62 protein-coding genes and 2 pseudogenes (2 of these 64 running past the window's edge) are annotated in these 57,671 nt (G+C 35.2%); 48 read left to right on the forward strand and 16 right to left on the reverse strand.

Going from position 1 to position 57,671, the window contains the following annotated elements; all coding sequences use genetic code 11:
- Positions 1-986, forward strand: the 3' portion of a protein-coding gene (locus MKY94_RS09495; RefSeq protein WP_342578565.1) for an NADP-dependent oxidoreductase. Its footprint begins 16 nt before the window's first position; 986 of the gene's 1,002 nt are visible here — the last part of the coding sequence; the start codon falls outside the window, past its left edge; its stop codon occupies positions 984-986.
- Positions 987-1,000: 14 nt separating this feature from the next.
- Positions 1,001-1,855, forward strand: a complete 855-nt coding sequence (locus MKY94_RS09500; protein ID WP_342578566.1) for an alpha/beta hydrolase — start codon at positions 1,001-1,003, stop codon at positions 1,853-1,855.
- Between the two features lie 258 nt (positions 1,856-2,113).
- On the opposite strand, the gene MKY94_RS09505 is transcribed toward MKY94_RS09500, so the two are convergent.
- Positions 2,114-3,352 carry an IS110 family transposase gene (locus tag MKY94_RS09505; protein WP_342578001.1) on the reverse strand — a complete coding sequence of 413 codons (1,239 nt, stop codon included), beginning with the start codon at positions 3,350-3,352 and terminating at the stop codon, positions 2,114-2,116.
- A gap of 301 nt (positions 3,353-3,653) precedes the next feature.
- Positions 3,654-4,492 (reverse strand): annotated as a pseudogene (gene xerA / locus MKY94_RS09510) (site-specific tyrosine recombinase/integron integrase).
- Positions 4,493-4,652: 160 nt separating this feature from the next.
- On the opposite strand from xerA, the gene MKY94_RS09515 reads away from it, so the two are divergent.
- From MKY94_RS09515 to MKY94_RS09530, 4 genes are all read left to right on the forward strand, one after another.
- Positions 4,653-5,117: a VanZ family protein gene (locus MKY94_RS09515; protein ID WP_342578567.1), complete on the forward strand. Its 465-nt coding sequence runs from the start codon at positions 4,653-4,655 to the stop codon at positions 5,115-5,117.
- A gap of 473 nt (positions 5,118-5,590) precedes the next feature.
- Positions 5,591-6,121, forward strand: a complete 531-nt coding sequence (locus MKY94_RS09520) for a hypothetical protein (protein ID WP_342578568.1) — start codon at positions 5,591-5,593, stop codon at positions 6,119-6,121.
- Positions 6,122-6,231: 110 nt separating this feature from the next.
- Positions 6,232-7,110 carry a toll/interleukin-1 receptor domain-containing protein gene (locus MKY94_RS09525; RefSeq protein ID WP_342578569.1) on the forward strand — a complete coding sequence of 293 codons (879 nt, stop codon included), beginning with the start codon at positions 6,232-6,234 and terminating at the stop codon, positions 7,108-7,110.
- A gap of 80 nt (positions 7,111-7,190) precedes the next feature.
- Positions 7,191-7,394, forward strand: coding sequence for a hypothetical protein (locus MKY94_RS09530; protein ID WP_342578570.1), 204 nt, complete (start codon positions 7,191-7,193; stop codon positions 7,392-7,394).
- Between the two features lie 279 nt (positions 7,395-7,673).
- On the opposite strand, the gene MKY94_RS09535 is transcribed toward MKY94_RS09530, so the two are convergent.
- Entirely contained in the window at positions 7,674-8,357 is a 684-nt protein-coding gene (locus MKY94_RS09535) for a hypothetical protein (RefSeq protein WP_342578571.1), read from the reverse strand.
- Positions 8,358-8,743: 386 nt separating this feature from the next.
- On the opposite strand from MKY94_RS09535, the gene MKY94_RS09540 reads away from it, so the two are divergent.
- A complete protein-coding gene (locus MKY94_RS09540; protein ID WP_342578572.1) occupies positions 8,744-10,279 on the forward strand; it encodes a sensor domain-containing diguanylate cyclase in 1,536 nt (511 codons plus the stop codon).
- A gap of 249 nt (positions 10,280-10,528) precedes the next feature.
- On the opposite strand, the gene MKY94_RS09545 is transcribed toward MKY94_RS09540, so the two are convergent.
- The gene (locus MKY94_RS09545) at positions 10,529-10,903 is read right to left on the reverse strand and encodes a hypothetical protein (RefSeq protein WP_144536716.1); all 375 of its coding nucleotides are present in this window, start codon (positions 10,901-10,903) and stop codon (positions 10,529-10,531) included.
- Between the two features lie 82 nt (positions 10,904-10,985).
- On the opposite strand from MKY94_RS09545, the gene MKY94_RS09550 reads away from it, so the two are divergent.
- From MKY94_RS09550 to aac(6'), 3 genes are all read left to right on the forward strand, one after another.
- Positions 10,986-11,426 carry an OsmC family protein gene (locus tag MKY94_RS09550; RefSeq protein ID WP_151110052.1) on the forward strand — a complete coding sequence of 147 codons (441 nt, stop codon included), beginning with the start codon at positions 10,986-10,988 and terminating at the stop codon, positions 11,424-11,426.
- A 65-nt stretch (positions 11,427-11,491) separates the two neighbouring features.
- A complete protein-coding gene (locus MKY94_RS09555) occupies positions 11,492-11,734 on the forward strand; it encodes a hypothetical protein (RefSeq protein ID WP_154310896.1) in 243 nt (80 codons plus the stop codon).
- 23 nt (positions 11,735-11,757) lie between these two features.
- The gene (gene aac(6'), locus MKY94_RS09560) at positions 11,758-12,198 is read left to right on the forward strand and encodes an aminoglycoside 6'-N-acetyltransferase (protein ID WP_151110048.1); all 441 of its coding nucleotides are present in this window, start codon (positions 11,758-11,760) and stop codon (positions 12,196-12,198) included.
- A 92-nt stretch (positions 12,199-12,290) separates the two neighbouring features.
- Here aac(6') and MKY94_RS09565 read toward each other — a convergent pair whose 3' ends face one another.
- The gene (locus tag MKY94_RS09565) at positions 12,291-12,941 is read right to left on the reverse strand and encodes a hemolysin III family protein (RefSeq protein WP_342578573.1); all 651 of its coding nucleotides are present in this window, start codon (positions 12,939-12,941) and stop codon (positions 12,291-12,293) included.
- Between the two features lie 137 nt (positions 12,942-13,078).
- Here MKY94_RS09565 and MKY94_RS09570 point away from each other — a divergent pair, with 137 nt between their 5' ends.
- From MKY94_RS09570 to MKY94_RS09595, 6 genes are all read left to right on the forward strand, one after another.
- A complete protein-coding gene (locus tag MKY94_RS09570; protein WP_342578574.1) occupies positions 13,079-13,645 on the forward strand; it encodes a DUF1836 domain-containing protein in 567 nt (188 codons plus the stop codon).
- Positions 13,645-15,162, forward strand: a complete 1,518-nt coding sequence (locus tag MKY94_RS09575; RefSeq protein ID WP_342578575.1) for an amidohydrolase — start codon at positions 13,645-13,647, stop codon at positions 15,160-15,162. The genes MKY94_RS09570 and MKY94_RS09575 overlap by 1 nt, the downstream gene beginning before the upstream one ends.
- 53 nt (positions 15,163-15,215) lie before the next feature.
- Positions 15,216-15,524 carry a DUF4870 domain-containing protein gene (locus MKY94_RS09580; protein ID WP_144536704.1) on the forward strand — a complete coding sequence of 103 codons (309 nt, stop codon included), beginning with the start codon at positions 15,216-15,218 and terminating at the stop codon, positions 15,522-15,524.
- Between the two features lie 27 nt (positions 15,525-15,551).
- Positions 15,552-16,373 carry a type II pantothenate kinase gene (gene coaW / locus MKY94_RS09585; protein ID WP_144536702.1) on the forward strand — a complete coding sequence of 274 codons (822 nt, stop codon included), beginning with the start codon at positions 15,552-15,554 and terminating at the stop codon, positions 16,371-16,373.
- Between the two features lie 165 nt (positions 16,374-16,538).
- Positions 16,539-16,739, forward strand: a complete 201-nt coding sequence (locus MKY94_RS09590) for a cold-shock protein (RefSeq protein WP_053589685.1) — start codon at positions 16,539-16,541, stop codon at positions 16,737-16,739.
- Between the two features lie 102 nt (positions 16,740-16,841).
- Positions 16,842-17,357, forward strand: a complete 516-nt coding sequence (locus MKY94_RS09595) for an SRPBCC family protein (protein WP_342578576.1) — start codon at positions 16,842-16,844, stop codon at positions 17,355-17,357.
- A 66-nt stretch (positions 17,358-17,423) separates the two neighbouring features.
- Here the strand turns inward: MKY94_RS09595 and MKY94_RS09600 are convergent, their stop codons facing one another.
- Positions 17,424-17,816, reverse strand: a complete 393-nt coding sequence (locus MKY94_RS09600) for a reverse transcriptase-like protein (protein ID WP_144536698.1) — start codon at positions 17,814-17,816, stop codon at positions 17,424-17,426.
- Between the two features lie 249 nt (positions 17,817-18,065).
- Here MKY94_RS09600 and MKY94_RS09605 point away from each other — a divergent pair, with 249 nt between their 5' ends.
- Positions 18,066-18,248, forward strand: a complete 183-nt coding sequence (locus MKY94_RS09605; protein WP_144536696.1) for a zinc-finger domain-containing protein — start codon at positions 18,066-18,068, stop codon at positions 18,246-18,248.
- A 38-nt stretch (positions 18,249-18,286) separates the two neighbouring features.
- On the opposite strand, the gene MKY94_RS09610 is transcribed toward MKY94_RS09605, so the two are convergent.
- A complete protein-coding gene (locus MKY94_RS09610; protein ID WP_144536694.1) occupies positions 18,287-18,490 on the reverse strand; it encodes a cold shock domain-containing protein in 204 nt (67 codons plus the stop codon).
- Between the two features lie 152 nt (positions 18,491-18,642).
- Between MKY94_RS09610 and MKY94_RS09615 the strand changes: the two genes are divergently transcribed.
- From MKY94_RS09615 to MKY94_RS09640, 6 genes are all read left to right on the forward strand, one after another.
- Positions 18,643-20,322, forward strand: coding sequence for a formate--tetrahydrofolate ligase (locus MKY94_RS09615; protein ID WP_340844409.1), 1,680 nt, complete (start codon positions 18,643-18,645; stop codon positions 20,320-20,322).
- Positions 20,323-20,423: 101 nt separating this feature from the next.
- The gene (locus tag MKY94_RS09620) at positions 20,424-21,059 is read left to right on the forward strand and encodes an HD domain-containing protein (RefSeq protein WP_191697046.1); all 636 of its coding nucleotides are present in this window, start codon (positions 20,424-20,426) and stop codon (positions 21,057-21,059) included.
- Positions 21,056-22,936 (forward strand): ABC-F family ATP-binding cassette domain-containing protein, encoded by a 1,881-nt coding sequence (locus tag MKY94_RS09625; RefSeq protein ID WP_340844410.1) that lies wholly within the window; start codon positions 21,056-21,058, stop codon positions 22,934-22,936. The genes MKY94_RS09620 and MKY94_RS09625 overlap by 4 nt, the downstream gene beginning before the upstream one ends.
- A 24-nt stretch (positions 22,937-22,960) precedes the next feature.
- On the forward strand, positions 22,961-24,073 hold the full coding sequence (locus MKY94_RS09630; RefSeq protein WP_154310893.1) for a conserved virulence factor C family protein: 1,113 nt from the start codon (positions 22,961-22,963) through the stop codon (positions 24,071-24,073).
- A 241-nt stretch (positions 24,074-24,314) separates the two neighbouring features.
- Positions 24,315-24,596, forward strand: a complete 282-nt coding sequence (locus MKY94_RS09635; RefSeq protein ID WP_144536686.1) for a hypothetical protein — start codon at positions 24,315-24,317, stop codon at positions 24,594-24,596.
- 212 nt (positions 24,597-24,808) lie between these two features.
- Positions 24,809-25,315, forward strand: coding sequence for a lipoprotein (locus tag MKY94_RS09640; RefSeq protein WP_154310892.1), 507 nt, complete (start codon positions 24,809-24,811; stop codon positions 25,313-25,315).
- 85 nt (positions 25,316-25,400) lie between these two features.
- Here MKY94_RS09640 and MKY94_RS09645 read toward each other — a convergent pair whose 3' ends face one another.
- The 4 genes from MKY94_RS09645 to MKY94_RS09660 all read right to left on the reverse strand — a co-directional run bounded on the left by MKY94_RS09645 (position 25,401) and on the right by MKY94_RS09660 (position 29,074).
- On the reverse strand, positions 25,401-26,240 hold the full coding sequence (locus tag MKY94_RS09645; RefSeq protein WP_342578577.1) for a manganese catalase family protein: 840 nt from the start codon (positions 26,238-26,240) through the stop codon (positions 25,401-25,403).
- A 133-nt stretch (positions 26,241-26,373) separates the two neighbouring features.
- Complete coding sequence (locus tag MKY94_RS09650; protein ID WP_342578578.1) at positions 26,374-27,831, reverse strand: UDP-N-acetylmuramoyl-L-alanyl-D-glutamate--2,6-diaminopimelate ligase; 1,458 nt, start codon at positions 27,829-27,831, stop codon at positions 26,374-26,376.
- Positions 27,832-28,274: 443 nt separating this feature from the next.
- Complete coding sequence (locus tag MKY94_RS09655) at positions 28,275-28,679, reverse strand: VOC family protein (protein WP_342578579.1); 405 nt, start codon at positions 28,677-28,679, stop codon at positions 28,275-28,277.
- 47 nt (positions 28,680-28,726) lie between these two features.
- On the reverse strand, positions 28,727-29,074 hold the full coding sequence (locus MKY94_RS09660; RefSeq protein WP_191963859.1) for a n-acetylglutamate synthase: 348 nt from the start codon (positions 29,072-29,074) through the stop codon (positions 28,727-28,729).
- A 211-nt stretch (positions 29,075-29,285) separates the two neighbouring features.
- On the opposite strand from MKY94_RS09660, the gene MKY94_RS09665 reads away from it, so the two are divergent.
- From MKY94_RS09665 to msrB, 11 genes are all read left to right on the forward strand, one after another.
- On the forward strand, positions 29,286-29,714 hold the full coding sequence (locus tag MKY94_RS09665; protein ID WP_144536676.1) for a BrxA/BrxB family bacilliredoxin: 429 nt from the start codon (positions 29,286-29,288) through the stop codon (positions 29,712-29,714).
- A complete protein-coding gene (locus MKY94_RS09670; protein WP_342578580.1) occupies positions 29,714-30,493 on the forward strand; it encodes a class I SAM-dependent methyltransferase in 780 nt (259 codons plus the stop codon). Before MKY94_RS09665 ends, MKY94_RS09670 begins: the two co-directional genes overlap by 1 nt.
- 278 nt (positions 30,494-30,771) lie before the next feature.
- A complete protein-coding gene (locus MKY94_RS09675; RefSeq protein ID WP_151110026.1) occupies positions 30,772-31,347 on the forward strand; it encodes a YpjP family protein in 576 nt (191 codons plus the stop codon).
- A gap of 37 nt (positions 31,348-31,384) precedes the next feature.
- Entirely contained in the window at positions 31,385-32,329 is a 945-nt protein-coding gene (locus tag MKY94_RS09680) for a thymidylate synthase (RefSeq protein WP_342578581.1), read from the forward strand.
- Positions 32,330-32,343: 14 nt separating this feature from the next.
- Positions 32,344-32,835 carry a dihydrofolate reductase gene (locus MKY94_RS09685; protein ID WP_340863094.1) on the forward strand — a complete coding sequence of 164 codons (492 nt, stop codon included), beginning with the start codon at positions 32,344-32,346 and terminating at the stop codon, positions 32,833-32,835.
- Positions 32,813-33,571, forward strand: a complete 759-nt coding sequence (locus tag MKY94_RS09690; protein ID WP_151113680.1) for a lysophospholipid acyltransferase family protein — start codon at positions 32,813-32,815, stop codon at positions 33,569-33,571. The genes MKY94_RS09685 and MKY94_RS09690 overlap by 23 nt, the downstream gene beginning before the upstream one ends.
- Positions 33,572-33,630: 59 nt before the next feature.
- Positions 33,631-34,470 carry a DegV family protein gene (locus MKY94_RS09695; protein WP_151110020.1) on the forward strand — a complete coding sequence of 280 codons (840 nt, stop codon included), beginning with the start codon at positions 33,631-33,633 and terminating at the stop codon, positions 34,468-34,470.
- A 168-nt stretch (positions 34,471-34,638) separates the two neighbouring features.
- Positions 34,639-35,451 carry a GDSL-type esterase/lipase family protein gene (locus MKY94_RS09700; protein WP_151110018.1) on the forward strand — a complete coding sequence of 271 codons (813 nt, stop codon included), beginning with the start codon at positions 34,639-34,641 and terminating at the stop codon, positions 35,449-35,451.
- 12 nt (positions 35,452-35,463) lie between these two features.
- A complete protein-coding gene (locus tag MKY94_RS09705) occupies positions 35,464-36,039 on the forward strand; it encodes a YpmS family protein (protein WP_151110016.1) in 576 nt (191 codons plus the stop codon).
- A 10-nt stretch (positions 36,040-36,049) separates the two neighbouring features.
- On the forward strand, positions 36,050-36,580 hold the full coding sequence (msrA, locus tag MKY94_RS09710; RefSeq protein ID WP_342578582.1) for a peptide-methionine (S)-S-oxide reductase MsrA: 531 nt from the start codon (positions 36,050-36,052) through the stop codon (positions 36,578-36,580).
- Complete coding sequence (gene msrB / locus MKY94_RS09715; protein WP_144536655.1) at positions 36,570-36,980, forward strand: peptide-methionine (R)-S-oxide reductase MsrB; 411 nt, start codon at positions 36,570-36,572, stop codon at positions 36,978-36,980. The genes msrA and msrB overlap by 11 nt, the downstream gene beginning before the upstream one ends.
- A 478-nt stretch (positions 36,981-37,458) precedes the next feature.
- Here msrB and MKY94_RS09720 read toward each other — a convergent pair whose 3' ends face one another.
- The gene (locus MKY94_RS09720; RefSeq protein ID WP_342578583.1) at positions 37,459-39,015 is read right to left on the reverse strand and encodes an FAD-dependent monooxygenase; all 1,557 of its coding nucleotides are present in this window, start codon (positions 39,013-39,015) and stop codon (positions 37,459-37,461) included.
- A 296-nt stretch (positions 39,016-39,311) separates the two neighbouring features.
- Here MKY94_RS09720 and MKY94_RS09725 point away from each other — a divergent pair, with 296 nt between their 5' ends.
- The 4 genes and pseudogenes from MKY94_RS09725 (at position 39,312) to MKY94_RS09740 (ending at position 41,514) form a co-directional block, all read left to right on the forward strand.
- Complete coding sequence (locus tag MKY94_RS09725; RefSeq protein WP_342578584.1) at positions 39,312-40,031, forward strand: MarR family transcriptional regulator; 720 nt, start codon at positions 39,312-39,314, stop codon at positions 40,029-40,031.
- A gap of 149 nt (positions 40,032-40,180) precedes the next feature.
- Complete coding sequence (locus MKY94_RS09730) at positions 40,181-40,354, forward strand: hypothetical protein (protein WP_342578713.1); 174 nt, start codon at positions 40,181-40,183, stop codon at positions 40,352-40,354.
- A pseudogene (locus MKY94_RS09735) lies at positions 40,341-40,730 on the forward strand (Type 1 glutamine amidotransferase-like domain-containing protein); the annotation flags it as partial. The gene MKY94_RS09730 and the pseudogene MKY94_RS09735, both read left to right, overlap by 14 nt.
- A 355-nt stretch (positions 40,731-41,085) precedes the next feature.
- Positions 41,086-41,514, forward strand: coding sequence for a hypothetical protein (locus MKY94_RS09740; RefSeq protein ID WP_154310886.1), 429 nt, complete (start codon positions 41,086-41,088; stop codon positions 41,512-41,514).
- Between the two features lie 242 nt (positions 41,515-41,756).
- Here MKY94_RS09740 and MKY94_RS09745 read toward each other — a convergent pair whose 3' ends face one another.
- A complete protein-coding gene (locus MKY94_RS09745) occupies positions 41,757-42,023 on the reverse strand; it encodes a hypothetical protein (RefSeq protein WP_342578585.1) in 267 nt (88 codons plus the stop codon).
- 73 nt (positions 42,024-42,096) lie between these two features.
- Positions 42,097-43,938, reverse strand: a complete 1,842-nt coding sequence (locus MKY94_RS09750) for a methyl-accepting chemotaxis protein (RefSeq protein ID WP_225321675.1) — start codon at positions 43,936-43,938, stop codon at positions 42,097-42,099.
- A 120-nt stretch (positions 43,939-44,058) separates the two neighbouring features.
- Between MKY94_RS09750 and MKY94_RS09755 the strand changes: the two genes are divergently transcribed.
- The 6 genes from MKY94_RS09755 (at position 44,059) to MKY94_RS09780 (ending at position 49,005) form a co-directional block, all read left to right on the forward strand.
- A complete protein-coding gene (locus MKY94_RS09755; protein ID WP_144536646.1) occupies positions 44,059-44,280 on the forward strand; it encodes a YozE family protein in 222 nt (73 codons plus the stop codon).
- A 71-nt stretch (positions 44,281-44,351) separates the two neighbouring features.
- Positions 44,352-45,053: a purine-nucleoside phosphorylase gene (gene deoD / locus MKY94_RS09760; RefSeq protein WP_144536644.1), complete on the forward strand. Its 702-nt coding sequence runs from the start codon at positions 44,352-44,354 to the stop codon at positions 45,051-45,053.
- 64 nt (positions 45,054-45,117) lie between these two features.
- On the forward strand, positions 45,118-46,641 hold the full coding sequence (locus tag MKY94_RS09765; RefSeq protein ID WP_342578675.1) for a S41 family peptidase: 1,524 nt from the start codon (positions 45,118-45,120) through the stop codon (positions 46,639-46,641).
- Positions 46,642-46,744: 103 nt separating this feature from the next.
- Positions 46,745-47,650, forward strand: a complete 906-nt coding sequence (locus tag MKY94_RS09770) for a GTP-binding protein (protein ID WP_154310884.1) — start codon at positions 46,745-46,747, stop codon at positions 47,648-47,650.
- A complete protein-coding gene (locus MKY94_RS09775) occupies positions 47,643-47,903 on the forward strand; it encodes a hypothetical protein (RefSeq protein WP_144536638.1) in 261 nt (86 codons plus the stop codon). Before MKY94_RS09770 ends, MKY94_RS09775 begins: the two co-directional genes overlap by 8 nt.
- Before the next feature lie 160 nt (positions 47,904-48,063).
- Positions 48,064-49,005, forward strand: coding sequence for a CAP domain-containing protein (locus tag MKY94_RS09780; RefSeq protein ID WP_342578586.1), 942 nt, complete (start codon positions 48,064-48,066; stop codon positions 49,003-49,005).
- Positions 49,006-49,071: 66 nt separating this feature from the next.
- Here MKY94_RS09780 and MKY94_RS09785 read toward each other — a convergent pair whose 3' ends face one another.
- On the reverse strand, positions 49,072-50,424 hold the full coding sequence (locus MKY94_RS09785) for an MATE family efflux transporter (RefSeq protein WP_342578587.1): 1,353 nt from the start codon (positions 50,422-50,424) through the stop codon (positions 49,072-49,074).
- Between the two features lie 40 nt (positions 50,425-50,464).
- Here MKY94_RS09785 and MKY94_RS09790 point away from each other — a divergent pair, with 40 nt between their 5' ends.
- On the forward strand, positions 50,465-51,541 hold the full coding sequence (locus tag MKY94_RS09790) for an undecaprenyldiphospho-muramoylpentapeptide beta-N-acetylglucosaminyltransferase (RefSeq protein WP_151110001.1): 1,077 nt from the start codon (positions 50,465-50,467) through the stop codon (positions 51,539-51,541).
- A gap of 38 nt (positions 51,542-51,579) precedes the next feature.
- On the opposite strand, the gene MKY94_RS09795 is transcribed toward MKY94_RS09790, so the two are convergent.
- On the reverse strand, positions 51,580-52,125 hold the full coding sequence (locus tag MKY94_RS09795) for a GNAT family N-acetyltransferase (RefSeq protein ID WP_342578588.1): 546 nt from the start codon (positions 52,123-52,125) through the stop codon (positions 51,580-51,582).
- A gap of 610 nt (positions 52,126-52,735) precedes the next feature.
- Between MKY94_RS09795 and MKY94_RS09800 the strand changes: the two genes are divergently transcribed.
- The 3 genes from MKY94_RS09800 to MKY94_RS09810 form a co-directional block, all read left to right on the forward strand.
- Positions 52,736-53,413, forward strand: coding sequence for a response regulator transcription factor (locus tag MKY94_RS09800; RefSeq protein ID WP_191697056.1), 678 nt, complete (start codon positions 52,736-52,738; stop codon positions 53,411-53,413).
- On the forward strand, positions 53,410-54,780 hold the full coding sequence (locus tag MKY94_RS09805) for a HAMP domain-containing histidine kinase (RefSeq protein WP_342578589.1): 1,371 nt from the start codon (positions 53,410-53,412) through the stop codon (positions 54,778-54,780). Before MKY94_RS09800 ends, MKY94_RS09805 begins: the two co-directional genes overlap by 4 nt.
- Positions 54,781-55,050: 270 nt before the next feature.
- Positions 55,051-57,671 carry the 5' portion of a 2-oxoglutarate dehydrogenase E1 component gene (locus tag MKY94_RS09810; RefSeq protein WP_191697057.1) on the forward strand. It continues 181 nt past the right edge of the window, so the window shows 2,621 of its 2,802 coding nt (coding positions 1-2,621); it begins with the start codon at positions 55,051-55,053; its stop codon lies off the right edge, out of view.

The following is a 57,671-nucleotide window of genomic DNA, read 5'->3' on the forward strand; positions in this document are numbered from 1 at the left end:
TACAAAAATACTCAAAAAACATTGAAGCACAGATTGTTGATATCCCTATACCAAGTATTAAAGATAATGAAGTACTGGTGAAGGTAAAAGTTGCTGCAGTAAACCTGCTGGAAATATTAAACATTACAGGAAGTGTCAAATTAATACAAGACTATGATATGCCTCTTATATTAGGAAATGAACTAACAGGGATTGTCGAAGAAGTGGGTAATCATGTAGATGGTTTTAAGGTTGGAGATCCTATTTATACAAGACTCCCTATTGAAAAAATTGGGGCATTTGCAGAATATGTTGCAGTTGATGCTAAAGCCATATGGCATTTGCCAAAAAATTTAGATTTCGTTACTGGAGCTGGTGCACCTTTAACTGGTTTGACGGCATATCAAGGCCTAATAGAAGAGTTAGAAGCAAAAAAGGGACAAACAGTGTTTATTCCAGGAGGATCAGGAAGTTTTGGCCAAATGGCTGTTCCTATAGCTAAAGCAATGGGATTAAAGGTTATTGTTTCTGGTAGTCCTTCCGCTAAAGAGAGAACGTTGAATGCTGGTGCAGATCAATATATTGATTATACCAAGGAAAATTATTGGGAAATATTAGACGAAGTTGATTTTGTAATTGATACTCTAGGTGCTGATGAATTCGAACGTGAGTTATCCATTATTAAACCGGGTGGTCGGTTACTAAGTCTTCGTACAGCACCAAATAAACAGTTTGCAATAGATAAAGGATTTCCTAAATGGAAGCAAATTATTTTTGGCTTAGTTGGTTCGAAATTTGATAAGAAAGCAAAGAAGAAAGGTGTTCAATATCGCTTCATTTTTGTAAGAGCGGACGGAAATCAATTGGAAAAAATCACAAAAATTATCGAAGAAAACAATATTGTTCCAGCTATTGATCCTACCAATTTTACAATTGATGAAATCAATGATGCGCTAAAATTAGTGGCAAAAGGACATACAAAAGGAAAAGTAGTTATCAAATTTTAAAAAGGTAAGTGGGAGTGGAAGTAGCAATGTCAGTTCATTATTCTTACATTGACGCACCTAATTTATTCATTCAGCATCAGAATGGTAAACGGTATGCATATAGAGAATTAGGAGAAAAAAAAGGAATCCCGATTATCTTATTGACACATCTTTCAGCTAATCTTGATAATTGGGATCCTAGGATTATCGATGGTCTTGCTAAAAGCCGGTGGGTTATCGCATTTGATAACATAGGAGTAGGACTTTCCAATGGAAAAGTACCAAACAACATTCCTCAAATGGCAAACGATGCAATCACATTTATTAAACTCCTAGGTTTTATAAAGGTAGATTTGATAGCTTTGTCAATGGGCGGAATGATTGCCCAAGAACTAATCTTAAAGGAACCAAGTATAGTTAGAAAGCTGGTATTAGTTGGTACGGGACCTCGAGGAGGAAAAGGTATTTCCAATGTCACGCGTATTACTAATCTTGATTTTGTCCGTGCAATATTGACTTTCAAAGATGTAAAGACCTATCTGTTTTTCCCAAACACAAAGAATGGTAAGAAAAAAGCTAAAGAATTTCTAATTCAAATAAAAAAAAGGAAAAAACATCGAGATAAAAAAATTAGTTTGAGAGCGTATAAAATGCAATTAGATGCAATCAATAAATGGGGTAATGAAAAGGCTGCGGATCTATACAAAATTGTTCAGCCAACACTAATAATAAATGGAAATTATGATCGCATGGTTCCAACAGAAAATTCATATGACTTGGCAAATAGAATTGCTGATAGTAAGTTGATAATATTTGACCATGCAGGACACGGTTCCATATTTCAATATCCAAAAGAGTTTGTCGAAATTGTAATAACATTCTTAAGTTGATATATTATCATTATTATTTTGGGTAGTCATTGCTAACTTAAAAAAATTTACAACTTTATTGAAAAAACCATTTTTGTTATTCCACAATCGGGCGCGATTGTTGAATAAGCGTCTCTTTCTTATTTAACTAAACCAGCTAATAGAATGTCAAGAAAAACATTTTAAATCGAAAAACACTTCATGTTATACTAAAAATGCACAACACAAATAACCCTCCAAATTTAATTCGGAAGGTTTTTGATATATTTGAAAATTATGTTATTTAATAGTTTCTTGGAATGGTGTTTTCGTTTTTAAAATCGCATAAATCCAGTGTAAGAGCTTATTAGCACAAGCTATAACGGCTACCTTATACGGCTTACCTTCATCGCGTTTTAAATCGTAGAAGGATCGTAATCGTTTATTTCGTGCAATGGTTTCATCTTTTGTTTTCTTTTTACGGCTATCTCGGATTGAACAGCGAACAGCTGTGTAAAGCGTGTGGCGAAGCCTAGCTGAACCGCGTTTGGTAATGTGATTTTTCGTGCCTTTAAAGCGACCTGATTCAAACACACTTGGGTCTAGACCCGCAAAGGCTACTAACTTTTTCGGATGATTAAACCGCTCAATTTCCCCGATTTCTGAAAGAATCGTGGCCGCGATTTTTTCACCTATACCGGGAAGTGACTGGATTAATTCATATTCTTCGAGTTGTGCCGCCAATTGATCCATCTCACGCTCTAACGTGGAAAGTTGTTGGCGGTACGCTTGAAGTAAATCAATATACATATTCAGACTAACGAGAAGGCTCTGATAAAGCGTTGACTGAAATGGGTTGCGTTCCGCCGCTGCGATTAAGTCCTCAGCTCTTTCATACGCCCAATTAAATGAACGTGCTTTACAATGCTTATCAATAAATTGTGCAATCTCTTCTACACCTGCTTTTAGTACTGATTCAGATGTAGGAAAGGACTGTAAAGTCCTTAATGAAATCTCAGCGTATAAATCACCATAAACTCCTTTATACTCCGGGAATACTTGATCTAATATGGCTTGAAATTGTAGCTTTGTTTGAACCATAATTCCCGTCATATTTTCGTGTTGTCTTGTGAGATGTCGAAGGTTTAATAGCTGAATACCACGCTTTTTCTGAGGCTCTAAATCCTCTTTGTAATATAGTTCACCTAAGTGATAGGCATCAATGGCATCAGTTTTAGTTTTTCGTAAGTTAGAGCTTTTTGCTCGATAAGATACCAGTGGATTTACGATTATGACAATGTACTCTTGTGCCTCTAAAAACTGTACAACTGGGGCATGATAGTGACCTGTTGATTCCAAAACAACAGGTGGTTTTAACCCTGTTTTGCGCTCTAAATCTAGTAAATAAGCGTGTAACTCTTCAAGACCTTCCACGGTATGTTGAATCTTCACACTGTTTTTATAGGGCATTTTTTTATCCAAGAACATTTGAACCTGACTTTCACCTTTTGCGACATCCAGACCGACTACTGGATTCATATTTTATCTCCTCCTCATAAAGTGTATTGACCGGTAACCTCTATCTAGCTTGTTATTCATATCTTCGCTTGTTATGCGGGATCATCATGTCCCAACCAGCCTAATCATGTGTTAACAAGTAGAGGGTGAACTGTTTAGTTGTCGGGATCAAGTCCCACGAGTGCTTCCGTTCTACCCCGGCTACTATCAATCTATAAATTGAATAAAAAATAGTCAACCAGTTATCTGGCTGACCTTATAATACGAATGAGTGCTTTAGTCAAAAGGAGCAAGGTCGTTTAAGACGTTGCTCCTTTTACATTTAAAAGTACTTCGTATAATACTCTTTCCTTAACTTTCCACTTAATTGAGCGTAGATCCTTGTGGTTTCACTTTTCTCATGACCCATAAGACTTTGAATGACTTCAATAGGAGCTCCATTATTCAACAAATGAGTTGCGTAGCTGTGTCTAAGTTGGTGTGGATGAATCTCTTTATTAATTTCCGCACGATTGGAGATCCGCTTGATGATGTATCGCATTTGGGCGACACTCATTTTATGTGGCTGTCTAGCTGTTACAAAGATGGCTGGATTATTGTCATTACGGCTTTCTATGTAACGTTTAAGCCATATATCACATCGTGTATTAAAATAAACTTCCCTTTCCTTATCACCTTTTCCTCTCACAATCGCGGATTGATTGGACCAATTAATATGGTTCTTTTCTAACGCAACTATTTCTCCAATTCGACAACCCGTAGAAAACATGAATTCAAAAATTGCTTTTTTCATTGGGGAATGACAGGATTCACGAAGGTGTTCTATCTCCCGTTCTGTTAAATACTTGGGTATCCGCTTCCCTACTTTGGGTTCTTTAATTTTGGAAGTTGGGTTTTTACTCAGGTATCCTTCTTCATGAGACCAACGAAAAAATGATTTCATAAGCGAATACGATGTGCAAGACTGGCTGGTTTTAAATGTTTACCAGATATAGCAAGATAGTCCTTTAGTTGATTTGTATCCAGCAATGCCATCTCTACATCTTTAAAATAACCAATTAGTAGTAAAGACTGTAACTGGTAGGCCTTCAATGTTTGTGGCGAAAAGCCCTCTATTCGCTTATCCGCTTCAAACGAAGCCCATGCTTTTGACAGTAACAATTCCATTCCCCCTAAAATAGTACTATTAAAAGGATTATTGCCAACTTAATAGAATAATAGACATAAGGAGTGTTTTTACTAACGCAGCAGGTTAGTTCAAGTATTTAATCTGTAAAATCAAATCATAAGATATGAATAAAAGTTGCGGAGGTTTTCAAGGATGTTCAAAAATATTTGGAAAGTTCTATTTACTATATACATATTACTAGTGCTTAATTTTATAGTGATTAAGTTCAATGGAAATATACAACATCTTATCAATACCATACAAGACAATATGGAGCGTAGATCTCAAGGAGAATCAGGTGCAAACTTAGTTCCTTTTAGAACAATTAAAGCTTATATAGATGATATAAGCTTTGGTATAGCTTTTAGAAATATTCTAGGGAATATCATTCCTTTTATACCTATGGGATTCTTAATCCCCGCGGCTTTTCCTTCCCAAAGAAATATAGTTAAAACGTTGATTTCTTGTTTCTTGTTAATACTCGGCATAGAAATTCTCCAGTTAATTTTCTTTTTAGGTAGTTTTGATGTAGATGACGTTATTCTAAACCTACTAAGTTGTTTTATAGGATTCATGCTATTTATAGCGTACAAAAACATACTTAAGATAGTGGCATGAAAAATAGACTTTGCTATTATTGGACAGTACGGAGAAAAATACTTTTGTTTTTACTAACGGGTGCTTTACTTCAAGAAGGAGTAATGCTTTTTTTCTTATTGAACTAACGAAGCAGTTTAGTTGAAGAAGAGGTATGTATAGTCAGTTGTTAATCAGAGGGCGGGATTTGGATATTATCGAAATTTAAAAAAGGAAGGATGTCGTAAATTGGACAGAAAACATAGTAATTACGAAGTACAGATTATAGGCAAACCGCTACGCTGCCCCCACTGCGATAGTGCTATTTTTAGTCATCGGGAAGTATATCTTGATATAGTGTCACCAAATGTTGATGTGGACCCGTTTAATGAAGATCCTCCGGAGCAATTGGTACTACAGTCTTTCACTTGCAACGACTGTTATAATATCCAGCAGTTCCAACAACTGACGAAAGGTATGGAAACGAATATCGTTTGCAAACAGGTAGATTAGATATGGCAAAAGATTTAAACCCTGAGGAAAGTCACATCGTTATTTCGGACCGATCTATTAATTGTCTTTTCTGCGAGCATGATGTATTTATTCCATATGTGACGTACAAAAATGAGGTAGTACCCGAGATGTATGCCGGCATACAAGCAAACCATACGGCAATTTGTACGCATTGCGGCAGTGCGATACAGTTTGAACATACGAGTAACGTCCATGTTAATCCCATAATAACTGAGGCAAAATTGCAGGCGCAAAAAAGGTGCTTGCTCCTAGCTTTACAGATTCTCGTACAAGAGAAAAAAATAGATGATACCGTGCTTACCTTAGCCGAGGAAGAACAGTATGTTAAAGTAATGGTATTATTGAAGTCAAGTACGAATCAAGTTGAAGAAATGCCGGCTCTAAGCTGTTTAGCGATAGCGCTAAGTCGGTTATCGACGCACAATATCGTCGACGCTATGCAAATGCACCGCATCGTAATGGATGAAAGCTATCCGGGTATTGAACCATTTTTAAAACAGTTTATAAAATGAAAAAGTACTGTTGGTTCAAAGCGAGTTATAGTGTGATGAAATCACACTTAGAACTTAGAATTACATTCTAATTTTAAATAAAAGTTTTTAGAATACATGTCAAAAAGTTTATGCCTGTAAGAATTGAAGATATAGACCTAGAAGGACTCTTACCACAAATTATTTACATAGATTTAGTTGGTAAAGATGAAGAGGAGGCTAAGAGTGCAATACTCGAAGGAGTCTTAACTGAACGTAAAAAACCAAACTCTCCTCCTCCGTTTCCAGGAATGATACCAATGCGAAAAAAAAATGAAATCATTCAAGAAAAATGGTATGAGAATTGGTTAGAGACTCGAATAAAAGAACTTGAGGAAAATAATTTTGCTGAGGATATTATGGAAGGGCCTAAATTCACTGTACACTTAGTGCCATTAGAATCTATAGCTAAGGATTTAAAATTGCCATTAGAAAAATTAAAACAACCCACTTTTCTGAAACCGTTTTATACAACAGGATGGGACTATAAAATTAATAAAGATGGATACTGTAGTTTTGCAAAATGGCCTTTATTTGAAAAGCCCCATGCATATGTACAATTCTTTAAAAATGGAATAATTGAATCCGTTGATTCAGGTATTCTTATGGAACGAGAAGGAAAAAAGAAATATATACCATTCGTAAAATTTGAAAAAGATATAATTCAACATGTATATAAGTATCTTCAAGCCATAAAGACAGCAGTTATTAAACTGCCAATAGCTCTTAATATTACCCTTTTCAACATTTCGGATTACTTTGTCGGGGATATAAATTCACCAAGAGGAAAAATCCGTGAATCAACCTTAAAGTTACCTTCTGTTATTATAAATTCTTGGGATGTAAAACTTGAAACCCTTTTAAAATCAAGCTACGATCTGATGTGGAATCATTGCGGTTATGAAGGTTCCTTAAATTATGATGCTGATGGTAATTGGCGCGAGTTCAAGGGAAATTACTTTTACTTTTAGATAGATTTATTTGCTCTAGTCGGAAGGAGTAGCTACATTATTTCTAAAAGAAAAGTTAAATTCTTATAATTTTTATATTTTTGATTCCTTCAGATAACATTAAATCCCGAGGAGATTGGAAAAATAAATTCAAAGTATTTAAAAGTTCAGGGTTAACCCAAGGGGTTTGTAAATTACTCCCTGAAAATAAATCAATTAGTGTGAAAGCATCTTATGTATCTATTTTAGACTCAGTTGAACTTCATTTGAAAAGTAATGAGAAAGTTCATAAAAAATTATTATAAATAATAATTCTTAAGAACAACTGTATATATAATAGACGGGCGCTTTAACAGAGCAAGATGCTGCCTTGAGAGGTAGGATTTGCTATATTATTACTGCGTATTTTAAATTTAAAACCAACATTGGGTTACCAACTATGTGAAATAAAATATTACGAAAAATTCGTATTTCGTTGGTGTTATTGAGCTTTAGAGTAATCAAATATAATGGACTTAATACTTTGGACAATAAAGAAGCTGTATTTAAGGGATTTCCCCCTTAAATACAGTTTCTTTATTGTCTTAATTAGTTTTTTGAAAGTGTATTTTATATTTGTTAATAAGTTCTATAACAATTGGGAAGTATAGTTCACCTAAATCTCTTATTTCTTTATCAGTTAAAAAGTCTCTTGTCATAGAGATTATTTTTAGTGAATTTTCTCCCAAAAATGAGACTGCAAAATCTAATTCTTCTAGTTTCTCTTTGTAAAGTTCATAGTCATAGGCATATAACTGATAGATCGAGATTCTTCCTAGATGGTTAAATATTATTCCTAGTGTGTTTGATAGAAGAGGAAGATTATCTGGATAGATTTTTTTTAGAAGATTTTTCCTAGTCTCTTCTATGCACTTAAATATATAGTCTATAACCGTAATTTCGCCGAAAGGTGTCTTAATAGATTGGTTTAGAGAAAAAGATAGTTTATCATCTATTTTTTTTGCGTTAAGAAATTTTAATAATTCTATTTGTGCAGCATGGTACTCTGTAAACCCTCGATTTTTAGCATAGTTATCAGAATTATTAGCTGAAAAATTCATGACATCATACATATGAGTAAACTCATGGAATAGTATGCTTTCCATTTGAGTAATATTAGGTCCAACAATTAATAAGTGCTTATCATTTTTAACGTCATAATTATGTGAAGCAAAAGTTTTAGTATCATCTATTATTAATTGAAATACTGGCATTTTATCAATAATCATAAAATTTTTATACGACACAAGTTTTTGGTTAATAAAACTCTTAATAACTAAATCCCTCTTCAAAATTTTTCCCTATTTCTTATCAATTTCTTCTATAATATTAGCATAAATTACCACAACTTATATAGATATCTAGAAAGTATTGGTATATTTTCGTTAATATTTGCTACTTTAATTCATAAAATAAAATAATAAAATAATTACAATCGATTAAGAGGATATGAATGACAATTGTCATTTGGTGTCCTCTTTTTGTTTTTTTTAATGAATCTTTCTCTTATATTATAATTTTATAGCAAAACTACCAATTTACTATAGTTTTTACTATACTAATAGTGCTATAATCAGAAAATGTGATATTAATATTGTATAATTTTGGAGGAAGTATGATAAAAACGTTACGTTTTTGGATTTTAACATTAATTTCTTTTACTATAATTGGCATACTTACTAGCTCTCTTTTTTCGAGCTATTTAGTGACTAAAAACAGCCTAATTGAGAACTCATTAGAGCAAAATCAAGTCTATTCAAAAAAGCTTGCTCAAATGTCTGAGGAGCTATTTGCCTCTATGCAATTGAATTTAGAGGGAAGAAAAGCAGATATAATAAAGTTACTGGATCAGCCAGAGGAGTTAACAGTAGTTCTTGACCAGCTAATTGTCACAAGCAGAAATTTTAATTCAGTTTCTGTTATAGACAAAAATGGTCTAGCGATAGCGACTTCACCTAACGTTGGGATTGCCGGTAATATTATTGAATCAGAAGGTGTTAGGGAAGCGTTAGATAAAAAAGAGAATATTATTACAAAACCATATATGGCGTCGACTGGGAGATTATTAATCCTTGTATCTACTCCGCTTTTTAATGAACAAACTGAATACTTAGGCATGCTTAACGGAACGATATATTTGGAAGAGGATAATTTTATAAGAAATATATTGGCCGAGCATTACTCCAAGGATGGATCCTATGTTTATGTAGTAGACCATTCAGGTACACTTATTTATCATCCTGATGAAGAACGAATAGGCGAAGTTGTAAAAAGTAATGAAGTAGTGGAGAAACTTATAAAGGGTAATAGTGGTTCTAGCTTAACTGAGAACACGAAAGGTGATCTTTACTTAGCTGGTTACTCTTTTATAGAAGCAAGTAACTGGGGAGTTGTTTCACAGACTCCATATCAGTCTAGCTTGGAGCCTCTAATTGGGATTATCTTGAAAATATTTTTATATGCACTTCCTTTTGTTGCTTTGTTTTTAGTAGTAGCTTTTATTATTTCTAATAAGCTCGCATTTCCTTTGCAGAAGCTGGCTATGTATACTATGAATAAGGAATTTAATAAGAAAGAGTTAAGAATTCCTACATGGTATTTTGAAGCGAAACAGCTGACCGAAACGGTGGAAGAATATCGCAGGCATCAGGAGGAAACAGTAGCAGACTTTAAAATGCAATCCTTAACAGATCCCTTGACAGGTCTAAAGAATAGAAGGTTCGCTGAATATTTATATAGTAATCTAAAAGAGGAAAAACAATATTTTTCCATGTTAATGGTAGATATTGATTTCTTTAAAAAAGTTAATGACGAATTTGGGCATAACTCGGGTGATGAAGTCCTTCAGTTTTTAGCTTCTCGAATGAATCTCGTTGCCAGTGATAATGACTTTTGCATCCGTTTAGGTGGAGAGGAATTTGCAATCGTTTTCCCAAATACTCATTTAGATGAGGCCTACAGACTCGCAGAAATACTGAGAAAAGACATCGAAACAACTTTGCCACCTACAAGAAAGCTCATCACAATTTCTACAGGTGTAGGAGAATACGTAGATTTCAATGAGCCAATTACTTCATTTATAGAACGAATTGATCGCGCGCTTTATAAAGCGAAGTCAAATGGGCGAAATAATACTATGAAATCAAACTGATAAATAGAAAAATAAAGAATCATGAGAATTTAAGTAGTCTCATGCCATACAAAAGTGAAATTGAGACTTCCATTTCACTTTTTTATTTTATTTTGAAAATGCAGGGATGGCTACTCCTGTACCTACTTCTGTTGTGACTGCTAGCGGAGAACAACTGCTATAAAGTAGATAAAAAAACCTGAAAATTTTACTAATGGTAAAATTTCTAGGTTTTTTTAAATTCTAAGATGGATTTTGTTCTAGCCTCTTTTATTGATTGTTTGTTTTTTTAATGAGGTAAAATATTGCCTCAACAATCATTCCTAATACTAATCCAAATGCAGTGAAGATAAAGAGAGAAAGAATTCCGAGTAGGTCTCCATTACCTCCGGTATTAATGATAAAAGAGCGGAAAAGATCAATGAAACCTATTGCTAACCCAAACGTAAATAAATAAAATGCTTTATGAAGATTGTAAAAAAGCATAGCTCCTGCTATGACTCCAGTTACAATTGAAAAAGCTGCAAATGCAATAAAGTTCATAACAACTAGATCTTGACCTAACACGTATCTTACTCCAAGAATGAGTAGAAAAAGAGAAGCAACGATGATAAAACCAGCAATTTTTCCGTAATTTTTAAGCAATCTAAACGCCTACCTTCTCTTCAATAATATAGGAAATCAATGAAATTTCCAATACATCCATTTGAAAGGTTTGATGAAAATTATGACTGAACACATTTTTCACTTGAAAGCAAATTGGCCAGGGAATAGAAATGACGTTGGAGATATTAGTTCTGGAAATTTACAAACTAATATTTCTATACCAAAAGAGATGGATGGACCTGGTGTAGGAACTAATCCAGATGAAATGCTCCTGGGAGCTGCTGCTACCTGCTATATCATCACACTAGCAGCGATGATGGAACGGAGTAAAATAGAAAAAGAAAGTTTAGAAATGCAGTCCACTGCGATTGTTGATGTTACGAAAGGTGTATTCACATATAAAAAAATTATTCATCGACCAAGTATCTTACTTAAAAATGCAAAAGATATAGCTAAGACAGAAAAGCTAGCCATCAAGGCAGAGGAAAACTGTATGATTAGTAAGGCTTTGCGAGGAAATGTAGATATAGAATTAGAATTTTCCGTAAATATTGTTAATTAGTTATTTATTTCCTAATTGCTTTAATGTATATTCTAATCAGGTAATACTAGGGAAGGGTGAATGCAGTGGAATGGATTATAATACCGGCGCTTATTTTTTTAGTTCCAGTTATTAAGTCTGTAACTGATCATTTAGAAGAAAAAGCACGCATAAAAGCTGGAGCAGTTAAAGATGCCTTAGAGTTAGAAAAGCTTAGACAAGAAAATTTTATTATGGAAACAGAAAAGATGAGAATCGAACTTGAAACAATGAGATTACAGTCTCCACCATCAAATATAGATTTTACTTTAACTAAAAAAGAATTCTAGCTTTCTAGGAAAGGTGCTTTTTTATGATTAAACGAGCTGAAACAAAAGATGCTCTCGATGTGGCAACTCTAGCTTCACTATTATGGCCAGGGCATAATAAAGAAGAATTTCTAGAAGAAATGGAACAACTAATTACGAGCGGTGACGCCGTTGTTTTTCTTGCCTATGAACCATCAGGAGGTCCAATTGGATTTGCACAGTGCCAAATACGAAAAGACTATGTGGAGGGGACAAGTACAACACCTGTAGGCTATTTAGAAGGACTTTTTGTACTGGAGGAATTCAGGAATACAGGTATTGCAAGGCAGCTGGTCGAAAAATGCGAACAGTGGTCGATTACAAAAGGCTGTGAAGAATTTGCTAGTGACTGCGAACTGGACAATGAAGAAAGCTTAGCAGTTCATTTAAAATTAGGGTTTAATGAGGTTAATCGTATTATTGCTTTTGCTAAAAAGCTGAAGTAACACACTTGCTCCAACGCAAAGTGAGTTTACATTAAATAATAAAAGGGTGTCCATTAAGTAATTGGACGCCCTCATTATTATTCTAAAACTTTTTATAATACGTATACATACACGCATATGAAGTGGGAAAAAGTGCCTAGCAATATAAAAATGTGAAATATTTCGTGGAAACCTAGCTTTTTAATAAAAGGAAGATTAGGCTTTAGCCCATAAATTATACCACCTATAGTGTAGAATATGCCTCCTGCAATTAAATATAGTAGACCCTGAGTACCTAGACTTTCTGAAAGGGCAGGAGCAAGGAAAATAATTATCCATCCCATTCCTATGTAAAGTGCCGTAGAAACCCATCTTGGACATTCAAACCAAACCATCTTAAATAATATTCCTGAGATAGCTAAAAGAGTTATCAAACTAAACAATACATAACCTGTAGAACCTTTTAATGTTATAAGACAAAATGGAGCATATGTACCAGCAATCAGTAGATAAATCATAGAATGGTCTAACCGACGTAAATACTGGATAACACGATCTTTAGCTAAAACTGCGTGGTAAGTAGCAGAAGCCATATACAGTAAAATCATACTAACACCAAAAATAGAAAGTGCCGTTAATGTAAGATTAGTAGTATTTTGTGAGATTCCCTTCATAATCATGAGAGTGAGCCCTATTAAACCTAAAACAGCTCCCAATAGGTGTGATAATGAATTGAATGGCTCTCTTATAAAATTTTTTAGCACGAAGTAAATACCTCCATCTCATTAAGTAGTTTTAATAACTACATATAATGATATAACTATAATTATTAGTAGTCAAGGTTTACCTTTAATGAGTTTTAAGTTACTATATTTTTAAAGTATTACGAGGGGGTTTATTTATGAATGATATAAATAGCTTGATCGAACGTTTGGCGTTGGATACCGCGATTAAAGAAGATGACATACCAGAAATAGACTTATATATGGACCAGGTTATACAGCTTTTTGATGCAAAATATGGATCCACCATTAGAAATGCTGAAGATAAGGTATTAACAAAAACAATGATAAACAATTACGCGAAGGGCAAGCTTTTCGTTCCAATTAAAAATAAAAAATACTCTAAGCAGCATATTATGTTGATTAATCTCATTTATCATTTAAAAGGATCCCTATCTATAAATGATGTGAAAGAAACGTTATCCCCTTTAAAAGAAATAATGAGCTCAAGGGACTTCACTTTAAATGATTTTTATGATAACTTTATTTCCCTTCAGCAAAATAATAAACTTGTCTTTAAAGAAGAAATTCAAGTATTGGATAAGGAAATAAAAAAAATAGAGGGTGAGGAAGAAATGCAAAAGCTATTGTTAATCTCCTCTTTAGCGAACATGAGCAATCTCTATAGAAGGGCAGCAGAATTGCTCGTTGATGAGCTTATTCCAAAAGAAAAGGAGAAAAAATAATGAAAACTCTTTGGACAAATGGAAGTATTTTTACAATGCAATCAGAAGATTCTATGGTAGAAGCGGTATTAATCGAAAAAGGTAAAATTATTCAAATAGGAAGTAAAGAAGAGCTTCTTCCTCATGCGGACAAGATTATTTCCCTTGAAGGTGCAGCCATGTATCCTGGTTTTGTGGATAGTCATATTCATTTAATTGGACATGGGGAGAAGCTGTCTTATCTCGACCTTTCTTCCTTTACATCTATAGAGAAAATAATGGCTGAAGTATGTAAAAAAGTCACTCCTGGTCAATGGTACATAACAGAGGGATGGAACGATAATCAGTTAATAGATGGAAGATTCCTCAATAAGAATGATTTAGATGTAATTCAAGAAAGTCCGATCGTTTTAAAGAGAATATGCCGCCATGTCCTTGTGGCGAATTCTAGGGCCATGGAGATAGCAGGAATAACGGAAGATACACCTAGTCCAATAGGTGGGAGGATAGGGAAGGATGAAGACGGTAGATTAAACGGGCTTTTTTTTGATGAGGCTCAGCAGCTGATAACGTCCCACATACCCCCAGTCACCTCAGAATATTTAGCAAAAGTAATTCGTTTAAGTATTGAGGACTTACATAAGAAAGGGTTCACAGGTGTCCACACGGAAGATATGTCATATTACGGTCCATACGAAATACCCTTAAAAGCATATCGCGAGGTAGTGGAAGATCAATTTAAAGTTCATCTATTAAGACATCATTTAGTATTCGAACAAATGCAAGAAGAGATGTCCAATGAATTTCTAGAATTTGGTGCGATGAAAATTTTTGTAGATGGTTCATTAGGTGGTCGTACTGCATTATTATCTGAGGATTACTCGGATAAAAGTGGCACAAGTGGAGTTGCAGTTCATACAGAAGAAAAACTTGGACAGTTAGTCCAAATGGCGCGAGTTCATAATGAATGTATTGCTGTTCATGTAATAGGAGATAAGGCGACTGAGCTGATATTAGATAAAATTGAAAAATACCCTGCTCCTAAGGGAAAAAAAGATAGGCTCATTCACGTAAATGTTCTTCGAGCTGATTTAATAGAAAGAATGCACAAGCTACCTATTGTTTTAGATATTCAGCCAATATTTGTTCCATCTGATTTTCCTTGGGTAAAAGAACGACTTGGAGAGGAAAGAATGGAATGGGCCTACGCTTGGAAGTCATTGTTGAGAGCTGGTTTTGAATGCTCAGGAGGATCAGATTCACCAGTAGAGAGTGCAGATCCATTTGTGGCGATAGATGCAGCTGTTAATAATAGATGGAATCCTAGTCAGTCAATATCCATATTTCAAGCTTTATCCCTATATACTACTGGTAGTGCAAAAGCGATTGGGAAAGAATTTCAGAGAGGGAAAATTGCTCAAGGGTTTGATGCTGATTTTACTATCCTAAATGAACCACTTAACGTAGATAATATCCAACAGGTGTTTGTTAGCAAAACAGTAGTGAATGGAAAGATTGTTTACGAAAGAAAAATATGAAACTAAAACCCTAAGTATTCGTATATATAATAAGATAAAGGAGGTTATATTTAATGGATAATAAAGGACTTAAGGTATTATTGCATGCGAGCACTTGGTTTGCTCCATTTTTAGTACCATTCGTATTATATTTAGTTGTAGATGACCATGAAGTGAAGAAGCTCTCTGTGCAGGCAGTTCTTTTTCAGTTAGTGATGTCAGTTCTGCTTTTTATATCGTTTCTTTTAATATTTATCATAATAGGTATCCCATTAGTAATAATTTTTGCTATAATGGCTTTTGTTGTCCCAATTATAGGTATAATTAAAGCAATCAATGGTGAAGCATTTAATTACCCTATAGTGGGATCATGGATTAAATAAGGGTTGTAATGTAAAAGGGGACTAAGTATGACTACTAGAATTGGTATTGATGCAGGTGGAACTTTAACGAAAATAGCTTATTGGGATAGAGAAAATAAGATGTCCTTTAAAAGCTTTCTTTCTTCAGATTTTCAAGGAGTAAGAGAGTGGATAGAAAACAAGCATTCGTCAAGTGCTATCTGCCTCACTGGTGGTCGAGCAGAGCAATTAAAAAAATTCCTATTATCTAAACAGGACCTTCCTTATATGGTTGAGTTTGATGCGACAATGAATGGCGTGATGTATCAGATGAAACAGGAAGTTATTAGCAGTAGCTCGGCAATCATAGCAAATATTGGTACAGGTACTTCAATACATATTATGCATGACAAAACACATTCACGTATAGCAGGTTCTGGAATTGGTGGAGGTACATTATTAGGCCTTGGAATGGCATTAACAGGCCTAACAAATTATAAAGAAATGATTGCGCTTTCCAAAGACGGGAAGAGATCTACGATAGATGTATTAGTAAGTGACATTTATAAGGATAACAAACTTCCGATAACTGGTTCACTTACAGCTAGTAACTTTGGTGGCGTTACATTAAAGCCAGAGCAAGCTCGGTCTCGTGCCGATTTACTAGCAGGTATTCAAGGCATAATTGGCGAAGTTGTCGCTACATTATGCATACAAGCAGCAGAAGCCCACGGAGTGAAAGATATAATATATATAGGCTCAACATTAGAAGAAAATAGTTTACTTCAAGAAATAATAGAGTCTTATACAATTTTAAAAAATAAAAATCCAATCTTTTTAGAAAAACATGGTTATAGTGGAGCAATTGGTGCATTATTGGAAAACAATTAAAAAAAGATTATGTATATTTGTTGCATTATTAAAAATGCCATGTTATATTTAAAGAGGATTATTTTTGTTCGGTTAGTTAGTAGGTGGCAACACTTTTACTTAACAGTGTTGAGCAAGGATAGTAACACAATGTATGCACAATTTGCATACGAGGAGGATACACACATGGAACAAGGTAAAGTAAAATGGTTTAACTCAGAAAAAGGATTCGGATTTATCGAACGCGAAGGCGGAGACGATGTATTCGTACATTTCTCAGCTATCCAAAGCGAAGGTTTCAAATCTCTTGACGAAGGTCAAGAAGTAACTTTTGAAATCGAGCAAGGCCAACGTGGTCTTCAAGCTACTAACGTAGTTAAAGCTTAATTTTAAACCTAAACTTTAACAGGCTCTCATTTCGAGGGTCTGTTTTTTTGTGTTATCATATATAGAAAGGTTAACATATTGATATGCAGGGGAGTAGTTTAGATGAAAAAATGGAAAAAAGAGATAGTTATTAATGCACCAATCGAATTTGTATGGCCTTATTTTTACGGGGACTTAGAGAAAAAGAAAGTAATTTTTCCAAAGATAATTGATGAAGAGATAATAAAAGAAACTGAGGAAGTTGTTGGAACAGTAATAAGACAGTCGTATAAAAATGGATCACTTGACGAATATTATAATCTCACCTTAAAAAAATATATAAATGAGCCTAATCACAAGCTGGTCCAGGAAACATTTATTTTAAACAATCTTTTTAAAATGAAGGTAGATTATGAACTACATCAGGTGAATGAACAGAATACGAAGTTTACTTATTTATCCGTTAATCTCCCAAGAAATCCTTTGTTAAGCTTGTTTCAACTTTTTGGTAAAGATGACGTTATTGTTCGATTCATGGATCGTACTAAAAATAGTATTGAAAATGACTATAACTTGGATAAAGAGGAAGCACAAGACGAGATTGATACTGTTGAGGGCTATGCAGAGAAAACAGAATAAGGCACTAACAAAAGTTTTAAGTTAACCACACCTCCAACCGATTTAGCTGCTGGAGGTGTCATTTCTTTAAGGTAGGTTCTTCCTTACAGCTTCTCTAGCTAAAGCATGGGCTGCTTTGTTTTGATCATCCGGGATCCATTTTATAAAGAATAGATCGAAGGTATCTGTAATGACTAGTATTTTCTCTAATAAGGCAGCAAATTCTGCATTTTTTGCATAACGTTTTTCAACCGCAGCATACACTATTTGAGAATCTGTTCGAATGGATACGATAGTAGGTGAAAGCTTCTGAACTTCTTCCAGCCCTCTCAACAAAGCTTTAAATTCAGTTATATGGTTCGAATAGATACCTATGTATTCACTCATTTTAATTTGATGGCCTTCTCCCTTTATAAAAATTCCAATTCCACTAGGTCCAGGATTGCCAGTTGTAGAGCCATCGATATATAATTCAATCATTGCTACCATCCTTTTAATAATTGTAAGTACTTTTCTTTTTTACGTGAGCTATATTCATAAATAGTGCTTGATTAATAAAACAAACACTTTATAGAGCAATGCAATAGAAAGTTACACAAGTAATTAAGTGATCGTAAAAGTCGCTAAAGCGGTAGATCATTTTTTACGTATATTAATTATGATATTTAATTTGTATAGGAGTAAAATAATTGTACAGTTCCATATGACATACCGCAAGGAGTTAAATGTATGAAAAATTCGCAAATTATAAATGAAATTGATCAGCTATTAGAGAACTATTGTGAAGGGTGTTTTGTAAAAAATCAGCTCAGAAAAGAAAAGGGCAAGTCGAAGGCCCACCAGTTTTGTATAAATGAGTGTACGGTAGGAGAAGAGATCAAAGAGGCTGGGAATAAGTTATACGGAAAATAAAAAAAGTCCCACGACCAGTTGCCGCGGGAAGAACCGTTTTACTTCGATTTTATAACGTTTGCAGCCTGAGGTCCACGGTTTCCTTCAACGATTTCAAAAGTGACTTCCTGACCTTCTTCTAAAGCCTTGAAACCTTCGCCTTGAATACCAGTAAAATGGACGAACACATCTTCCCCGTCATTGTACTCGATAAAACCATAACCTTTTTCGTTGTTAAACCATTTTACTTTCCCCTGTTGCATAACTGTTCCTCCCTCAATCCACTAAAAATTCAGTTAAATGGATAAAATAAACTATACATGAAATGCTTGCTATCGTCAATAAAATGTCGAATTATAGCTAACTTTCTATCAATTATATGATGTAAAATAAAAATAAAAAGGCTGTGATTTAGTTGAATCTACATGTAGAACCACTAACTGACTTGAGTATTGCCAAAAATGCGGAAATGCAACCTATCGTAAGGATAGCAGAAAGTTTAGGTCTTTCGGATGAAGCATTGGAGTTGTATGGTAAATTTAAAGCGAAAATTGATTTTACTAAAATCCCTGAGAGAACATCACCTGGAAAGGTAGTTTTAGTGACCGCTATTAGTCCAACATCTGCAGGTGAAGGTAAATCTACTGTAACGGTAGGACTATCAGATGCTTTAAAGCGAATGGGACAATCCGTTGTAGTGGCACTACGAGAACCTTCTTTAGGACCAGTCATGGGAGTAAAGGGAGGAGCAACTGGTGGAGGTTATTCTCAAGTACTCCCGATGGAAGAGATAAATCTACACTTTAATGGTGATCTTCACGCTATTACAACTGCAAATAATGCTCTTTCTGCGTTTATTGATAATCATCTTCACCAAGGCAATGAACTTAATATAGATCCAAGAAGAATTACTTGGAAGCGTGTACTTGATATGAACGACCGATCTTTGCGCAATATAATCGTCGGACTTGGTGGACCTTCTCATGGCATAACTAGAGAAGATGGATTTGACATCACAGTGGCTTCAGAAATAATGGCTGTTTTGTGCTTAGCAAAGAACTTAGAAGATTTAAAAGAAAGACTATCGAGGATAGTTATTGGTTATACATATGAAAACGAACCAGTAAATGTTCGTTCTTTGGGAGTCGAGGGAGCTCTAACACTTTTATTAAAAGAAGCGATTAAGCCAAATCTTGTGCAAACAATCGAAGGAACACCCAGTATTATACATGGCGGCCCCTTTGCGAATATAGCTCATGGTTGTAATTCAATCATTGCTACTAAAACAGCAATGAATTTAGCTGATATTGTCATAACTGAGGCAGGATTTGGGGCTGATTTAGGTGCCGAGAAGTTTATGCATATTAAATCTAGACAAGCAAATATTATTCCTAGCTCTGTAGTTATTGTAGCAACCGTTCGGGCTTTAAAGTTACAGGGTGGAAAACATAAAAATGAATTGAAGGATGAAGATGTGGAGGCTCTGTTAGAGGGGACCAAAAATCTTATGAAGCATGTAGAGACTATTCGTGCATTTGGAGTAGAACCAGTGGTTGCCTTGAACAAGTTTATAACAGATTCTGAGCAGGAAATACATACGCTACTCAATTGGTGTAAAGAAAATAACATTTCCATTGCTTTGACAGACGTTTGGGCGAAGGGAGGCGCTGGAGGAGAAGATTTAGCAAAATTAGTTTTGAGCGAGCTAGATAAACCTTCTAACTTTTCACCGCTATATGAATTAGCGGATTCGATTGAACAAAAAATTAGAACAATCGTTCAGAAGGTTTATGGAGGAAAAGAAGTAGTATTTACAGAGAATGCTTTGAAACAAATCCGTCAAATAGAGGATTATGGATGGGATTCACTTCCTATATGTATGGCAAAAACCCAATACTCACTTTCTGATCAGCCAAAACTAATTGGTAGACCTACTGACTTTACTATTACAGTGAGAGAAATAATTCCTAAGCTTGGTGCAGGATTTCTTGTTTGTCTCACAGGCGATATAATGACAATGCCAGGATTACCCAAAAAACCTGCTGCATTAAATATGGATGTGGATAATGATGGGCAAGCTATTGGTCTATTTTAAGCCATTCACTTCTTTCCATTGAAAAGACTGCACTATAGCAGTCTTTTTTTCTTTTTTTCGTTATAATGAAGTGGACGAATAGTTTAAGGAGAAAAAAATATATGAAAACAATACAACTATGCGAAAAATTAGTAAAAGAAGTCTATAACAAGTTTGATGCAAGTCATGATTTTTTGCATATAGAAAGAGTACGAAAAAATGCTTTATATATAGCATCTTCTGAGGTTGATGCAGACAATGAAATTATAGAATTAGCAGTGTTGCTACATGATGTGAGCGATCCTAAATATGTTACGACAGAAGGAAAATATATGGAGGATCATATCATTCAGCAGCTTAACATTTCAAAAGAAACAACAGAACATGTTAAAAACATTATACAAGCTGTCTCTTTCAACGGTGGGCATGAAATAACTGCAGATACTATCGAAGCTAAAATTGTTCGTGATGCAGATCGTCTAGATGCCATAGGAGCAGTCGGAATTGCAAGAACGTTTGCTTACGGTGGAGCAAAGGGCAGAAAATTATACGATGTGACTGAAACGCCAAGAGACAATATGTCTGCAGAAGATTATCGCTCTAAACAAACAGCCTCCGTTACTCATTTCTATGAAAAGCTACTTAAATTGGCGGACGGTATGCAAACTAGAACAGGTAAAGAACTTGCCAAAGAAAGACATGCCTTTATGGAATTATTTCTAGAAAACTTAAGACAAGAAACAGGGGAATCTATATGAGCCATTTAATCATTTCCAATCTAACGAAAACAGTGGGAGAGAAGACGCTGTTTGAAAATATTTCATTTACGATTAACAATCAAAATCGAGCAGGGTTAATCGGCATCAATGGAACGGGAAAATCTACTTTTTTATCGATTATTGCAGGAGAGCTAGAGGCAGATGCAATTGATCGAGATCATCCAAACAAATTTAGAATCGCCTATTTGGAGCAGCAACCAGTATTTGAAAAAGATGAAACAGTTCTTCAAACAGTATTTAGCGGAGACTCGCCTATTCTTAAGATTAACAGAGAATATGAGGAAGCACTGCTAGCATTAATGGCTAACTCCGATTCAACTGATTTACAAAATAGATTGATGGATTTGCAACAGAAAATGGATGAACTTCAGGCTTGGGATGTCAATGCTTTAGCTAAGACAGCATTAACTAAACTCGGTATTACTCAGTTTGAAGATTCAATTTTACATTTGTCTGGTGGCCAACAAAAAAGAGTGGCACTAGCAAAAGTATTAATAGAACCAGCAGATTTATTGTTATTAGATGAGCCGACTAACCATTTGGATAAAGAATCCACAGACTGGTTGCAGGATATGCTGCAAAGAGTAGAGGGAGCCATTATCTTTGTTACACATGATCGTTACTTTTTAGATGCAGTAGCGACTCATATTTATGAGCTTGCTGATAAAACTCTTTATACTCATACTGGAAACTATGCTAATTACCTTGAATCCAAAGCGATTCGTGAAGAAATGAATGCTGCTTCTCAGCAAAAGCTACAAAATTTATATCGAAACGAGCTAAAATGGATTCGCAGGGGAGCAAAGGCTAGATCGACAAAGCAAAAAGCGAGAAAGGATCGCTTTGAAGAAATCGATGCAAAGCTGGATCGCGACAATTCTGCACTCAATCTGGAGCTTGAAATGGCTACTACAAGGTTAGGTAAACAAGTGTTAGAAGGCAAAAATATTTCTAAACGCTTTGATTCTAAAGTAATCGTAGACGATTTTTCTTTTATCCTACAGGCAGGAGATCGAATCGGTATTGTAGGCCCTAATGGGGTCGGGAAAAGTACATTGCTAAAAATGCTTGCAGGAGAGGTCCCAATGGACTCTGGAGAAATTGTCGTTGGTTCTACCGTAAAATTAATGCATTTTTCGCAACAACTTCCAAAACTAAATGAACAAACGAGAATGATTGAATATGTACGTGAATCTTCCAATCTGATAGAAACAGGTTCTGGAGAGAAATTTTCGGCAGCTCAAATGCTTGAACGGTTTCTATTTCCACTAAATACACACGGTACTCAGATAGGCAAACTGTCAGGAGGAGAGAAAAAGCGACTTGTCCTTTTAAAAATGTTAATGGAGCAACCAAATGTTCTATTCCTGGATGAGCCTACAAATGACCTGGATATTCAAACATTATCTGTATTAGAGGATTTTATGGAATCCTTCCCAGGCGTTATTATTACGATTTCTCATGATCGTTTCTTCCTAGATCGAATTGCCAAAAAGCTCTGGATCCTTAATGGAGATGGTTTAGTTCAAGAGTGGTTAGGGATTTATTCAGATTATTTGGATGATTTTAAAGATGTATCTAAAGTAGCGGTGGAAATAAAAAAGGAAGAGACACCAGTAAAAAGTATAAAGGAAAAGAAAAAGCTATCCTATAAAGAGCAACGAGAATGGGAAGGGATAAGTGGCGAGATTGAAAAAACCGAGCAGTTAATAGAAGAGCTCGAGCAAAAACTTTTAACTACTGGTTCTGATTTTACATTGTTACAGCAACTAACTGAACAATTAGACCAAGCGAACGCAGCTTATGAGAAGCTAATTGAAAGATGGTCCTATTTAGAAGAAATTGCTTCTTCATGATTTATAATACTGGAGGTATGAATTTTGAAAATATTAACGATTGAACCAACACCAAGCCCAAATACAATGAAGATAGTCATCGACCAGGAGTTACCCTTTGGTAAAAGTCATAACTATAAGAAGGATAACATAACAGATGCCCCAAAAGAGATTCAAAGACTCTTTGAAATTGAAGGAGTAAAAGGGGTATACCATGTTGCGGACTTTTTAGCGATTGAACGAATCGCTAAATTTAGCTGGGAATCCATTTTAGCATCAGTTGAAAATGTATTTGGTGGAGAAAACGAAGCAGAAACAGGAGATAAACCATTAGATCATTACGGTGAAGTGTATGTCCATGTACAATCCTTCAAGGGAATTCCTCTGCAGGTAAAGGTATTTGATGGTGACTCAGAATCTAGATTTGGTTTATCTGAACGTTTTACTAAAGCATTAGATGAAGCGATGGAAGGTGACAAAGAAAACTATATCATGCTTCGTAAATGGGTAGATTATGGTGTTCGCTACGGAGAACAAAAGGAAATTGGGGAACAGTTAGTAAAAGAACTGGAAGCCAGCTTCCCAGAAAGTAAACTGCAGCAATTAATAGTTGATAAGGATAAAGCTGAAGAAGACAAAAAACCAATTCGGGTTCCTTTTACTCTTGAAGAGTTCGAGGTAGGTGATTGGGAAAAGAGATTCCAGCTTCTTAATAATCTTATCAACCCGGAACTTGAAGATATCCCTGTGCTTGCACGAGCTATTCAGGACGAGCAAGTTTCCATTAGACGACTTGCAACAGTTTACCTTGGCCTTATAGAAGATGAATCCGTTGTACCTTATCTAGAGATGGCGTTAAAGGATAAAAGTTCATCAGTGAGGCGTACTGCTGGGGATGCAATGAGTGATTTAGGTTTTGAACAATTTGCTGGCGCTATGAAGGAAGCTCTTTTTGACAAAAACAAATTAGTTCGTTGGAGAGCAGCAATGTATTTTTATGAAGTAGGAGATGTGGATGCGTTACCAGCTCTGAAAGAAGCAAAAGACGATAAAGAGTACGAGGTCAAGCTTCAAATTCGTATGGCGATTGCCCGAATTGAAGGTGGGGAAGAGGCGAAAGGTTCCGTCTGGAAACAAATGAGTGAAGCAAGAAAATAAGCGAACAATTCTAGGAAGCATTGGAGATATCCTGTGCTTCCTTTTTTGTCATAATAAACTGAAAAGTTTGATACCTGCTGTATAGGAATGTTTTATTTGTACAGATTCGGGTAATTTTTAAGTAATCAATATAAAAGCCTCGTCCTGTAAAAATAAAAAAATATTCCACTAAGAGATGTGTAAATTCAGGAAAATGGGTGAATAATATAAATATAATTTAAAGCCGAAGAGAGGGATCAAAATGAGTAAGGATCAAGTTAAACAAAAAGGAGCCAACTCTAAGGGAAATAGTCATGTTACGTATTATTTTACTATTATTTTTCTAATCGTAGGTACTCTTATAACCTTATATTTACTTACATTTAAAGTAGAAGACATTAACCTTTTCATTGTAGTTTTATCTATTTTAGCTGGTGGACTTCCAATGGGATTCATAGGAGCCTTTATCGATTACAAACTCTCGCTAACAAAAGTTAAATACAAGCGTAATTCAACAGTAAAAGAAAGCAGACCTGAACATTAATTATTAATGTGGGTCTGCTTTTTTCTATTTCGAGAACACAACAAGGGTTTAGGAAATATTTGTAGAGATAAAAATGTATAATGAAATAAAGATGCACCCGAACTTGTGATAAAAGTTCTTTATACATATATCTATTGGAGAAGTATGAAGACGAGGGTAGATGGACTTTTTAAGATAATCAGTAGTTGTCCTATTAAGGGGGGGAGTATAATATGCAGAAAATATTTGTACCATTATTTTTAATAATTGTTTTGGCAGGATGTTCTAATGAAATAGAAATCAAAGAAAAACCTAAAGAGATTGTTTTAGTAGAAGAAAAAATACAGTTACCTTCATTTGATTCAATTGAAAATCCAATTCTTTCACTAAATAATCAAGTAGGGTTTGATTCTATTTATGAAGAAATTTGTTGGTTGGATTGTTCTGCAGAAGATAGATTAAATCATCAGTTTAATAACCAAGGACAAGCACAAATTGGGGATGTAATAAGAGTTAAATGGGATAACATGAATCCGGCTCCGAACAAGGTGGAAATTAAAGAATATACGACCGAGTATCACCAAATTGGCAATACACAATTTATTGCCGATGGACAGAATGGTTTTTACATGAAAGTTAAGGACACTTCTTACAATAAAATATATGAACTAATTTTTATTTGGGAGCAGAATGAGAAATCTGTTGGAAAGAGTAGATTAGCATTTCCCCTAACAAATTAAACAGATCAATATCAATAAAAAAGAGCTGTGAATTTACCACAGTCTCCTTTTATTGATGTTATAAGTACTACATGTTCATGTCATTCTAGCCTGGACTATGTTCGTTTGGCATTGGAGGTAGTACAGGTACTGGGAAACCTGTTGGTGGTGGAGTTACTTGTAAATCACCTTTGTTTCTACTTGGACTTGCACCTTTAAATATTTCTCCTATTCTTGTTGGGTCCAATCTAAAGTTAAATTGAGCATTATGATAGCCCAAATCCACAAACTTTTTACACTCAGGATATTTATTAATATCATAATTCGGAATTGGGAAGATTTTTCCCCATTCTACTCCTAAAGTTTCTAATGCTTTTGCAAAAGCATTTTGGTGTGCATTATCTCGAACGATTAAAAATGCCAGCGTTTCACGGAAAGTTTGGTTTGAACTCATCTCATAAATACGTGTTTTTTGAAGTACACCAGTAGACTCTAGTACCACATTATTAAGCAAGTCTGCAATCAGATTTCCATGGGAATATACCCAAGAACCATTCCAAGGGTTGCCTGAAGCGTCTACGGGTAGCGATGCCTGAGCACCAATAATATAATGATGTGGGTTCCCATGTTGTACAGGGTCATGTAATGGTGCATGATCAGGTCCGCTGTTTCCAGCCAAATTGGTATCTCCAGAGACATCGAGAAGTGCATTTATGGTGTTTTGTACAAGCTCGACATGTGCGATTTCTTCTAAAAATACACCTCTTAATAAATCACGGTACTGTTTTTCATTACCTCTAAAATTGGAGCTTTGAAAAAAGTACTGCATCATTGTTCTCATTTCCCCGTAGTGACCACCTACTATTTCTTGTAGGACACGAGCAGCCGCTGGGTCTGGCTTGTCTGGTTTAATAATATTTATTAACTCTTCTTTATAGTAATACATCTATTTCCCTCACTTTTCTAAATTCTAATGCTTTAGATAGCGTGAGCCTTAATAGTGGAATTATGCATTTACTTATTTCTACATAAAAAGACTTAGCTTTAAAACTAAGTCTAGTCGAAATCGTTATATAAGCTTAACAACTTTCTGCCTCTTGCTTGAACTGGGATGATTGTTTTAATAGATAATCTAAGGTTTGCACATCAGAGGTAGTGGAGAGCGTATAACTTTGTTTATAACTTTCACACCCTTTCCCTGTTATCACAATCCAGTCATTTGCTTGAGCCATTTTCCATGCATGCTTGATTGCCTCCGTACGATCAGGGATAATAATACACTTTTCATGTGTTCCTAAAAGTTGGAGCTCATTAATCATTTGCTCTGGTGATACATTATTCAAGTCATCAAATGTCAAAATGCATTGATTAGAGTGTTTTAAAGAAATCTCAATCATTTTAGCTCTTTTATTTACGTCTCGATTCCCCCGGAAACCAAAAACATGATATATATTTTTAGCATTTTGAGATTTGACTGTTTCCAAAATATGTTGAAATGCGTTTGCAGTATGGGCGTAATCAATAACAATGGTTGCTCCTGTAGGATGGGAAAATAATTGAAATCGACCAGGTAGACCTTTGAAGTCATTCAGTGCTTCCTCGACAACTCTTTCATCAATACCTAGTTGTACAGAAGTTGCGAAAGCGACAGAGGCATTCTCAATATTATGTTTACCTTGCATTGTAGTCGCAAGAGAAAATGTCTCTTTAACTTGAGTGGTTTCATCTATAAGACTTGAATCCAGTACTGAATAGGTGGGGAACAGGCCATTAATTTTAATTACCTTTCTACCAATAGACTCTACGTATGTATTTAATCTTTCGCTCCAGTCATTGCTTGAGTAAATAATTGCAGTACCCCTATTTTTTAAAAGCGTAAATAATGACTGCTTTGCTAAATAGTAAGACTCCATATTCTTATGATAATCTAAGTGCTCTTGCTCTATATTTGTGAAGATACAAACATCAAATTCAAGACCTTCGACTCTTTGTTGAATAAGCCCGTGTGAGGACACTTCCATTATAATGACCTGATCATTACTAGTTGCAACGAGTTCATGAAATGTTAAAGGATCCAATGTAGTGTGAGAGGAAGCTTGTTCTTCATTGTTTAGGATAACGGAAATACTTCCAAACAGGGCACAAGAAAAGCCTTGGTTTTCTAAAATATGCTTAATCATGTAAGAGGTAGTCGTTTTACCATTAGTTCCAGTTATGCCAATAAGGATTTTATCTTTAGTAGGGTTTTGAAAATATTTTTTAGCCAAATATGCCAAGGCTGTCCTAGAATCATTTACTTGAAAGTAAGGAACATTTCTTACTTCCAAACACTTTTCCCCGATGATTGCGACTGCACCATTTTGGATGGCATCTTCAATAAATGAATGACCGTCCATATGGTTGCCAGAAATAGCCACAAACAAAAAACCCTTTTCAACTTTCTTAGAGTTGAAGGCGAGACCACTTACCAAAATATTTTGTGTCATTTGAGTAGCTTTTACGTTTATTGCTGTTAACAATTCATTTAACATCATCATTTTATTTCGCTCCCCATCAAATTAACTTGTGTGTATTACGAGGGAGCTAATCCATCGTAAGATTTAGTTTCAATACATGAAGGTATCTTTTTGTAAATAGCTTTAACAGATATTAGACGTTTATGCTTTTTGAATTACCTTGTTTTATTTTTGTTGAAATTTGTCTGAAAAAGTCGATTTTTATGATATTTCTAATATTATCATAGTTAAATTTCTATCTCTAAAAATAAGAGTAGTTTAATGCAAAAATGATACCATTTTCCCTTAAATTTTTAATAGAAAGGGTTCAATTTGACAATTGTTGTTTCTAATGAGAAAAAATATAGTTCAATTGGCAAGTTATCAGTGAGAAATTAGCTGGAGATTAATACTTTAGAAATAACAAAATAAGTCCTTCTGATTTTCAGAAGGACTTATTTTGCGTTATTCATTATTTTCTTTAACTAAATTCCTTTATTGTCTCGAAGTTCTATAATTGTTCCTTCAGGAGCTTGTAATTTGCATAGGTTACCATTCTCAACTTGATAAATGAATTCATTGTTTTTCATCAGAAATTTAGCTCCTATTTCACGTAGACGAGCCACTTCTGAATTTAAATCATCAACCCATAAACAGAAATGAACTAACCCTTGCGAATTTGAGTCTCCACGACTAAGTATTTCATTTAGTTTTCCAGTTTGTAATTCAATATAAAAGTTATTTAATTGTATCCATGTGTTAAAATTTCTGTCATGAAAACCGGATGATTCTTTTACTAATTTAAAACCTAGCCCTTCGGTGTAAAAATTTAACGATTCATAATATGTATTTGTTTGAATGCATAAATGATGTACAAAGCTTTCTCCCACATAATTACCTCATTTCAGTAAATTGATATCCTAATTATTATTTCTATTTAAAAGTTTCTAACTTCCTCAATGATTGAATTTCCCTCAGTAGCTTCAGAATCAAGCCATTTCCATTTTTCATATAATCTAATTCGCCCATCAGGTAAAATTTTAGGAGTAGAAGTGCATTGGCCACCTCTAATTTCATTTTTGTTGTTAACGTGGTTATATCGAAACTCTAAGCAACCGTCGCCCTTTATAACTCCAATCAATGTGCCTTTTACAATTTCCCCACCACTATATGCTGCTGAGATAATATGTCCCTCTTGTTTGTATTCAAAAATAGTTTTTGAAGAAACTTCACCGTTATCTGTATTTTCAATTGAAACAAAGCATCGACCATTGTAATCTATCACTTTTCTCTTCCCCTTTGCCTTATGATGTTTAATAATCATACTATTTTTTATTGAACGGAACTATTGATTATTCGATGATTCGTAATAATAAGGATAAAAATTAATATTAAAAGTTAAATGAAGTGAAAAAATTTTAAAAGAGAAGTAGAATAGGAAATATAAAACCCTTTAAATAATGGGAATATGAACATAAATGAAAGTGGGCGAAACCATGAACGCGTACGATGAATATATGAAGCAAGTAGTTAAACCAATGAGAAGTGAGTTAACAGACGCTGGTTTTAAAGAATTGACTACTCCTGATGAAGTGCATAGCCATATGAAGGAGACTGGGGTTTCTTTAATTGTAGTTAACTCAGTTTGTGGATGTGCAGCTGGGCTTGCTAGACCCGCAGTAACTGCAGCCGTTGCGGAGCTAGACAAAAAACCTGAGCATTTAGTAACTGTTTTTGCTGGTCAAGATCAAGAGGCAACTGCAACTATGCGAGATTATTTTAGCGATGTTCCTCCAAGCTCGCCTTCTATTGCTATTTGGAAAGATGGGGAATTGGCTTATTTCATTCCTAGAGAACAAATTGAAAGTAATTCTATGGATACTATTAAAGATCATTTAGCTGGTGTTCTTGCAGATATTATCTAATGGAAAGTATTATTACCACTGCTGGTAGAACAAATATAAGTATGATTCAAACCGCAAAAGAAATAGCATCTCTTTTAAAAATTTCATATGTAGAAAGAAACAAAAAATCTGTTGAAAAAATACAACAAGAGCATCAGGCAAATGTAATGGTTGTGGGGAAGGAGCGGTTAGAGTATTTTCCTTATGGTTCCTTAACCCCTTTTTTCTTTCACCCAAATTCCGCTGCATTCCGAATGAAAAGATTGATCAAGGGAGATAAAGATCCTTTTTTACTCGCAACAGAGCTATCTAAAGGAGATAAATTTCTAGATACTACTGCGGGATTGTGTTCAGATAGTCTAATTGCAGCTTATGCAATAGGAGATACTGGAATAGTGAATGCATTAGAAAAAGATAAAATTATTGCTTACATGGTGCAACAAGGTTTAAAAAAATATAATACTGATTTTTCTATTCTACAACATACAATGCGTCAAATAAGCATCTGTCATGACGACGCTTTAAATTTTTTAAAAAGAGCTGAAGATAATTCATATGATGTAGTTTATATGGATCCAATGTTTGAAGAGGAAATTATTGAATCCACCAACTTTCAATTGTTGAGAGATATAGGGGTACATGGAGGCTTGAGTAATGAGTGGGTGGAACAAGCAACAAGAGTTGCTCGAAAACGAGTAGTTTTAAAAGCTCATTTCCGATCGCCAATGTTCGAAAGCTTTGGTTTTAAGCAAATAACCAGACCCACCTCTAAATTTCACTACGGAGTGATTGAAAAATAAAAAGAGGGAAGTGACTAATGTCGCTTCCCTCTTTTTTAACAGTTTAAAAATCAGTGCGTGAAGTTTAATGAAGTTAAATAACCTAATAAAAATAAAAATCCAATTCCAATGATTATATCTGTGCTCATAAGAATTTCCTCCTTAGTTTAAAAAACCTACTGATTGTTTACCCTATTTATTGTACAATGAATACAAGGAAGATGAAACCTTTTGTTCTCGATTTCGTATATCTTAATATCCGGTTATACCAAATTTGTACATAATTGAAGGTGAAAAAGATGAAAAAATGGTTCCAAAAGTCGATTATAATTACTGTTGCTTTGCTTACCTTTGGATTAATATCGCCAAACCATGTCATTTGGGAGCAATTATTAGACAATAAAGCTCCGTTGAAATCGGTCACTTCTGAAAGCAATACCCGGGAGTATGACCATGTCAGTCTTCAAGAACCTATTGATTACAGTGAAAGTATTACCATAGCAGCTAAAGAGCAAGCATACATAAAGTTTGGGACAAGAATAGGGCCAGTTATACAAAATGAATTTGATGACATTATATTCCCAAGGATTCAAGAAGCTATTGATGCTACAATTATTACTCTAGACAGTGATAAAGCATCTCAACTAGCAATATCAGAGAGACCATCTGGGGAATATCATGAAAAAATATTTAATATTTATGATGACATTACTAAAAAAGACATAATGCGTTTCCACGTTAGAACAGATAAAAAACCGCTTGATGGTTACTACTTTAATTTTCATTATCACCTGGCAGAAGATAAATATACAAAGCATTATGCTCTAGGTGAGATTTTTTGGTCCAAGAATACACCACCTAAATGGCTCTCTTAGATGAGAGCTTTTTTTACGGATGAAAGGAAGTAATAAAATGAAGCAATACTTAGATTTATGTAAACATATTATTGAATATGGAGTAGAAAAAGGGGATCGAACTGGAACAGGCACGAAGAGCGTTTTTGGTTATCAAATGCGCTTTGACTTATCTGAAGGTTTCCCTTTAATGACTACTAAAAAAACAGCCTTTCGACTTATAGTTAGTGAGCTTTTATGGTTCTTAAAAGGAGATACGAACGTTAAAACGTTGATAGAGGCTAATAATCATATATGGGATGAATGGGCTTTTGAAAAATGGGTGAATAGTGATAAGTACACTGGTCCAGACATGAGCAATTTTGGCGTAAGGGCTTCAAAGGATCCTGAATTCAAGGTAGTGTTGAAAGAGCAAATGAAACTCTTCTGTGATAAAATTCTCTCAGACGAATCTTTTGCGAAAGAGTTTGGCGACCTTGGCCCAGTTTATGGTAGACAATGGCGTTCATGGCCAACTCAAAATGGTGAAACAATTGACCAATTAGAAAACCTAATAGAGGGCATTCAAAACAATCCTGATTCTAGAAGACATATTATTACTGCATGGAACCCTGCAGAGGTGGATGATATGGCATTGCCACCATGCCATAGTTTTATGCAATTTTATGTGGCTAATGGAAAGCTATCCTGTCAGTTGTATCAGCGAAGCGCGGACGTTTTCCTAGGCGTTCCTTTTAATATTGCATCCTACGCTTTACTTGTTCATCTAATAGCTAGGGAATGTAAGTTAGAAGTAGGTGAATTCATTCATACTCTTGGTGATGCTCATATTTATTCGAATCATTTTGAACAGGTTGAAACTCAGTTAGCAAGATCGCCTCGTCCTTTACCGACATTATTATTAAATGATGAAAAATCGTCTATTTTTGACTTTGAAATCGAAGATATTACTATAGAAGGCTATGACCCACATCCAAAAATCAAGGCACCAATTGCTGTTTAGAGGAGAGAAGAATAATGATATCACTTATCGTAGCACATGATCCAAATCGTGTAATTGGCTATAACAAAGATTTACCATGGCATATACCAGGTGATTTGGCTTATTTCAAAGAGAAAACAATGAATAAAGCAATGGTTATGGGTAGAAACACATACGAGTCGATTGGAAAAGTATTACCAGGAAGAAAGAGTATCATTGTTACTAGAAATCCTTCATACAGAGTCGAAGGAGCAGATGTAGTAGGTAATTTGACTGATGCTGTTGAATTAGCGAAAGCTCATCATCACGAAGTAATGGTTATCGGGGGAGAACAAATATTTAGAGCAATCTTGCCAAAAGCAGATAGATTATATATTACATTTATTCAACAAACGTTTACAGGAGATACTTTTTTTCCGCCTTATAGTTATGATGAGTGGGTTCTTACGGAAAAGTCAGAAGAAATGACGACTCCTGATGGAATAACCTATGTATATTTGGTTTATGATAGAAAGGTTAGTGAATAAGTTGTTTTCTTCTTTAAGGACATTTGGATTTTTATTTGGTTATTTACCATTTAGTCTTCCAAAATTAAACAAGATTAAATCTCTAAAAAATGAGATTTCAGTAGAGGAATACGATCAATTAATTCATGAGGTGCCTCAAAAATGGGCAGGCGGTATTCTTAAAAGAACAAAAAGTGAATTTATTGTAGAGGGATTAGAAAACCTCCCCCAGGGAGCTGTGTTGTTTATAAGCAACCATGAAGGAAACTTTGATATACCGACCCTGTTAACTCATATACCTAAACCATTTGGATTTATCTCAAAAATAGAGGTAAAAAAAATTCCCTTGATTTCTAAATGGATGGAGGAAATGAATTGTGTATTTTTGGATCGGTCTAATAGAAAAAGCAGTTATCGTTCGATACAAGATACTGTGTCACAATTGCAACAAGGACATTCTATTTTGATGTTTCCAGAGGGTACACGAAGCAAAGGACAAGGCATTGGTACATTCAAATCAGGATTCATGCGTATTGCCAAAGAGGCAAACGTGCCGATTGTTCCAATAGCCATACACGGAACCTCAAATATTATGGAGAAAAATAATAACAAAATTTGCCCAGCTCACGTTCAAATTAGTATACTTCCTTCATATAGTAAAGAGATGATTCAAGAAAATGATTCAAAACAAACTATGGAAGACCTACATACAGTTATCTCAAATAAAATTATTGAGCTCCAAAGTAGACACAAATAGTTTACAGATTGGCGTCTTTCTTCTTATAATAGTACTATAGAGGAAGGAAGGGATACACAGTGCCTAAGGTTCATATAGTTACAGACTCGACAGCAGACCTAACAAAAGAGATAATTGAAAAATATAATATACATGTTGTACCTTTAACAATCCAGATTGATGGAGAGTCATACATTGACGGTGTTAACTTACAGCCAGAAGAATTTTTACATAAAATGAGCTCTTCAAAAGATCTTCCAAAGTCCTCCCAACCTGCAGTAGGTGTTTTTAAAGAACTTTATGACAGGCTTGGTAAAAATGGAGATCAAGTTATTTCTATTCATATGACCGGAGGCATGAGTGGTACGGTTAAATCGGCACAGAATGCAGCTGATTTAACGGATTCTGATGTTACAGTTATTGATTCAAAGTTTATTTCTTTTGCCCTATACTTCCAAGTAGAAGAAGCAGCAAAGATGGCGGCAAACGGTTCAACAAAAGAGGCTATTATTGAAAAGGTTTTTGATATTCGATCTAAAACCGATTTATATGTGGTTGTAGATACTTTGGATAATTTAGTTAAAGGTGGACGTATTGGAAAAGGGAAAGCAATGATTGGATCATTACTTTCTATTAAGCCAATTGCTAGCCTTGCAGACGGGGTTTATACTCCTGTAGCAAAAGCTAGAAGTCATAAGCAAGTAGTCAACTATTTGTTTAAACAGTATTTGGAAGACACTAAAGGTAAAATCGTAAAAGCAGTTGGAATATCTCATGCCCATGGGTTATCTATGGCCACACCTTTAATGGAATTAATTAAAGACTCTGGTTTTAAAGATATTCAAGTTTCCTTTACTTCTCCAGTGATTAGTACACATACTGGTCCCGGTGCTATTGGTTTTATGTATATGACAGAATAATGCTAAAAGCAGGGAGGCTCAATATTTCCCTGCTTTTATTTATAGATTTTGTGAAATTTGCCTAGGACATTAAGTTTTCGTACAGTTAAATAGCAAGGGCGTACTTCAAAAAATAATAAAGGTATTTTTCATCCAGATTATTAATGGGTATAAATAAAGGGGTTAGATATGAAATATAAGTATTTAATAATTCTTGTTTTTGTTTTTCTTTTATCAAGTTGTGCTCCAGAAAAAATACAAGAAGTAAGCTTTTCTGAAAAGGAGACAATCTTATTTGAAGAATATATAATTCCACCTGAATTCTTTCCAAGAACTCTTGAGTTGGTTGGGCTTGGAGATTCTCTAACTCAAGGGGTGGGAGACGAATTAAAAAGAAATGGTTATGTAGGAAGGCTAAAAAATCAAATATTAGAATACAAAGGAATAGAAGATGTTGTCTTAACCAATACTGCTAAAAGAGGAAGACGTAGTGACCAACTCTTAAAATTGTTAAGAGATGGTGAAATCGACCATCAAATTCGAAAAGCAGATTTAATAACAATTACCATTGGTGGTAACGATGTTATGAAGGTATTTAAAAAGGACCTTTTTAATCTTCAAATTGAGGCTTTTGAAAAGGAACTTCAACGTTTCGAAAGAAATTATGATGATATCCTTGAAGAAATTCGAGAGGTTAATAGCAGTGCTCCAATACTAATGATAGGAATTTATAACCCTATTACCATTGTTACAGATGAAACGAGTGAGGTAGACCAAATTATCACTGATTGGAATGACACCATTGAATCACTCTCATATAGTAATACGAATGCATGTTTTGCACCGATTGATACTTTGTTTGATTCTAATGCAAACTTAGTTTATCATACCGACTTCTTCCATCCTAATAGCAAGGGATATGAGTTAATAGTCGAGAATGTAGTAAATTCTTTAGAAAATTGTGGTTTGATAGATGAGCAAAGTAGGGAATTGTTCTTTTGAGGAGTTGGTTAGATGAATAAGTGGAAGATTGCCTTTTTTTTATTGTTATTAGTTATTGTAGGAAGTATTGGTACGTTATTATATTGGATAACAGCTCCAGCAGAATCTGTAGAGGTAAAAAGCGCTGAGGAGGCTAATCCCTCTGGGCATGTATTAACTGTAAATGCCTCTAAGGAGGATTTTCAGGGCATTGCAAACACATTTATAGCGAAAGCAATGGATAATAAACCTATACCCCTTCAATTGAGTGTAGATGATCAAATTATTTTAAGCTCGGAGTTAACTATATTTTCACTAACTCTCCCAGTTAAAATGTATTTCGAACCTTTTGTAGAGGAGAATGGCAATATTCGTCTCGAGCAATCTTCTGTAGAAGTCGGTCAGCTTCAATTACCACCAGAAACTGTGTTAAAGTTATTAAGAGATTCCATTGATCTTCCACGCTGGATGGTAGTTAAGCCTGACGAGGAGGAAGTATTAATTCAATTAGCTAGCATTCCAATGGCTTCCGGAGTCAATGTCCGAGCTAAAGAATTAAATCTTCAGGAAGATAAAATTGTTTTAGAAATAATAGTTCCATCGAAATGAGGGATATATAATGGAAAAAGCAACATATGCAGGAGGATGCTTTTGGTGCATGGTAAAACCGTTTGATTCGTATGACGGCATTGAAAAAGTAGTTTCTGGATACACGGGTGGGACTGTACCAAATCCAACTTATGAACAGGTCTGCTCAAATGCTACAGGACACTATGAAGCTATTCAAATAACATTTGAACCAAGCAAGTTCTCTTATGATCAATTACTTGAAATATTTTGGTTAAATATCGACCCAACAGACGAAGAAGGACAATTTTTTGATAAAGGGTCGTCCTATCAAACGGCTATTTTTTACCATACTGAGGAGCAACGAGAGAAAGCAGAGCAGTCGAAAGAAGCACTTGATGCTTCTGGAAGGTTCCCAAAGAAAATAGCTACAAAAATTTTGCCTGCCTCAGAATTTTATGAAGCAGAGGAATATCATCAGGATTACTATAAAAAGAATCCGACACATTATAACCGTTACTTTGTTGGATCAGGAAGAGCGGCGTTCGTAGAGAACAATAGGAGGCTACAAAATGAAGGATAAACTAACTGAAATGCAATATTATGTTACACAACAAAATGGAACAGAGCCACCCTTTCAAGGAGAATATGATAAGCATTTTGAAGAGGGAATCTATGTAGATGTTGTTTCTGGAAAACCATTATTCCATTCTAAGGATAAATATGATGCGGGATGTGGATGGCCAAGCTTTACTAGACCCATAGAAGCACATGAAGTGATAGAGCACTTTGATGATTCTCATGGCATGAGAAGGGTAGAAGTAAGAAGTAAAACAGCTAACTCTCATTTAGGACATGTTTTTCCTGATGGTCCTAAGGAAGAAACAGGTTTACGATACTGTATAAATTCCGCTGCTATGCGTTTTGTTCCAAAAGCCAAGCTAGAAGAAGAAGGCTATGGAGAATTTTTAAAATTATTTTAAGAACACAAAAGCATGGAATTAATTTTCCATGCCCTCTGTAATATTTTGTTGACGATCTTAACGGATGGGCTCTATGGCACCATAGTTGATCGACCAGGTAGAAAGTGCATTAAGTATTGGCACTACTTTTTTAATTTACTTACCAAAAAATTAAAATAGGCCCTCATATCTTATATTTATTTATTGATTAAGGGTAACGATTCAAAAATACAACTGATATTAATAAAATAATAAGGCTCTGTTTATGGACAAGGTTGATTAATCATTAAAGAACGTGTGCGTAAATAGCGCAAGCACGGTTCGGTAAGGGGGAGGAACACAATCTACTGAAAGGTAGAGAGGTTCTCTTCTACTAGGTCGATAAGGACATAATAAGAGCTCTGTATACATTTTTTGTTAATACAGAGCTCTTATTTTTCATGGAGGAATTATTACTCCACTTGACGTAGAACCAAAAGTAGTTATCTCCATTCGAACCTCACCAATGACCAACGTAATCCTCAGTTTGGGTGGATCGCGCTAGACTATATGATAACGTTCTGACAATGTTATTGAAGGTAGACAGCCAGTCATTAGTGATAATGCTCCCAATGTGACCATCTGGTCGGATTAAAACTAATGTATCACCTGTAATGCCATAAATACTACTCAGTTTGCCTGTTGTGTCGTCGAGGAGGTTGTTGTCAACTCCGATTCCGTTCCCCACGACATAGCGATGTAATTCGGCACCACCAATCGGCCAATTCAACTCAGAGAGTGCTTTTACCGCATTGGTTCCGAAGGCTAGCAAGGTGAAGTGTGGACCCTGATAGACATCAAATAATCGGGTTAAACCCTCTGCACCTACACAAGTTGCGTCCGGGGCTCTGTCGCCAACACGTAGAGTTTTAGTAGCAGAGCTATTAGCAGGTGCTAGTGGTCCGCCGTAGTATGAAATTCCGAGTTGTCGTTCCTCATCTCCACGTTTAAGTCCTGAGAGATGTTTATTGTCGATTCTAGAGTATAGCTCACTAGATTTTCTAAGAACGTGTGCTGCAATTGGCTGCCGTTCTGCTTCGTAACTCTCTAGCAGGTTCTCAGATGCACCTTTTATGACCTGTTGGAGCTTCCAACCGAGGTTATAAGCGTCTTGTATTCCTGTGTTTAGACCCTGGGCACCAGCTGGTGTGTGGACGTGAGCAGCGTCTCCAGCAAGAAAGACCCTGCCAGAACGGTAATGCTCTGCAAGTCGAACATTTGGTCTGAACACTGAGGTCCAAGTAATGTCTTTAAGCTGAAAACCAGTGAGTGTTTGGAACTTGATGGCTAACGCAGTCTCGTCAATTTCTACTGATTCGTCTGGTGTTAGTCGTATCATTATCTGGAACTGGTCGGAGTTTGGTAGAGGACATGCTGCAACCTGTTTCCCGTGTGTACGTGGCCAAATATGCCATCTGTTGCGTGATAGTCCGTTTATCGTGCCATCGATGATAAGTATACGGTTCTCTTCGTTGGTCTCTCCGATGAAACGAATACCAGCAGCCTTGCGGACTGTACTAGAACCGCCGTCAGCTCCTACCAGATACCTACTACGAATTTTCTCACCAGATGATAGAGTTGTGGTTACCCCATCGTTATCCTGCTCAAAACCAATAATCGCAGTGTCAAACTCAATATTCAATCCGAAGCGGTCAAGCATGCGATGTAAGATTGCATCGGTACGATATTGGGGCAGTAATAGAACATTCGGGTACGGCACATCATGAGTCACCTTTTTTTGTTTTTGCATCCGAAATGGTACAATAATCGGTCCGAAATGGATCCCCATAAGTGGGTAGATTCCCCCTTCAGCATGAGCTTCTTTCAGTAAGCCAAGGTCTTCAAATATCTCTTGGGTTCTCGGCTGGACTCCCTTCGCACGAGAGCCATTGAAGGAATGGTATGCCTTGTCTACTAATCGGACACTAATTCCACGTCGAAGTAAATCTGCAGCTAACGTGGAGCCTGTTGGTCCTGCCCCTGCTATCAGTACATCGATATCGTATTTTTCCGTCAAATGAATCAACCTCCTTTTTTTAAAAGCGTGAAATTTAATATTTCATGATTTTCATTTCTACGCGTTCTTTTAATAGCAAACAAGATATTTCAGCCCGTATGCTTTATATATTCGAATATCCTAGTGCAAAAAATTTAACCTACCTCCTTTTTGTTAACTAGAAACAAAATGTTGAATCGAAACAATAATAACTACTAACCATCTCTTTGTCAATATTGTTTCTCGGAAACTAAAATTGTTGCTTGTATTATTTTTTGGTATAATGGTATTAAGTTACTAAACGGAGGAAGAATTCAGTGAATAATAATACATTTCAAAAGCAAAATAAAGAATATTTAATCAAGGAAGTGTGGGAAACTGCAAAAGATTTGCAGTATCAAATACAATCGGAAGAGGATGAAGAAAAACAGTGGTTGATACAGAATAGTACTAATCTTGTAGTCACAGAATTAATAAAAGAAATGACTGCTTTGATGCTGCATGTTCTAGATGCAATTGGAAGGTTTGAGCCTGTAAACGGCATAACCATTTCAAAACAATTCGGTATATCAAGGGGGAGCATCTCTAAAATTACGAGAAAACTTGTTGAAAAAGAAATAATCATTATGGAAACCCTTCCAGATAACAAAAAAGAAATTCTGTTCCGTACAACGCCATTAGGTAAAGAGATATGTAAATTGCATCTAGATTTGCATCAACAAATTGATAGCGGAATTAATCGTTTCTTACAACAATATACCGAAGATGAATTGGGAACTACCCTTAAGGTATTAAAAGATGTATTAAATACTTCTTGGATAAATCCTATGACAAGCGAGGAAAAAAATACGCATAGTCAAGAGGAAGTGAAAACAAATGAAAGGGGAGCGTTAGAAACTGGCAGGGTCAATCATTCATACTCTGTTGTTGAAGAAATGAACGAGATCATGGAAATGCTCAATAAACTAGAATCACGTAACTTAAAAAAAGTAAAAACAATACTAAAGGAAATTTTTTTTTCAGACTATAATGAGTAGAATTAGCTGTGTGAAGTATAAAAGGGGTTTTCCTAATTAAACTCCCATGAAAATTAAAAAACATTCAAAATCAACAAAATTGCATAACAAAAGAGACTCAGAAAAAGCTTTTTTAAAAAAGGCTGAGCCTTTAGAGTGGTTATATTAAGTTGAAAGTTAAATCAGGAATCAATTCCATTCTTGTAAGAATAAAGGTGGCTGGTGCAGTAACCAGAGTAGGATTAATCTCCCCTGAGCGCTACTCGTATAGAGTGCGAAAGTCTGTGATGCACCGTGGTCGTTGGAGTCAGACTAACGGATGGGCTCAATGGCAATATTCTTAATCAAAATGGTTTTTTGATGGAATATGAATTATCGGATTCGATTAAAAAAAGCAGCGCCGTTGTGATGGGAGCCAGCGCTGGAGCAATCAACATGTCCGCTAAATGGTTATGCTCGAAAAACTTTGGAGATGAAGTTGAAATGAGCTCTGTTTACGACGGAATCGGTCTTGACAATTTTTCCGTCCTGTCTCATTTTGATCTTGAAAATAACATGGCACTGGTTCAAAGCGAACTATCTCCCCTATCGGAAGAAATAAATATTTATGCGTCGAACAAAGATTGCGCTATACGTGTAAAAGGAGACAAAATCGACGTTTTTGGCAATGTTTATTTAATTTCCAACTCAAAGATTCAGAAATTGGATGAGACGCTCTAGTTGTAGCGAATCGCTAATGGGTTATTGAAATAATTTCTTTATGCACCGTCTCTAATTTAAATTAAGTGAAGGAGAACTGGCGCGATTGTTGAATATGCGTTTATTTTTTCTACTTAACCTAACAGGTGCGTTAGCAAAATCTGGCCATCGTTTCGATAGTCTATTTTTATGTCCAAAACATTAAGTTGATCCCAGATATGCAATGTGAAATGTTACAGTTAAACTAACGGTGCATTATTTGAACAAGGAATTTGTTAGCTCACGTATCAACGTTTTTGTCAGACATATACCGTTGACACATTAAATGGAACTTTTTAACACGAAATTCGACTCATTAAATGAAGGGGGGGTTCAGATGAGATTTACAAAGAATTTATTTGTTTCATTAACAATGATTTTATTTGTTATTACAGGGTGTTCTAGTGGAATAGAAAACGAAGGACAAAGTATAGAAGTTCAAAAGCGTATTGGTGATGAAAATAAATATGAAGACTTCAAAGAAATTACTGATAATAAAAAAGTTCAAAAAGTAAAAAGTATATTAGATAAAGCTGATTGGGAAAACGCCAAAGTGGATATGGTGCGTCCTGCTGATTACAGGTTTGGATTTCAATTTAAAAATCCTGAAATAGAGGCTAAAGCAGTGTTATATGAAATTTGGATAAGTCCAAATATAGATAAAGTGGAAGTTGTAAAAGGTGATAATGAGTACGTTCAACTAAACGAGGAAAATTCTACTGTTTTATTTGAAATATTAACAGGAGAAAGACTTTTTGATTTGTGATTGGATAATACAGATGTTTAAAAAGAACTTGAAGAAAATTTTAAACTTTAATCTTTCTTCAATAAACGTCGTGCTTTACTTCAAGAAGGGGTAAAGCTTTTTTTCTTTTTGGACTAACGCGGTAGGAAAATAAAAAAACAGAAAATTCAAAAATTATGATGGAGGTTGTTCGTTTTGCAAAAATGCGAGAAATGCAATACATATTTTAGTTGGAGTAAAATCTATGAATCCTTCTGGCTAAATTATAAACCTATTAATTGTAACGAATGCGATACAACACATAAGATAACAACACCAAGCAGGTTAATTTTTGTTTCTTTAACTACTCTTCCAATGCTCACCTTCGGGTATTTTCTTTCTCCTTTTAGTAATGGTCTTTTGACACTTGGCATAGCTATTTTTATTTTAATAATTGGTTCTTTGTTGGCACCTTTTCTTGTTACATATAAAGGGTCTTTGTGAAATAATGTACTTAAACTAACATGTGCTTTAGTAAAAAAGGAAATCAAAATAAAATGAGCTTAGGAAAAATACCTAAGCTCATTTTTTGTGTCTTAAATCAACCTTTAACATAGCCAAATCTTAAAGCTTAAATTCATTGACTACTTTTCGTAGTTCGTCCGCTTGATGAGACAATTCAACAGCAGATGCATTGATTTCTTGCATCGCTGCGCTGCCTTGCTCAGCAGCTGCAGCAGAGCTTTCTGTGTTGGACGCAGTATTCTCAGCAATATGAGTAACCTCTATAAAGGAGGCAGCTACTTCCTGGCTAAATTCAAGTGTTTGTCCAATTTGATTTACCATTTTATCAATAATACTGATTGTTTCCTCTGTATTTTTCATTATTTGTTCCAGGGAAGCATTTGTCTCATTGGCAACTTCTACACCTTTGATAACGCTCTCTACCCCTTCATGATTTTGCTTAACGATAGAAGTGACCTCAGATTGAATAGAAGTTACAATTCCTGTCACTTCTTTTGCAGCATTTTGAGATTGTTCGGCAAGTTTTCTTACCTCATCGGCGACTACTGCGAAGCCTCGTCCGTGCTCACCCGCACGAGCAGCCTCAATTGCTGCATTCAATGCAAGCAGATTAGTTTGCTCGGCTATAGCGGTAATCGTTTTAATAATAGAAGTGATTTCATATGACTTTACCCCTAGAGCTTGTACTGTTTGAGATGTGTTGGCCATCGTTTCTTCGATATCTAGCATGACATTAGACGAGTGCTGTACTGATTTTACACCTAATCTAGCAGCAGAGGTCATGTTATCTGTTGCTGATTTTACAGCTTGAGCGTCATCGTTCAAATATCTAGTTGCTTCCTCTAGTGAATTCATTTTTTGAATAGCCAGTGTCATACTTTTCAAGGTCTGTTCACTTCCGGATGCAATTTCGTTTGTAGAGTCGGCTATGGATTGAATTGTGATTGATGTATCATCAGAAGAAGCCATGAGCTGCTGTCCACTTGCTGATACGTTTTCAGTTAACAAACTAACTCGTTTAACCAAATCTGCAATAGATGCTATTAAAACATTTGTATTAGAAGCAATCTCAGCGAATTCATCCTTTGTTCTAACTTTTACTCTTCTTGTCAGATCGCCACCTGCTTGAGCAATATCTAAAATAGAACGGTTAATAGAATAAGTGCTACGTTTAATCGAATTAAATAACAAAATTCCAAATATTAAAGTTAACAATACAGAGAAAATTGTTAATCCTATAAACAAGTACAAGGAGTTTTGATTCTTTTCTTCAAGTAGTGTAATTTGATTAGCATTCTTTTTTGCTAACACTTCATTCATTGCTTCTATTTGGACATCAACATGACTCATAGCTGTACGTCCATTTCCTGCATTAACTAGCTTTTGCGCAGCTTCGAAGCCATTTTTATCTCTCAAGCTAAGGGCACGTTCCGAGTATTGAAGATATGTATTAAAATGCTCATTAATTGTTGTCACTTTTTTTAGTTCTTCTGGTCTGTTCTTATAGATCGCCTCTAATTCTTTAAAACGAGTAATGATTGCATCTTTATAACTTCTATAACTTGTCATATAATTTGATTTACCTGTTATGATATAACTTTGCTCCGCGTTTGAAAGTTTCGCTATATCTGCTGACAATTGGTTGACCATAAGCTGCTCTTTAATATCCACGTTCATAAAAGTTTCTAATTCCTTCTGAGACGACTGCATGTTGCCTGAAGTAAGAAGAAGCATGGAAAATAGAATAATAATTAGGACGGAAAAAATAATTAGTACTCTTCCACGGATTGAATTTAACAGATTTGTCTTTTGAAAGCTCTTTCTCTTGTTTGTATCTTTTGTAAAACGGGAAAGTGAAAAAACAAATGGTTTTTTCTGTTTCTTTGGTTTTGGTAATTTAGGTGATTTAGGAGCTTTCTTCTTTTTAATAAAAGAGGTCAAACGAACCAATCCTTTCTATAGGTTTTATCTTCATAATTTTTAGTTTAATTGTTTTAGTTGGAATTATCTACAAATTTTTTTATTAAAGTGCTACTTCATGACTAAAGGAGGAAGAAAAGTATGCATCAATCGTTTTACTTATTTGCTTTAAAGTTCCGGGGAGGACAAAAGAACGATGCTAAAGCCCAGTTTGCGGAACATATGTTTTTACAGCATGATTTTCCTAAGGCAGAAACGTCTTTTCAGGAAATATCTGAATACATCGAAGAACTGGCTCATCCTGAAATGACGGCAATCGTTTTTGATGAAATATGGGGGTTATACGAAGATCACATTAGATAGGCTTCAGCATTGCATTTCCTAGTAAAAAAAGGTATTATTAACTCGATAAGTTTAGAAATGAGGTTATTATAATGAGTATTCATATTAACGCAAAAAAAGGTGAAATTGCAGACACAATTTTATTACCAGGGGATCCACTTCGTGCAAAGTATATCGCAGAAACATTCTTAGAGGATGTTGTGCAGTATAATGAAGTACGTAATATGTTTGGCTACACAGGTACATATAAGGGAAAAAGAGTTTCTGTACAAGGTACGGGGATGGGTGTTCCATCAATCTCTATTTATGCAACTGAGTTAATGAATGATTATGATGTACAAAAGTTAATTCGTGTTGGAACTTGTGGAGCAATTCAAAAAGATGTAAAAGTTCGAGATGTTATTTTAGCTCAGGCAGCATCTTCTGATTCTTCTATGAACAAAGTACTTTTAGATGATATTAGTTTCGCTCCTACAGCAGATTTTGACCTATTATATAATGCATATAACGCTGGTAAAGAAGCTGGGTTAAATCTTCGTGTAGGTAATGTCTTCACAGCAGACTTATTCTACAACGAAAATGCACAAAATGAAAAATGGGCAAGCTACGGTGTTCTTGCAGTAGAAATGGAATCAGCAGCACTTTACACTTTAGCTGCTAAATTTGGACGTCAAGCTTTGTCTGTATTAACAGTGAGTGACCATATCATTACAGGTGAAGTTACTTCATCAGAGGAAAGACAAACAACATTTAATGATATGATTATTGTAGCTTTAGAGGCAGCGCTTAAATAAAATCTTTAAACATAGACTGTCATTCTTGGCAGTCTATTTTTAAAAGATGAACTGTGTGAAAAGGGTGAAGATTTTGGACGAACAAGAGCAACGAAACAATGAGGAACAAGAACAAATTTCAACTGATGCTTCTAAGTATATAAAAATGAAGCCTTTCGTGTTATGGATAATGATTTTTACCCTCGTTATAGTATCATCTGGAATTACAACCCTTTTTCTTTTGAATAACAAGGATGAGGGAAGTAAAGTCCATACAGAAAATTCACAGACAGAATATGTGGGTGAAAGAGCTGAATTTACGAAATTATATTTGGCCTATGATAAATTAGTAAAAGAATATTATAAAGAAATTGATCAGGATGATGTTATTAACGGAGCAATCAATGGAATGATAGATGCTCTAGAAGATCCTTATTCAGAATATATGAATCAAGATGAAGCTTCGATGTTTGACGATAGTATACACTCAAGCTTTCAGGGAATTGGTGCAGAGATTCAAGAGCAAGATGGCACTATTACAGTTGTTTCTCCTATAAAAAATTCACCTGCTGAAAAAGCTGGGTTACTACCAAATGACAAAGTATTAAAGGTCGACGGTAAGGATATTCAAGGCTACAGTGTTTCCGAAGCAGTATTATTAATACGTGGTAAAAAGGGGACAGAGGTTACTCTTTCTATCCAACGTGGAGATAGTGCATTGATGGAAATGAAGATAGTTCGCGATGATATTCCTATAGAAACAGTTTACGCTGAAATGCTAAATGACAATGTTGCCCATATTATTATTTCTAGTTTTTCAGATGATACGTATGATGAACTTGTTACAGCAATAGAAGAAATGGAAAAAGAAGGTATGGAGGCACTTGTATTGGATGTGAGACAAAATCCAGGTGGCTTGCTTGATTCAGCGGTGGACATTTCTAACCTCTTCATCGAAGAAGGTAAAAATATTGTTCAAATTGAAACTAAAACAGATAAAAATAAACTTGTAAAAGAACCGATTGCTGCTTCTCCAGGGCTTCGTGTAAATATTCCTGTAACAATTTTAATTGATGAGGGTAGTGCTTCGGCTTCAGAAATACTAGCTGGAGCGCTAAGTGAATCTTCAAATGTACCTATAGTGGGTGTAAACTCATTTGGTAAGGGTACTGTTCAATCTGTGAATAACCTACCTGATGGTTCCAATATTAAAATTACAACTGCTAAATGGCTAACACCTGAAGGTAACTGGATTCATGATAAAGGTATCGCACCAGATTATGAAGTAGCTTATCCATCCTATGCTATGCTTTCTCCTTTAAATAGTGCAGAGGTCTTAAAGTCAGGGATGACTTCAGAAGCAGTTCAAAATGCCAAGGAAATGCTGAAGGCTGTAGGATACGAGGTTGGGAAAATAGACAGTAGCTTCAATGATCAAATGGTTTCAGCGGTTAAAAAATTCCAATCAGATAATAAGCTTGAAACTACTGGTGAAATTACTGGTGAAACGGCATATCTATTAATGGATAAACTTCGCGAGAAGCTTTTAAACGAAGATCCACAATTGTCAAAAGCTGAAGAAGTAGCGAAAGATTTGATCAAAAAGTAAATTATTATCTTTACCAACTATAATATTTAATTTAGTGAGGAAAAGAGCTGACCTATTATGGTCAGCTTTTTCTTCTAATATATAGAAAGAGGTGTATGAGCAAGTGAAGGATGTATATTTATTGAGTGGTTTTTTAGGAAGTGGCAAAACCTCTCTTCTATCTAATCTTATTGCTCAATTTAAGGCAGAAGGGATTAAACCAGCAGTTATTATGAATGAGCTCGGCAAATTAGCATTTGACAGCAGGGCAGTAGACGAAGATATACCTCTTAAGGAAATGTTAGAGGGATGTATTTGCTGTACCGGTTCTGAAAAAATGGAAGCACAGCTCCAAACATTGTTGGCAGGGGAAGATTTTGATGTGTTACTAATAGAGACTACTGGAGCTGCACATCCAGTAGAAGCTTTAGATGCTGTTTTTTCACCTTTGTTTGCTAATGAATTAAACATTAAAGGTATTATCACGGTAGCAGATTGCAAAAGATGGCTAGAACGTGAGAAGCTGAGTCCTCAGACACGCATGTTATTCCTTGAGCAAATTAGGCACGCTCATTTAATAGTAGCAAACAAAGTGGACCTGTTAACTGAGGAAGAGGTATTTAATGTCTCTATGCAGCTACAAGCTATTAATAGTAGTGCGCCCATTATTCAGACATCTAATAGCAAAATCTCTATAAATGCTATTCAAAATCTTGAAGCAACCTTTCATCAAAAAGAAGTTCAAGAAGTATCAATAGGTAAGCAACTATTCTTATCATCTAGATTACACACATTCAAGAAACCTATTAATCAGGAAACCTTTGAGGAATGGATAAGAAATCTCCCAGATACAGTTTATCGAATGAAAGGATATGTGCCGCTTGAGGGACATAAGAATCCTTTTCTCTTTCAATATGCTTACGGAATGATTCAATGGCTGCCAGAATACATGAAAATGGCTCCTCAGATTGTAATTATCGGTGAGCAAATAGATAAATTACAGATAGTTGGAGACACGGAGAATGATTGAGGCATTTAAAATGATATATAAGAACCGTATTTCTATAGAAAGAGATATAACTGAAGAAGACGTGCGAAGTATTATAAAGTCAGAACTATTAGATGAATACACTCATCCTCGTGCAAAGCTTTCTATAGAAAGGAAGCTATCGATGGCATTGGCACGTGTGAATAATAGTAATCTATCACAAATACAAAAAGAGATGATATTATCTGTGATAAATGAGGAATATGTGAAACTGTCAATAGGTTTGAAAAACTAATATTTTAATTGTTTGGATAGTGCTTCCATTTCATTGAAAGAGAATCCTTTATTACTTCGGTATTTTTATATAGAGTTGGTCAAATTGGAATATATTATAAAATTTTTTCTACTGATTTTGTGTTTAAAATGAGAGAGCACAAAAGAAGGAGGAAATGAAAATGAACAAAAAGCAAATCATGGCGGGTGTACTAGCAGGAGGATTATTATTAACTGTTACTACAGCATCTGCAGAAACAAATGCTAGCAATTCAAAAACTACTTCTGAGGCAAACACATCCATCCAATGGAAGTCTCTAAAGATAAACTCTAAAGAATTGGCTTGGAGTGACAAAGCAAGTGATAAATTACTTCAAGAGGTTAATATAAATAAAGATTTAATCGTTGCTAACCTAGCAAAAATCATCAAAGCAGAAGCTGAGAAGAAACATGAAGCAACACAACAGGTAGAGAAAGATTCAAAAGAAACAACAAAAGAAGTTACTCAACCTAAAGATGTGAAAAAAGAAGAAGTAGCAGCACCAAAGGCTGAAGCAAAAGAAGAAGTAGCAACACCAAAGGCTGAAGCAAAAGAAGAAGTAGCAGCACCAAAAGCTGAAGCAAAAGAAGAAGTAACAGCACCAAAAGCTGAAGCGAAAGAAGAGGCAGCAACAACTCCTCAACCTACTCAGCAAGCTCAAGCTACTGAAAAAACTGAAACTAATACTAATTCAGAAAAAGCTCAGGTTTCTTCTGTTATTCAACAAGTGGTTGACTTAACAAATGCAGAGCGTGCAAAAGAAGGTCTAGCACCACTACAAATCGATTCTGCTTTAACTAAATCAGCGCAGCTTAAATCACAGGATATGAAAGATAATAATTATTTTTCACATACAAGTCCTACGTATGGTTCTCCTTTTGATCAAATGAAATCATTAGGAATTAACTACAAATCAGCAGCTGAGAATATCGCAATGGGTCAAAGAAGTGCAGAAGAAGTAGTCCAAGGATGGATGAATTCTGCTGGACACAGAGCTAATATTATGAACGGAAGCTACACTCATATCGGAGTAGGTTTGTCAGATAGCGGATATTACTGGACACAACAATTTATTAGTAAATAATATTAAAAGGTGTAAGTGATTGATTTCACTTACACCTTTTTTAATGATAAACAGCTCAATATATGCTTAACTGACTTTCGAAAATTTTTTCTGTAAATATACAAGTCGAGTTCCTAACGTAATTGCTCCTATTGTTAAACCAACAATTAATCCAATCCAATAACCAAATGGTCCGTAGGAGGTGTAGGTTCCTAGTAAGTAGCCAGTTGGCAGCCCGATAACCCAATAAGATATAATTGCCATTATAAAAGTGATTGTCACATCTTTATATCCTCTCAATGCACCTTGAACCGGTGCTTGTATGGCATCAGACAATTGGAAGAGTGCTGCAAAAAAGAAAAATTGAACGGCCAAATTAATTACTTCAGAATCATTTGTATAAATACCTGCTATTGCTTCTCTGAAAATGATTAAAATAGAAACCGAGACGAAACTGAATACTACTGCCGTACATACTCCAAGCCAGCTGTATACCTTGGCATCTTGATATTTTTTTGCTCCTACCTCGTGTCCAACTAATATAGTTACCCCCATTGCAATACTCAAAGGAATCATATATAACAACGAAGTAAAATTCATCGCTACTTGGTGAGCTGAAATTACTGCAGTAGAATATACACTCATCATAATAGTAACCGCAGAAAAAATAGTAGTCTCAGCAAAAAGGGATAGCCCAATAGGCAAACCTATTTTTGTTAACACTTTGGATTTTGAAAGAGAAGGCATAGTCCAGCACTGAAATATACGTAAATCTGCAAATGGTTGATTGTTTTTTACAATCAAAATAGTAATAAATAAAATAAGCCAATAGGTTAATGAAGAAGCTAATCCCGCCCCCACGCCACCTAAGGCTGGTAAACCGAATTTTCCGTATATCAGTACGTAATTTAACGCTATATTAATAGGTGCGGAAAGAAGTGTGACAAACATCGATACACGAGTTTTTCCTAAAGCATCAATAAAAGAGCGTAGTACACTATAAAGAAATAAAGGAATCAGACCTATACACATCATCAATAAATATTTTCTCGCCACTTCGCGTACATTAGCTTCAAGGGGAATAATATTCAAAATGGGATCAATGAGTACTATAATACCTATGAATACAAAAAAGGCTAGTAGAATTGCAATATAGAAACCCTGCTGAACAAAGGATCTTACATCTTCATGCTTTTTTGCACCGATTAATTGTGCTACAATTGGCGTGATGCCTAGTAGGATTCCGGTTAATCCAGTATATACTGGCACCCATAAAGACGAACCTATAGAAACGCCTGCTAAATGTTCGATACTATATTTACTTGTCATTAAAATATCAAAAAAAGTCATTAAATAGAGTGCGACCTGTGTGATTAAGATAGGAAGCACTATTTTAATCATATACTTAGTCTTTTCTTTTAAGGTTTTCGTTTCTTGCATTTTGGCATACATCCTTTAGATAAATAGTTAGGAGATTAAAATGAATAATAACACAATAGTGCTGACTGGTGGGGGAACTGCTGGTCACGTATCTTTAAATGAAGCGATTATTCCCGAATTGTTAAAAAAGGGCTACGAGGTCCATTATATCGGATCATCCGATGGTATTGAAAAAACTATCATTGAAAAAGGCTTTCCTACCTTACCATATTACTCCATTTCAAATGGAAAGCTTCGGAGATATTTTTCTGTAAAAAATTTTTCAGATCCCTTCAAAGTTTTGTATGGAACTATGCAAGCTCTTAGAATTTTAAGAAAGGTAAAACCTTCTATTGTATTTTCTAAGGGGGGTTTTGTTTCTGTACCAGTCGTGGTTGCAGCTAAACTTTCGAATATACCTGTAGTTATACACGAATCCGATATTACTCCAGGTCTAGCAAATAAAATTGCTACCCCTTTTGCAGAACATATTTTTTCTGTATTCGAAGAAACCTTAAAGTATCTTCCTAAGGATAAATCCTCTTCTATCGGTGCAATAATACGCCCTGATTTATTTCAAGGAGACGAAAAAATTGCCAGAGAGCTAACAGGCTTTAGTCCTCTTAAAGAAACGATTATTATTATGGGAGGGAGCCAAGGTTCAAAAAATATTAATACTGCAATCAAGGACAATATTGAATCTTTAACAAAAAGATTTCAAATTATTCATCTTTGCGGTAAAGGAAACTTAGATCCTACTTTAAAGAATAACCCAAATTATGTAGCTTTTGAATATGTAACAAACGAATTGCCCCATTTACTGAAAATCACTAACTATGTTATTAGTAGAGCGGGCTCTAACTCCATTTTTGAATTTTTAGAGCTAAAAAAACCTATGTTGTTAATTCCTCTTTCTAAGAACGCAAGTAGAGGGGATCAAGTTTTAAATGCAAATTTCTTTGAGAAGCAAGGATACGCTATCGTACTAGAAGAGGAGAATCTAACATCCGAGACTTTTATGAGCTCAATTTCTGCTCTTGCTTTGAACAAAGAGAAAATAATAGATGCTCAGTGCATGGCTAATTCTTCAAAGACGCCAGAGCAGTTTACAGAGTTATTACTAACCTACAAAAACTAATGAAACTCCCGTCAAAATATTTGACGGGAGTTTTTTGGTTACATCGCTTGTTCTTCTTCTCTGTTTTGATGTAGCTTTTTCATGTGGAAGAGGTCCTTTGGTATATAGTACAAATCGAATTGGTCCGTACCTTGATTGATCTCATCATAAATCACTGTATGGGATTCATTTGCTTTTAGAGCGTATCCCAGTTTTTCCGTTGCGCGAATGCTCTTAACATTATTTTTTCTTATGCGTAAAAATACGGAGTGAATATCTAGGTCAAAGAACAATTCTTCTAAAAACTGTTCTTTAGCTTTTTTATTGTAGCCTTGACCTTGAAATTGTGATCCAATCCAAGTGCCTAAGAAGCCTGTCCCGTGTTTAATATCAAAAAGGTTTATTGTGCCAATAGGTTGCCCATAGTCACTCATAATTGTGCGAGAAATTGCTGTTCCAGCAAGCTCTTCCTCCATTAATTGTTTTGTTAGGAACCAGTATTCGTCTGCAGAATAAGCTTTATGACGAACAAATGGCATAATAGTAGGGTCAGACATGAGTTCAAATAGAATAGTACACTCATGTAATTCTCTTTTTTTCAACACAAAAAAACGCCTCCTCCAGAACTAACAATGAACATAGTCATTCTAGTTCCCCTGAAATTTTTCATTTCGAATTGCATAAAAAATTTCGGGGTAGGAATCGAACCTACTAGAACCAGTTTAATTACTGGTGGCGCACCATTTGCCTTCCCTCGGCAAAGTAACCTTTGCCTTATAAAATTATTTGCATAGAATAATATACTTGATGTTTGTCGTTTTGCATAGTGTTAAATTTTACATTTTTAAAAAATAATAATGTTACACACTTGTATGTTTCACAATAAATACATATGATTAAATTATATGTATTTAGGGAAATGTTTTTCGCTTAAAATTCTTAGTCTCCCTGTTATTACTAAATAGCAGTTTTTACTATTATATAATCTCACAACTGCTTTGTCATATATCTTTTCTCTCAAATTAAGGCACTGATTAAAGAGTACTATGATAAATACATTAGAATGTATCGAAATCAAGTATGTCATAGAACTGCTATACAGTTAACGAGCTTCTATAGAACAAATATTGTATATTAATATAACATCGATAAAAACAATCATATACCACAAATGCCGTTCATTATGAGCGGTATTTTTTTTAAGGAAGTGTAAAAATGAAACAACATATTTTATTGATAGAGGACGAGAAAAATATCTCGAAGTTTGTGGAACTTGAACTTAAACATGAAAATTTTGATGTCACCGTTTCCTATGATGGTAGAGAGGGATTTGAACTGGCTTTAAATAACACATATGACCTGTTGTTAGTAGATGTCATGCTACCAAATTTAAACGGTCTAGAAATATGTCGTAGAGTCCGAAAAATAAAGGATGTTCCCATTATTTTAATCACTGCCAGAGATGCTGTGATTGACCGTGTATCTGGTTTAGAAGCAGGAGCAGATGATTACGTCGTAAAGCCCTTTGCAATAGAAGAGTTACTTGCAAGAATACGTGCCGTTTTAAGAAGAGCAATACCATTAGCAACAAGCGTGCATAATATTTTAGGTATAAAAGGTTTGGAGATTGATCAACAGGCTTATAAGGTATCTTTCCATAAGAAGGAGATAAACCTTACTAAAACCGAATATGATCTTTTAGTATGCTTTATGCAAAACTGCGACATCGTATTAACTCGAGATCATATTTTAGAAAAGGTATGGGGCTTTGAAACGGAAGTGGAGACAAATGTAGTGGATGTTTATATTAGACATCTACGAAAAAAGTTGCCCGAAGAAATTGCTTCTCTAATAGAAACAGTTCGAGGAGTAGGATATGTGATGCGCTCATGATTAAGTGGACATTGCAAAAGAAATGGACATATTCCGCAGCATTATCCATCTTTCTAAGCTTTTTAATGATGTGTATTATATTATACTTCTCCATCTTTAGCTGGATGCTAATGTCCGAAAAAAAAGTTGCTCAAAACACACTTAATGAAGTGGTTAGCTTCTTCGAGTCGCAAGGGCCAGTTATAAGTGTACAGGACATTCAAAGAAATCGTACTCTTATTAATCAGCTTGTTAACCAAGAGCAATCGGTAAGAATTTTAAATGAAGATGGGATTGAATTACTTCGTATTAATGATGCCAGCCCCTTTAAAGAATTTTCAGCTTCTACAATCGAAGAATTCAAGAAAGACGAAGTAAAGGGCCAGCCTATTTACCTAAAGTCCGCACAATTAGATTTTGGTTTATTTAAGGGTTATATAGAAATTTCTCATAGCCTAGCTAATTTTAAAGAGCTCATGCAATACATCAAATTGGCCATGATAATTTTTGCGCTCATCGCTCTTATTCTGTCCGCGTTTATTGGCTATTCTTTGTCCGCATTTTTACTTAAACCTATCAAAGAGCTACGCGATGAAATGCAGCTTGCCAAGGATACTAGGTTTTCTAAAGAAGTAAATTTTGAGAAAATCTCTAATGATGAAATTGGAGAACTGATGAAGATCTATAAAGAGCTAATGAATGAGGTGAATGAAACTATCTCTAGACAAGATGAATTCATCCATAATGTATCTCATGAGCTAAGGACTCCTATACAAGTAGTGGAAGGGCATCTTGCTCTACTTAATAGATGGGGGAAGGAAGAGCGAGAGGTCCTAGATGAATCACTGGACATTTCTCTTTTAGAAGTACAAAAAATGAAAACACTAATAGAAGAAATGCTAAAACTTGCAAAAAACGAAAGAACTATTCAAGAAGCTAGGACAAGTGTTTTTCTAGTGGTTAAAGAACTTGAACAAAAATTTCAGGTTTTATCTCCAGAAGCATCAATAGTTTATCAAGGTAGTGAAAGTATAGTAGTAAATATGCCTAATACAACCTTAGAGCAGATTCTAAGGAACTTAATTGAAAATGCGATAAAATACAATGAAAAAAAGCCTTCCATTATTATTGAAGCTAAGGAAGAGTCTGACCAGACTGTAATTATTGTTTCAGATAACGGAGTTGGTATAACAGAAGAGTCACTTCCTAGAATTTTTGATCGTTTTTATACAGCCGACGAGGCAAGAACAAAAACGAAAGATGGATCTGGATTAGGCCTTAGCATCGTACAAAGATTGGTTGGTGCATATAAAGGTAATATCCAGGTTCAAAGTAACAGTAACGGTTCAAATTTCTTGCTATTTTTCCCTAAATTTACAAGTGAATAATCATTCATTTTTAAAGTATAAAAAAATTATGGAAATAGTAATTTAATTTGCCAAAAAGGATTGTATTTTTTTGAGAGAGTAGTAAGATGGATATGGAAAAATTGTTCTTATAGTTGAACTCTTTCAGTCTAACTAAAAGAGTGGTAAACTGTAAATGTGAAGATTTAATGAATAAATAAGTATATCTTTCGTATTCAGGCTTTTGCATTTATTTTTAATGTACTATTCATTAATGCCAGAATTGGCACAATATGTTGGAGGTTTTTTTAAATGTCGAACAAGCAAACACCTTGGTCCATTTTTTCGGGGCCCAATCTTGGTTATGTGATGGAGCAGTATGATCTATACCTTCAATCACCTGAAGAAGTAGATCAAGAATTAGTTAGTTTATTTGAAGAGTATGGTGCACCTGTTTTGACAGGAAATTCTACTGCAACAGGAACAAACTCCCCAGCAGTAGAGTCAAACAATTTTGAAAAAGTAGTTCGTGCAATCGAATTGGCTGATGCAATTCGTGCACACGGGCATTTGACTGCAGATATCTATCCTTTAAATGACAGAGAAAAAAATGATTCTCGGATCAATTTTAAGACGTATGGTCTTACTCCTGCCGATTTAAAAGATGTTCCTGTAGGCTTTTTACTACAAGATGCACCGAGTACGGTTAACAATGGTTTAGAGGCTATAGAGTATTTAAAGTCAGTTTATACGAATAAAATTGCTTTTGAGATTTCTCACATTGTTGATGTAGAAGAGCGTAAATGGTTACAGAGCAAGATTGAAAAAGGTGTTGTATTAGAGGGTTTATCTACTGAGCAAAAGAAAGAATTATTGAAACGTTTAACACAAATAGAAGGATTTGAGAAATTTATCCATCGTACGTTTGTAGGTGCGAAACGATTTTCAATTGAAGGATTAGATACTTTAGTAGTGCTAATCGATGAATTGGTAAGACAATCTAACGTTACAAAAACAAAACAAGTTAACATCGGGATGGCCCACCGTGGACGTTTAAATGTGTTGACACATGTTCTGAAGAAACCGTACGAAATGATGTTCGCTGAATTTGCACATGTCCCTTCAGAATCCTTCCTACCAAAAGACGGTTCTTTAGAGTTGTCAGAGGGGTGGTATGGCGATGTTAAGTACCATAAGGGGGCTGCTTATCATTCTCCGTCTGGGTTAACTTTAAAATTGGCATACAATCCTTCTCACTTAGAGGTAGTAAGTCCAGTAGTTACTGGGCAAACTCGTGCAGCTCAGGAAGCTACTGATCAGTCAGGAATGCCGGTTCAGGATAAGAATGCTGCGTATGCTATTTTAGTTCACGGAGATGCTGCTTTCCCAGGGCAAGGGATTGTAACGGAAGTATTAAACTATAGTAGAGTAAGAGGCTTCCAAACAGGTGGGTCTATTCATATCATTGCTAATAATATGATTGGATTTACAACTGAACATTATGATTCACGTTCAACTTTCTATTCTTCTGATCCAGCTAAAGGATATGAGGTTCCAGTCATTCATGTAAATGCGGACGATCCAGAGGCAGTTATCGGTGTTGCGAAGCTAGCGCATGAATACCGCAATAAATTTGGTAAAGATATTGTTATTGATTTACTTGGATACCGTAGATACGGTCATAATGAAATGGATGAGCCATTAGTGACTAATCCTCAGATGTACCATATTATTCACAAGCACCCTACTGTGCGTAAAATTTATGGACAAAAATTAGTGGATGAAAAGGTAATCCAAGATAATGAGGTTACCAAGCTTGACGAAACTATTTTCAGTGGAATGCAGGAAGCATACGATCGCGTGAAAGAGCTTCCACAAACTACGGCACATGAAATTATTATTCCAGAAGTAGTTCTAGAAGGTATGCCTGAGCTTCCAACGGGAGTTGAGGAAAGCAGACTGAAGAAAATCAATGAAGAACTTTTAACATGGCCATCTGATTTTACAGCGTTTAAAAAATTGGAGAAAATTTTGAAACGCCGTGAAGAACCATTTAAAGGAAAAGGGAAAATTGATTGGGGTCATGCAGAGACACTTGCTTTAGCAACCATTATTCAAGATGGAAACTCTGTTCGCTTAACAGGACAAGATGCTCAGCGTGGAACTTTCTCTCATAGACACTTAGTATTGCATGACGAAAAAACTGGTGCGGAGTTGACTCCTATCCATAGTATAAGCGATGCAAAAGCGTCCTTTACTGTGCATAATAGTCCTTTAACAGAAGCTGCTGTACTAGGCTTTGAGTTTGGTTATAACCTAGAAGATAATAACTCATTAACTATTTGGGAAGCACAATATGGTGACTTTGCGAATATGGCACAAGTGATGTTTGATAACTTTATCAGCTCTGCTCGATCTAAATGGGGACTAAAATCAGGGCTTGTAATGCTGTTACCACATGGTGCTGAGGGGCAAGGGTCAGAGCATTCAAGTGCACGTTTAGAGCGTTATCTACAGCTTGCTGCTGAAAACAACTGGACAGTTGCCAACCTTTCTAGCGCGGCAAATTATTTCCATATTCTTCGCAGACAAGCTAAAATGTTAAAAGAAGATGCGATTCGACCATTAGTAATCGTTTCACCGAAATCATTACTTCGTCACCCATTAGTAGGTGCGGATGTGGCAGAATTGACTGAAGGTAAGTTTGAAACAATTATTGAACAACCAGGTTTAGGTCAACAAACTGACAAGGTCGAAAAAATTGTATTTGCTAGTGGTAAATTAGCAATTGACTTAGCAGACAAAGTCAAAGATGGAGATGGCCATGAGTTTATGCATATTGTTCGTGTAGAACAACTATATCCATTCCCAGAAGAAAAAATTCAAGCAATTGTAGATCGATATCCGAACCTGAAACAGCTTGTATGGGCTCA

Origin of the sequence: Psychrobacillus sp. FSL K6-2843 (assembly GCF_038626375.1) — a bacterium.
In the GTDB taxonomy this organism is placed as follows: Bacteria; Bacillota; Bacilli; order Bacillales_A; family Planococcaceae; genus Psychrobacillus; species Psychrobacillus faecigallinarum.

What these genes read in the sequence shown, in the direction of transcription:
- MKY94_RS09675 (WP_151110026.1), top strand. Translation starts at nt 30,772, where the DNA reads ATGAAAAAATGGTTCCAAAAGTCGATTATAATTACTGTTGCTTTGCTT.
- MKY94_RS09600 (WP_144536698.1), bottom strand. Translation starts at nt 17,816, where the DNA reads ATGATTGAATTATATATCGATGGCTCTACAACTGGCAATCCTGGACCT.
- MKY94_RS09790 (WP_151110001.1), top strand. Translation starts at nt 50,465, where the DNA reads ATGAATAATAACACAATAGTGCTGACTGGTGGGGGAACTGCTGGTCAC.
- MKY94_RS09590 (WP_053589685.1), top strand. Translation starts at nt 16,539, where the DNA reads ATGGAACAAGGTAAAGTAAAATGGTTTAACTCAGAAAAAGGATTCGGA.
- MKY94_RS09520 (WP_342578568.1), top strand. Translation starts at nt 5,591, where the DNA reads ATGGCAAAAGATTTAAACCCTGAGGAAAGTCACATCGTTATTTCGGAC.
- MKY94_RS09670 (WP_342578580.1), top strand. Translation starts at nt 29,714, where the DNA reads ATGGAAAGTATTATTACCACTGCTGGTAGAACAAATATAAGTATGATT.
- MKY94_RS09610 (WP_144536694.1), bottom strand. Translation starts at nt 18,490, where the DNA reads ATGCAACAGGGGAAAGTAAAATGGTTTAACAACGAAAAAGGTTATGGT.
- MKY94_RS09605 (WP_144536696.1), top strand. Translation starts at nt 18,066, where the DNA reads ATGAAAAATTCGCAAATTATAAATGAAATTGATCAGCTATTAGAGAAC.
- MKY94_RS09620 (WP_191697046.1), top strand. Translation starts at nt 20,424, where the DNA reads ATGAAAACAATACAACTATGCGAAAAATTAGTAAAAGAAGTCTATAAC.
- MKY94_RS09665 (WP_144536676.1), top strand. Translation starts at nt 29,286, where the DNA reads ATGAACGCGTACGATGAATATATGAAGCAAGTAGTTAAACCAATGAGA.
- msrB (WP_144536655.1), top strand. Translation starts at nt 36,570, where the DNA reads ATGAAGGATAAACTAACTGAAATGCAATATTATGTTACACAACAAAAT.
- coaW (WP_144536702.1), top strand. Translation starts at nt 15,552, where the DNA reads ATGACTACTAGAATTGGTATTGATGCAGGTGGAACTTTAACGAAAATA.
- MKY94_RS09755 (WP_144536646.1), top strand. Translation starts at nt 44,059, where the DNA reads ATGCATCAATCGTTTTACTTATTTGCTTTAAAGTTCCGGGGAGGACAA.
- MKY94_RS09580 (WP_144536704.1), top strand. Translation starts at nt 15,216, where the DNA reads ATGGATAATAAAGGACTTAAGGTATTATTGCATGCGAGCACTTGGTTT.
- MKY94_RS09805 (WP_342578589.1), top strand. Translation starts at nt 53,410, where the DNA reads ATGATTAAGTGGACATTGCAAAAGAAATGGACATATTCCGCAGCATTA.
- MKY94_RS09775 (WP_144536638.1), top strand. Translation starts at nt 47,643, where the DNA reads ATGATTGAGGCATTTAAAATGATATATAAGAACCGTATTTCTATAGAA.
- MKY94_RS09690 (WP_151113680.1), top strand. Translation starts at nt 32,813, where the DNA reads ATGATAGAAAGGTTAGTGAATAAGTTGTTTTCTTCTTTAAGGACATTT.
- MKY94_RS09650 (WP_342578578.1), bottom strand. Translation starts at nt 27,831, where the DNA reads ATGATGATGTTAAATGAATTGTTAACAGCAATAAACGTAAAAGCTACT.
- MKY94_RS09595 (WP_342578576.1), top strand. Translation starts at nt 16,842, where the DNA reads ATGAAAAAATGGAAAAAAGAGATAGTTATTAATGCACCAATCGAATTT.
- MKY94_RS09515 (WP_342578567.1), top strand. Translation starts at nt 4,653, where the DNA reads ATGTTCAAAAATATTTGGAAAGTTCTATTTACTATATACATATTACTA.
- MKY94_RS09640 (WP_154310892.1), top strand. Translation starts at nt 24,809, where the DNA reads ATGCAGAAAATATTTGTACCATTATTTTTAATAATTGTTTTGGCAGGA.
- MKY94_RS09800 (WP_191697056.1), top strand. Translation starts at nt 52,736, where the DNA reads ATGAAACAACATATTTTATTGATAGAGGACGAGAAAAATATCTCGAAG.
- MKY94_RS09570 (WP_342578574.1), top strand. Translation starts at nt 13,079, where the DNA reads ATGAATGATATAAATAGCTTGATCGAACGTTTGGCGTTGGATACCGCG.
- MKY94_RS09680 (WP_342578581.1), top strand. Translation starts at nt 31,385, where the DNA reads ATGAAGCAATACTTAGATTTATGTAAACATATTATTGAATATGGAGTA.
- msrA (WP_342578582.1), top strand. Translation starts at nt 36,050, where the DNA reads ATGGAAAAAGCAACATATGCAGGAGGATGCTTTTGGTGCATGGTAAAA.
- MKY94_RS09685 (WP_340863094.1), top strand. Translation starts at nt 32,344, where the DNA reads ATGATATCACTTATCGTAGCACATGATCCAAATCGTGTAATTGGCTAT.
- MKY94_RS09780 (WP_342578586.1), top strand. Translation starts at nt 48,064, where the DNA reads ATGAACAAAAAGCAAATCATGGCGGGTGTACTAGCAGGAGGATTATTA.
- MKY94_RS09540 (WP_342578572.1), top strand. Translation starts at nt 8,744, where the DNA reads ATGATAAAAACGTTACGTTTTTGGATTTTAACATTAATTTCTTTTACT.
- MKY94_RS09785 (WP_342578587.1), bottom strand. Translation starts at nt 50,424, where the DNA reads ATGCAAGAAACGAAAACCTTAAAAGAAAAGACTAAGTATATGATTAAA.
- MKY94_RS09550 (WP_151110052.1), top strand. Translation starts at nt 10,986, where the DNA reads ATGACTGAACACATTTTTCACTTGAAAGCAAATTGGCCAGGGAATAGA.
- MKY94_RS09700 (WP_151110018.1), top strand. Translation starts at nt 34,639, where the DNA reads ATGAAATATAAGTATTTAATAATTCTTGTTTTTGTTTTTCTTTTATCA.
- MKY94_RS09625 (WP_340844410.1), top strand. Translation starts at nt 21,056, where the DNA reads ATGAGCCATTTAATCATTTCCAATCTAACGAAAACAGTGGGAGAGAAG.
- MKY94_RS09535 (WP_342578571.1), bottom strand. Translation starts at nt 8,357, where the DNA reads ATGATTATTGATAAAATGCCAGTATTTCAATTAATAATAGATGATACT.
- MKY94_RS09525 (WP_342578569.1), top strand. Translation starts at nt 6,232, where the DNA reads ATGCCTGTAAGAATTGAAGATATAGACCTAGAAGGACTCTTACCACAA.
- MKY94_RS09505 (WP_342578001.1), bottom strand. Translation starts at nt 3,352, where the DNA reads ATGAATCCAGTAGTCGGTCTGGATGTCGCAAAAGGTGAAAGTCAGGTT.
- MKY94_RS09575 (WP_342578575.1), top strand. Translation starts at nt 13,645, where the DNA reads ATGAAAACTCTTTGGACAAATGGAAGTATTTTTACAATGCAATCAGAA.
- MKY94_RS09635 (WP_144536686.1), top strand. Translation starts at nt 24,315, where the DNA reads ATGAGTAAGGATCAAGTTAAACAAAAAGGAGCCAACTCTAAGGGAAAT.
- MKY94_RS09740 (WP_154310886.1), top strand. Translation starts at nt 41,086, where the DNA reads ATGAGATTTACAAAGAATTTATTTGTTTCATTAACAATGATTTTATTT.
- deoD (WP_144536644.1), top strand. Translation starts at nt 44,352, where the DNA reads ATGAGTATTCATATTAACGCAAAAAAAGGTGAAATTGCAGACACAATT.
- MKY94_RS09645 (WP_342578577.1), bottom strand. Translation starts at nt 26,240, where the DNA reads ATGTATTACTATAAAGAAGAGTTAATAAATATTATTAAACCAGACAAG.
- MKY94_RS09705 (WP_151110016.1), top strand. Translation starts at nt 35,464, where the DNA reads ATGAATAAGTGGAAGATTGCCTTTTTTTTATTGTTATTAGTTATTGTA.